Annotated in this window: 70 protein-coding genes and 1 other annotated feature (1 of these 71 running past the window's edge); all 70 genes read left to right on the top strand. The window is 46.8% G+C overall.

Annotated elements, in window-relative coordinates; genetic code table 11:
- Positions 1-1141: 1141 nt before the first annotated feature.
- The gene (locus ABU165_RS22505) at positions 1142-1603 is read left to right on the top strand and encodes a CtsR family transcriptional regulator (protein WP_009791534.1); all 462 of its coding nucleotides are present in this window, start codon (positions 1142-1144) and stop codon (positions 1601-1603) included.
- A gap of 27 nt (positions 1604-1630) precedes the next feature.
- Positions 1631-2179, top strand: coding sequence for a protein-arginine kinase activator protein McsA (gene mcsA / locus ABU165_RS22510; protein WP_094769448.1), 549 nt, complete (start codon positions 1631-1633; stop codon positions 2177-2179).
- A gap of 4 nt (positions 2180-2183) precedes the next feature.
- Positions 2184-3251, top strand: coding sequence for a protein-arginine kinase McsB (mcsB, locus tag ABU165_RS22515; protein WP_009791536.1), 1068 nt, complete (start codon positions 2184-2186; stop codon positions 3249-3251).
- A 16-nt stretch (positions 3252-3267) separates the two neighbouring features.
- Positions 3268-5721, top strand: a complete 2454-nt coding sequence (gene clpC / locus ABU165_RS22520) for an ATP-dependent protease ATP-binding subunit ClpC (RefSeq protein ID WP_009791537.1) — start codon at positions 3268-3270, stop codon at positions 5719-5721.
- A gap of 225 nt (positions 5722-5946) precedes the next feature.
- Positions 5947-7329: a DNA repair protein RadA gene (radA, locus tag ABU165_RS22525; RefSeq protein ID WP_009791538.1), complete on the top strand. Its 1383-nt coding sequence runs from the start codon at positions 5947-5949 to the stop codon at positions 7327-7329.
- A gap of 3 nt (positions 7330-7332) precedes the next feature.
- A complete protein-coding gene (disA, locus tag ABU165_RS22530) occupies positions 7333-8406 on the top strand; it encodes a DNA integrity scanning diadenylate cyclase DisA (RefSeq protein ID WP_318061020.1) in 1074 nt (357 codons plus the stop codon).
- Between the two features lie 210 nt (positions 8407-8616).
- Positions 8617-9699: a PIN/TRAM domain-containing protein gene (locus tag ABU165_RS22535; protein ID WP_009791540.1), complete on the top strand. Its 1083-nt coding sequence runs from the start codon at positions 8617-8619 to the stop codon at positions 9697-9699.
- A gap of 21 nt (positions 9700-9720) precedes the next feature.
- Complete coding sequence (ispD, locus tag ABU165_RS22540; protein WP_318061021.1) at positions 9721-10413, top strand: 2-C-methyl-D-erythritol 4-phosphate cytidylyltransferase; 693 nt, start codon at positions 9721-9723, stop codon at positions 10411-10413.
- Positions 10414-10431: 18 nt separating this feature from the next.
- Positions 10432-10911, top strand: a complete 480-nt coding sequence (ispF, locus tag ABU165_RS22545; protein ID WP_009791542.1) for a 2-C-methyl-D-erythritol 2,4-cyclodiphosphate synthase — start codon at positions 10432-10434, stop codon at positions 10909-10911.
- A gap of 91 nt (positions 10912-11002) precedes the next feature.
- The gene (gltX, locus tag ABU165_RS22550; RefSeq protein ID WP_318061022.1) at positions 11003-12460 is read left to right on the top strand and encodes a glutamate--tRNA ligase; all 1458 of its coding nucleotides are present in this window, start codon (positions 11003-11005) and stop codon (positions 12458-12460) included.
- Between the two features lie 492 nt (positions 12461-12952).
- A complete protein-coding gene (gene cysE / locus ABU165_RS22555) occupies positions 12953-13603 on the top strand; it encodes a serine O-acetyltransferase (RefSeq protein ID WP_009791545.1) in 651 nt (216 codons plus the stop codon).
- Entirely contained in the window at positions 13603-15000 is a 1398-nt protein-coding gene (gene cysS / locus ABU165_RS22560) for a cysteine--tRNA ligase (RefSeq protein ID WP_009791546.1), read from the top strand. The genes cysE and cysS overlap by 1 nt, the downstream gene beginning before the upstream one ends.
- A gap of 4 nt (positions 15001-15004) precedes the next feature.
- Positions 15005-15430, top strand: coding sequence for a Mini-ribonuclease 3 (locus ABU165_RS22565; protein WP_129614066.1), 426 nt, complete (start codon positions 15005-15007; stop codon positions 15428-15430).
- The gene (gene rlmB / locus ABU165_RS22570; protein WP_009791548.1) at positions 15427-16170 is read left to right on the top strand and encodes a 23S rRNA (guanosine(2251)-2'-O)-methyltransferase RlmB; all 744 of its coding nucleotides are present in this window, start codon (positions 15427-15429) and stop codon (positions 16168-16170) included. Before ABU165_RS22565 ends, rlmB begins: the two co-directional genes overlap by 4 nt.
- Positions 16171-16173: 3 nt before the next feature.
- Complete coding sequence (locus ABU165_RS22575) at positions 16174-16683, top strand: NYN domain-containing protein (RefSeq protein WP_009791549.1); 510 nt, start codon at positions 16174-16176, stop codon at positions 16681-16683.
- Positions 16684-16755: 72 nt separating this feature from the next.
- Positions 16756-17415 carry an RNA polymerase sporulation sigma factor SigH gene (gene sigH / locus ABU165_RS22580; protein WP_022543215.1) on the top strand — a complete coding sequence of 220 codons (660 nt, stop codon included), beginning with the start codon at positions 16756-16758 and terminating at the stop codon, positions 17413-17415.
- 114 nt (positions 17416-17529) lie between these two features.
- Positions 17530-17673, top strand: coding sequence for a 50S ribosomal protein L33 (gene rpmG, locus ABU165_RS22585; protein WP_009791551.1), 144 nt, complete (start codon positions 17530-17532; stop codon positions 17671-17673).
- Positions 17674-17730: 57 nt separating this feature from the next.
- The gene (gene secE / locus ABU165_RS22590; RefSeq protein ID WP_009791552.1) at positions 17731-17901 is read left to right on the top strand and encodes a preprotein translocase subunit SecE; all 171 of its coding nucleotides are present in this window, start codon (positions 17731-17733) and stop codon (positions 17899-17901) included.
- 246 nt (positions 17902-18147) lie between these two features.
- A complete protein-coding gene (gene nusG, locus ABU165_RS22595) occupies positions 18148-18681 on the top strand; it encodes a transcription termination/antitermination protein NusG (protein ID WP_009791553.1) in 534 nt (177 codons plus the stop codon).
- 173 nt (positions 18682-18854) lie between these two features.
- Complete coding sequence (gene rplK / locus ABU165_RS22600; RefSeq protein ID WP_141195060.1) at positions 18855-19280, top strand: 50S ribosomal protein L11; 426 nt, start codon at positions 18855-18857, stop codon at positions 19278-19280.
- 166 nt (positions 19281-19446) lie between these two features.
- Positions 19447-20145: a 50S ribosomal protein L1 gene (gene rplA / locus ABU165_RS22605; protein WP_009791555.1), complete on the top strand. Its 699-nt coding sequence runs from the start codon at positions 19447-19449 to the stop codon at positions 20143-20145.
- A 50-nt stretch (positions 20146-20195) separates the two neighbouring features.
- Positions 20196-20333, top strand: a sequence feature (ribosomal protein L10 leader region).
- Between the two features lie 32 nt (positions 20334-20365).
- Positions 20366-20866, top strand: coding sequence for a 50S ribosomal protein L10 (gene rplJ, locus ABU165_RS22610; protein WP_022543216.1), 501 nt, complete (start codon positions 20366-20368; stop codon positions 20864-20866).
- 51 nt (positions 20867-20917) lie between these two features.
- On the top strand, positions 20918-21283 hold the full coding sequence (gene rplL / locus ABU165_RS22615) for a 50S ribosomal protein L7/L12 (RefSeq protein ID WP_022543217.1): 366 nt from the start codon (positions 20918-20920) through the stop codon (positions 21281-21283).
- 121 nt (positions 21284-21404) lie between these two features.
- The gene (locus tag ABU165_RS22620; protein ID WP_318061023.1) at positions 21405-22007 is read left to right on the top strand and encodes a class I SAM-dependent methyltransferase; all 603 of its coding nucleotides are present in this window, start codon (positions 21405-21407) and stop codon (positions 22005-22007) included.
- A 301-nt stretch (positions 22008-22308) separates the two neighbouring features.
- A complete protein-coding gene (gene rpoB / locus ABU165_RS22625) occupies positions 22309-25869 on the top strand; it encodes a DNA-directed RNA polymerase subunit beta (RefSeq protein WP_035401163.1) in 3561 nt (1186 codons plus the stop codon).
- A gap of 111 nt (positions 25870-25980) precedes the next feature.
- The gene (gene rpoC, locus ABU165_RS22630) at positions 25981-29580 is read left to right on the top strand and encodes a DNA-directed RNA polymerase subunit beta' (RefSeq protein WP_009791336.1); all 3600 of its coding nucleotides are present in this window, start codon (positions 25981-25983) and stop codon (positions 29578-29580) included.
- Positions 29581-29780: 200 nt separating this feature from the next.
- Entirely contained in the window at positions 29781-30029 is a 249-nt protein-coding gene (locus ABU165_RS22635) for a 50S ribosomal protein L7ae-like protein (RefSeq protein WP_022543219.1), read from the top strand.
- 102 nt (positions 30030-30131) lie between these two features.
- The gene (gene rpsL, locus ABU165_RS22640) at positions 30132-30554 is read left to right on the top strand and encodes a 30S ribosomal protein S12 (protein ID WP_009791334.1); all 423 of its coding nucleotides are present in this window, start codon (positions 30132-30134) and stop codon (positions 30552-30554) included.
- Between the two features lie 47 nt (positions 30555-30601).
- Positions 30602-31072: a 30S ribosomal protein S7 gene (rpsG, locus tag ABU165_RS22645; RefSeq protein ID WP_009791333.1), complete on the top strand. Its 471-nt coding sequence runs from the start codon at positions 30602-30604 to the stop codon at positions 31070-31072.
- Positions 31073-31123: 51 nt separating this feature from the next.
- On the top strand, positions 31124-33202 hold the full coding sequence (gene fusA, locus ABU165_RS22650; RefSeq protein WP_248139099.1) for an elongation factor G: 2079 nt from the start codon (positions 31124-31126) through the stop codon (positions 33200-33202).
- A gap of 118 nt (positions 33203-33320) precedes the next feature.
- Entirely contained in the window at positions 33321-34508 is a 1188-nt protein-coding gene (gene tuf, locus ABU165_RS22655; protein ID WP_009791331.1) for an elongation factor Tu, read from the top strand.
- Between the two features lie 636 nt (positions 34509-35144).
- The gene (rpsJ, locus tag ABU165_RS22660) at positions 35145-35453 is read left to right on the top strand and encodes a 30S ribosomal protein S10 (RefSeq protein ID WP_009791329.1); all 309 of its coding nucleotides are present in this window, start codon (positions 35145-35147) and stop codon (positions 35451-35453) included.
- A 36-nt stretch (positions 35454-35489) separates the two neighbouring features.
- Positions 35490-36116, top strand: coding sequence for a 50S ribosomal protein L3 (gene rplC / locus ABU165_RS22665; protein WP_009791328.1), 627 nt, complete (start codon positions 35490-35492; stop codon positions 36114-36116).
- A gap of 28 nt (positions 36117-36144) precedes the next feature.
- The gene (gene rplD, locus ABU165_RS22670; protein WP_009791327.1) at positions 36145-36768 is read left to right on the top strand and encodes a 50S ribosomal protein L4; all 624 of its coding nucleotides are present in this window, start codon (positions 36145-36147) and stop codon (positions 36766-36768) included.
- Positions 36768-37052, top strand: a complete 285-nt coding sequence (gene rplW, locus ABU165_RS22675; RefSeq protein ID WP_009791326.1) for a 50S ribosomal protein L23 — start codon at positions 36768-36770, stop codon at positions 37050-37052. The genes rplD and rplW overlap by 1 nt, the downstream gene beginning before the upstream one ends.
- Before the next feature lie 30 nt (positions 37053-37082).
- The gene (gene rplB, locus ABU165_RS22680; RefSeq protein WP_009791325.1) at positions 37083-37913 is read left to right on the top strand and encodes a 50S ribosomal protein L2; all 831 of its coding nucleotides are present in this window, start codon (positions 37083-37085) and stop codon (positions 37911-37913) included.
- Between the two features lie 60 nt (positions 37914-37973).
- Positions 37974-38252: a 30S ribosomal protein S19 gene (gene rpsS / locus ABU165_RS22685; RefSeq protein ID WP_009791324.1), complete on the top strand. Its 279-nt coding sequence runs from the start codon at positions 37974-37976 to the stop codon at positions 38250-38252.
- Between the two features lie 18 nt (positions 38253-38270).
- Positions 38271-38612 (top strand): 50S ribosomal protein L22, encoded by a 342-nt coding sequence (rplV, locus tag ABU165_RS22690; protein ID WP_009791323.1) that lies wholly within the window; start codon positions 38271-38273, stop codon positions 38610-38612.
- 3 nt (positions 38613-38615) lie between these two features.
- Entirely contained in the window at positions 38616-39272 is a 657-nt protein-coding gene (gene rpsC / locus ABU165_RS22695) for a 30S ribosomal protein S3 (protein ID WP_009791322.1), read from the top strand.
- 1 nt (position 39273) lies between these two features.
- Entirely contained in the window at positions 39274-39708 is a 435-nt protein-coding gene (gene rplP, locus ABU165_RS22700; RefSeq protein ID WP_009791321.1) for a 50S ribosomal protein L16, read from the top strand.
- Positions 39698-39901: a 50S ribosomal protein L29 gene (rpmC, locus tag ABU165_RS22705; RefSeq protein ID WP_003351417.1), complete on the top strand. Its 204-nt coding sequence runs from the start codon at positions 39698-39700 to the stop codon at positions 39899-39901. The genes rplP and rpmC overlap by 11 nt, the downstream gene beginning before the upstream one ends.
- Positions 39902-39920: 19 nt before the next feature.
- Positions 39921-40184: a 30S ribosomal protein S17 gene (rpsQ, locus tag ABU165_RS22710; RefSeq protein WP_009791320.1), complete on the top strand. Its 264-nt coding sequence runs from the start codon at positions 39921-39923 to the stop codon at positions 40182-40184.
- 40 nt (positions 40185-40224) lie between these two features.
- Positions 40225-40593: a 50S ribosomal protein L14 gene (gene rplN / locus ABU165_RS22715; RefSeq protein ID WP_009791319.1), complete on the top strand. Its 369-nt coding sequence runs from the start codon at positions 40225-40227 to the stop codon at positions 40591-40593.
- A gap of 33 nt (positions 40594-40626) precedes the next feature.
- Positions 40627-40938, top strand: coding sequence for a 50S ribosomal protein L24 (rplX, locus tag ABU165_RS22720; protein ID WP_009791318.1), 312 nt, complete (start codon positions 40627-40629; stop codon positions 40936-40938).
- A 25-nt stretch (positions 40939-40963) separates the two neighbouring features.
- On the top strand, positions 40964-41503 hold the full coding sequence (gene rplE, locus ABU165_RS22725; protein WP_009791317.1) for a 50S ribosomal protein L5: 540 nt from the start codon (positions 40964-40966) through the stop codon (positions 41501-41503).
- Between the two features lie 25 nt (positions 41504-41528).
- Complete coding sequence (locus ABU165_RS22730; protein WP_009791316.1) at positions 41529-41714, top strand: type Z 30S ribosomal protein S14; 186 nt, start codon at positions 41529-41531, stop codon at positions 41712-41714.
- Between the two features lie 30 nt (positions 41715-41744).
- Entirely contained in the window at positions 41745-42143 is a 399-nt protein-coding gene (gene rpsH, locus ABU165_RS22735; protein WP_009791315.1) for a 30S ribosomal protein S8, read from the top strand.
- A gap of 30 nt (positions 42144-42173) precedes the next feature.
- Positions 42174-42710 carry a 50S ribosomal protein L6 gene (rplF, locus tag ABU165_RS22740; RefSeq protein ID WP_009791314.1) on the top strand — a complete coding sequence of 179 codons (537 nt, stop codon included), beginning with the start codon at positions 42174-42176 and terminating at the stop codon, positions 42708-42710.
- Between the two features lie 32 nt (positions 42711-42742).
- Entirely contained in the window at positions 42743-43105 is a 363-nt protein-coding gene (gene rplR / locus ABU165_RS22745; RefSeq protein ID WP_009791313.1) for a 50S ribosomal protein L18, read from the top strand.
- Between the two features lie 21 nt (positions 43106-43126).
- A complete protein-coding gene (gene rpsE, locus ABU165_RS22750) occupies positions 43127-43627 on the top strand; it encodes a 30S ribosomal protein S5 (RefSeq protein ID WP_009791312.1) in 501 nt (166 codons plus the stop codon).
- A 13-nt stretch (positions 43628-43640) separates the two neighbouring features.
- Positions 43641-43823, top strand: coding sequence for a 50S ribosomal protein L30 (rpmD, locus tag ABU165_RS22755; protein WP_009791311.1), 183 nt, complete (start codon positions 43641-43643; stop codon positions 43821-43823).
- 30 nt (positions 43824-43853) lie between these two features.
- On the top strand, positions 43854-44294 hold the full coding sequence (gene rplO, locus ABU165_RS22760) for a 50S ribosomal protein L15 (RefSeq protein ID WP_022543220.1): 441 nt from the start codon (positions 43854-43856) through the stop codon (positions 44292-44294).
- Positions 44294-45589 carry a preprotein translocase subunit SecY gene (secY, locus tag ABU165_RS22765; RefSeq protein WP_009791309.1) on the top strand — a complete coding sequence of 432 codons (1296 nt, stop codon included), beginning with the start codon at positions 44294-44296 and terminating at the stop codon, positions 45587-45589. The genes rplO and secY overlap by 1 nt, the downstream gene beginning before the upstream one ends.
- A 59-nt stretch (positions 45590-45648) precedes the next feature.
- Positions 45649-46299: an adenylate kinase gene (locus ABU165_RS22770; protein ID WP_094769453.1), complete on the top strand. Its 651-nt coding sequence runs from the start codon at positions 45649-45651 to the stop codon at positions 46297-46299.
- The gene (map, locus tag ABU165_RS22775) at positions 46299-47045 is read left to right on the top strand and encodes a type I methionyl aminopeptidase (protein ID WP_009791307.1); all 747 of its coding nucleotides are present in this window, start codon (positions 46299-46301) and stop codon (positions 47043-47045) included. The genes ABU165_RS22770 and map overlap by 1 nt, the downstream gene beginning before the upstream one ends.
- A gap of 11 nt (positions 47046-47056) precedes the next feature.
- Entirely contained in the window at positions 47057-47344 is a 288-nt protein-coding gene (locus tag ABU165_RS22780) for a KOW domain-containing RNA-binding protein (protein WP_224952345.1), read from the top strand.
- Between the two features lie 50 nt (positions 47345-47394).
- The gene (infA, locus tag ABU165_RS22785; RefSeq protein WP_009791305.1) at positions 47395-47613 is read left to right on the top strand and encodes a translation initiation factor IF-1; all 219 of its coding nucleotides are present in this window, start codon (positions 47395-47397) and stop codon (positions 47611-47613) included.
- Between the two features lie 37 nt (positions 47614-47650).
- On the top strand, positions 47651-47764 hold the full coding sequence (gene rpmJ / locus ABU165_RS22790) for a 50S ribosomal protein L36 (RefSeq protein WP_000868344.1): 114 nt from the start codon (positions 47651-47653) through the stop codon (positions 47762-47764).
- Positions 47765-47785: 21 nt separating this feature from the next.
- Positions 47786-48151 (top strand): 30S ribosomal protein S13, encoded by a 366-nt coding sequence (gene rpsM / locus ABU165_RS22795; RefSeq protein WP_009791304.1) that lies wholly within the window; start codon positions 47786-47788, stop codon positions 48149-48151.
- Positions 48152-48173: 22 nt separating this feature from the next.
- Positions 48174-48563, top strand: coding sequence for a 30S ribosomal protein S11 (gene rpsK / locus ABU165_RS22800; RefSeq protein ID WP_009791303.1), 390 nt, complete (start codon positions 48174-48176; stop codon positions 48561-48563).
- Positions 48564-48734: 171 nt separating this feature from the next.
- Complete coding sequence (locus ABU165_RS22805; protein WP_009791301.1) at positions 48735-49679, top strand: DNA-directed RNA polymerase subunit alpha; 945 nt, start codon at positions 48735-48737, stop codon at positions 49677-49679.
- Positions 49680-49744: 65 nt separating this feature from the next.
- On the top strand, positions 49745-50107 hold the full coding sequence (gene rplQ / locus ABU165_RS22810) for a 50S ribosomal protein L17 (protein WP_009791300.1): 363 nt from the start codon (positions 49745-49747) through the stop codon (positions 50105-50107).
- 586 nt (positions 50108-50693) lie between these two features.
- Complete coding sequence (locus ABU165_RS22815) at positions 50694-51533, top strand: energy-coupling factor ABC transporter ATP-binding protein (RefSeq protein ID WP_009791297.1); 840 nt, start codon at positions 50694-50696, stop codon at positions 51531-51533.
- On the top strand, positions 51509-52378 hold the full coding sequence (locus ABU165_RS22820) for an energy-coupling factor ABC transporter ATP-binding protein (RefSeq protein ID WP_009791296.1): 870 nt from the start codon (positions 51509-51511) through the stop codon (positions 52376-52378). The genes ABU165_RS22815 and ABU165_RS22820 overlap by 25 nt, the downstream gene beginning before the upstream one ends.
- The gene (locus tag ABU165_RS22825; RefSeq protein ID WP_318061024.1) at positions 52375-53172 is read left to right on the top strand and encodes an energy-coupling factor transporter transmembrane component T family protein; all 798 of its coding nucleotides are present in this window, start codon (positions 52375-52377) and stop codon (positions 53170-53172) included. Before ABU165_RS22820 ends, ABU165_RS22825 begins: the two co-directional genes overlap by 4 nt.
- Before the next feature lie 12 nt (positions 53173-53184).
- Positions 53185-53922 (top strand): tRNA pseudouridine(38-40) synthase TruA, encoded by a 738-nt coding sequence (truA, locus tag ABU165_RS22830; RefSeq protein WP_009791294.1) that lies wholly within the window; start codon positions 53185-53187, stop codon positions 53920-53922.
- A 193-nt stretch (positions 53923-54115) separates the two neighbouring features.
- Positions 54116-54550: a 50S ribosomal protein L13 gene (gene rplM / locus ABU165_RS22835; protein WP_009791293.1), complete on the top strand. Its 435-nt coding sequence runs from the start codon at positions 54116-54118 to the stop codon at positions 54548-54550.
- Between the two features lie 22 nt (positions 54551-54572).
- On the top strand, positions 54573-54965 hold the full coding sequence (gene rpsI, locus ABU165_RS22840; RefSeq protein WP_009791292.1) for a 30S ribosomal protein S9: 393 nt from the start codon (positions 54573-54575) through the stop codon (positions 54963-54965).
- A 189-nt stretch (positions 54966-55154) separates the two neighbouring features.
- Entirely contained in the window at positions 55155-55598 is a 444-nt protein-coding gene (locus tag ABU165_RS22845; RefSeq protein ID WP_094769457.1) for a YbaK family protein, read from the top strand.
- A 77-nt stretch (positions 55599-55675) separates the two neighbouring features.
- A protein-coding gene (gene cwlD, locus ABU165_RS22850) for an N-acetylmuramoyl-L-alanine amidase CwlD (RefSeq protein WP_101552830.1) crosses the window boundary here: on the top strand, positions 55676-56042 show its 5' portion. 353 nt of this gene lie beyond the right edge of the window; the window shows 367 of its 720 coding nt (coding positions 1-367); the start codon lies at positions 55676-55678; its stop codon lies off the right edge, out of view.

Raw genomic sequence — 56042 nt, forward strand, 5'->3', positions numbered from 1 at the left:
TGAGACTGTTCTTTTTTTGTGCTTTTTAGTTTATGTTGGAGTGGGTTTTGATCAGAAAAGGGATTATTTGGTGAAAATGAATAGCCGGAGGGCCTTAAGAGCGTGGCTTGTGGTTTGAAAAAAGGGGAGAGCGGCCGTTTGAAATATGGATTTCATCAATTGGCTCGATAATCTACAGACTCGGCGATTAATTTTATCAATTGGACGATTAATTTACCGAATTTCTCAACTAATTTACCATTTGCCATAAAAACAGCCATAGCCCGCCCGCAAATTTCCCCATATGGCTGAAAAATAGATGCCGGGCTGTCAAACAAGCAGTGCTTTGAATCAAATATATGAGCTAGCAGGCGTTTAAACTGTGAATTTAATCAAACGACTGATTAATTTACCAACTCAACGATTTGTTCAATCAAACGACCGATTAATCTACCGAATTCCTCGCTTAACTTACCAATTGCCACAAATATAGCGGGATCCCATCCGCAAGCTCCATCAATAGATTGCCATCTTCGTTCAAGTCCAAACACAGTAGCACCGTCACCTAGCACTAACATGCTGCTGGAAAAAGAAAAGCCCTGATGGATGAATAAACCTGGTTTTTATCCGACATAAGAGAGCTGTTAGCAAAAACCGCGAACTTAATCACTCCTACCGATATCCTACCAACCTAACGTCATATCTAACCGTTCTGCCAAATAGTTTACCAACTCCTACGTCTAATCAAATCGTCTAGCCAACTTCTCACTCATCCACTTACCACACACCATTGCCAAGCAAAGAAACGTCCCAGCCAATCTCCCTCAACCCACCCCAACTTAGCACCCATTCAACTTCCCATCATCCCCACTCGCATTCACTCTCCCTCCTTCTCCCGTATATTCCGGCTGCCCTCCCCTGCCAGCTGCAAACGTACCCTGCATACACGTCCCCCCTTTCACCAAAACCAAATTTCCCACCCATGACAAGCACCCAAAAGCCCACCGGCTGAATACTCTATACAGCTGGAAGAATTTGCTCTTGTTACGTTTGAGATATTTATTAAATGGGAAAATTAATAAGGCATCCATCTTGCAACTTTTTACATAATTCATTTATAATTAAAGTCAAATATAGTCAAAGTCAGGGAGGAGGAGGCCTGGTGAGGAATATATCCGACATAATCGAGAAATATCTGAAGGAAGTCCTGGAGCTGAGTGAACGGGAAAGTGTCGAGATCAAAAGAAGCGAAGTGGCTGATAAATTCCAATGTGTCCCCTCGCAGATCAATTACGTCATTAATACCCGATTTACAATCGAAAAAGGATATATTGTTGAAAGCAAGCGGGGCGGCGGAGGATATATCCGGATCATGAAGGTACAGTCCTATGATCATGCGGACCTGATTGATCAGCTGCTGATGCTGATCCAAAGCAGGATATCGCAGGGAAGCGCTGAGAGCGTCATCTTGCGCCTGGTGGAAGAGGAAGTCATCACACGCCGCGAAGCTAAAATCATGCTCAGTGTAATCGACCGGTCGGTTTTATATATAGAGCTTCCGTTCCGCGATGAATTGCGATCAAGAATGCTGAGAGCAATGCTGACTTCGTTGAAGTATAAATAAAGATTAAGCAGCTGGAGAGGTGAGTGCATGATTTGCCAAGAATGTAATCAGAGGCCGGCAACGCTGCATTTTACAAAGAGCATAAATGGCGGGAAGACCGAATTCCATCTTTGCGAGGTCTGCGCCAAGGAAAAAGGCGAAATGTTCATGATCAATAATCAGGCTTCAGGCTTTTCCCTTAACAGCCTGCTGGCGGGGCTTTTGAATATTGAGCCTGGTCTGCAGCAGCCGAAAAAAGAGCAAAGGCCGCAGGAGCAAGTTCTGCAGTGCAGCAAATGCCAGATGACTTTTAAGCAGTTCATTAAAATCGGACGGTTTGGCTGTGCCCACTGCTATTCGGAATTCAAGGGGCAGCTTGACCCGATCCTGAAGCGCCTCCACAGCGGGAACTGGTCCCATAGAGGGAAGATACCGGCAAGAGCCGGCGGGAGCATTCAGCTCAGGAAAAAGATTGAGGATATGAAAAAAGAATTGAAGGAATTGATCCTGCAGGAAGAGTTTGAAAAAGCTGCCGTGCGCCGGGATGAGATACGGTCCCTTGAAAAGCAGCTGAGCAGCGGCAGGGAGGGGGACTGATATCATGTCACTGGAACGTTTCATCAGCCAGGCGGTCAGTTCCTGGATGAGTGCGGAAGGCCCTGATTCTGATATTGTGCTAAGCTCCCGCATCCGTCTGGCAAGGAATATGAATATATATAAGTTTCCTACTCTTTTTTCAAATGAAGAAGGACAGAGCATCATTGAAGATATCAGGAAGATTTCAACCGAGAAGCCTTTCAAAGGGCTTGGAGGATTGGAGCTTTTAGAGATGGGAAGTCTTCAGCCCCTCCAGAAAAGGGTGCTTGTTGAAAAGCATCTGATCAGCCCCAATCTGGCTGAGCAGTCTCCTTACGGGGCTTGTCTCCTGTCAGAAAATGAAGAGGTCAGCATCATGGTCAACGAGGAAGACCATATCCGGATTCAATGCCTGTTTCCTGCATTCAGGCTGACCGAGGCACTTGAGATGGCCAATAAGCTGGATGACTGGCTTGAGGAGAACCTTGAATTTGCCTTTGATGAAGACTACGGGTATCTTACCAGCTGCCCGACCAATGTCGGAACAGGGCTAAGGGCTTCTGTCATGATGCATCTCCCAGGTCTGATGCTCACCCATCAGATGAACCGGATCATCCCGGCCATCAATCAGCTGGGGCTTGTGGTGAGAGGGACATATGGCGAAGGAAGCGAGGCGCTGGGCAATATTTTTCAAGTGTCCAATCAGATCACGCTCGGAAAGTCTGAGGAAGATATCGTAGAAGATCTGAAGAGTGTCGTGGGCCAGCTCATCGCCCAGGAAAGATATGCCCGGGAAGCATTAGCAAAGACTTCAAACATACAATTAGAAGACAGAGTGTACCGTTCCTATGGGATTCTCTCCAACAGCCGGATCATTGAATCAAAAGAAGCGGCAAAATGCTTATCTGATGTCCGGCTGGGTATAGATATGGGATACATCAAAGATATTCCCAAAAATATTTTAAATGAATTGATGATTCTTACACAGCCCGGTTTCCTGCAGCAATATGCCGGCGGGCCGCTCCGGCCTGAAGAACGTGATATTAGAAGGGCTGCACTTATACGCGAAAGATTGAAAATGGAAAAACAATAGTCGGGAGGATGAAATTATGATGTTCGGACGATTTACTGAAAGAGCTCAAAAAGTATTGGCATTAGCACAGGAGGAAGCCATTCGCTTAGGACACAGCAATATCGGCACAGAGCATATCCTGCTCGGCCTCGTCCGTGAAGGAGAAGGGATTGCTGCAAAGGCGCTTTATGCACTCGGACTGGGCTCTGAAAAGATCCAAAAAGAGGTGGAAAACCTTATTGGCCGCGGCCAGGATTCCTCACAGACTCCCCACTATACACCAAGGGCTAAAAAGGTCATTGAGCTCTCAATGGATGAGGCCAGAAAACTGGGCCACTCTTATGTTGGCACAGAGCATATCCTGCTCGGCTTGATCCGTGAGGGTGAGGGTGTTGCCGCACGGGTGCTGAACAATCTGGGAGTCAGCTTGAATAAAGCAAGGCAGCAGGTGCTCCAGCTTCTGGGCAGCAATGATTCAGGAAGCCATCAGGGAGGATCAGCAGCAAGCGCCAATACGCCGACCCTTGATAGCCTTGCAAGAGACCTGACAGCCATTGCCAGGGAAGGCAGCCTTGATCCGGTCATCGGCCGAAGCAAGGAAATCCAGCGCGTCATTGAAGTGCTGAGCCGCCGGACAAAGAACAATCCGGTCCTGATCGGGGAGCCTGGCGTCGGTAAGACAGCCATCGCAGAAGGACTTGCACAGCAGATCATCAACAATGAAGTGCCGGAGATCCTCCGCGACAAAAGGGTTATGACACTGGATATGGGGACAGTTGTTGCCGGAACAAAATACCGTGGCGAATTCGAAGACCGCTTGAAAAAAGTAATGGATGAAATCCGCCAGGCTGGCAATATCATTCTCTTCATCGATGAGCTTCATACTTTGATTGGTGCAGGAGGAGCAGAGGGGGCAATCGATGCTTCCAATATCCTGAAGCCATCCCTTGCAAGGGGCGAACTGCAGTGCATCGGCGCCACTACCCTGGATGAATACAGAAAGTATATCGAAAAGGATGCTGCGCTTGAAAGGCGTTTCCAGCCGATCACGGTAGATGAACCGACAGCAGATGAGTCTGTTCAGATCCTTAAGGGGCTGCGCGACCGCTATGAGGCCCATCACAGAGTATCCATCACAGATGAAGCCATCGAGGCAGCTGTTAAGCTTTCTGATCGTTATATCTCAGACCGCTTCCTTCCGGATAAGGCGATCGATCTGATTGATGAAGCAGGTTCAAAAGTACGCCTGCGTTCTTACACTACTCCCCCTAACCTGAAAGAGCTTGAATTGAAGCTTGAAGAAGTCAGGAAGGAAAAAGATGCTGCCGTCCAAAGCCAGGAGTTCGAGAAAGCTGCATCCCTCAGAGACTCTGAACAGCGCCTGCGCGAGCAGCTGGAGGAAACAAAGAAGAGCTGGAAAGAGAAGCAGGGGAAGGAAAACAGCGAAGTCACAGTTGATGATATTGCACATGTAGTAGCAAGCTGGACTGGAATTCCTGTAGCGAAGCTGGCTCAGACAGAAACAGCCAAGCTCCTGAACATGGAAGAAATTCTTCATTCCCGAGTCATTGGCCAGGAAGAAGCGGTCAAGGCGATCTCCAAAGCGGTCCGCCGTGCGCGTGCCGGGCTGAAAGATCCTAAGCGCCCAATCGGCTCCTTCGTATTCCTCGGCCCTACTGGGGTCGGTAAGACTGAGCTTGCGCGTGCGCTTGCAGAGGCGATGTTCGGCGATGAAGATGCAATGATCCGCATCGATATGTCTGAATATATGGAGAAGCATTCAACTTCCCGTCTTGTTGGTTCACCTCCGGGATATGTAGGATATGAGGAAGGCGGCCAGCTGACAGAAAAAGTCCGCAGGAAGCCATACTCAGTTGTCCTTCTGGATGAGATTGAGAAAGCACATCCGGATGTATTCAATATCCTCCTTCAGGTTCTTGAGGATGGACGCCTGACAGATTCTAAAGGCCGGACAGTCGACTTCCGCAACACAGTCCTGATCATGACATCCAATGTCGGGGCAGAAGCGCTGAAACGCAATAAATATGTCGGCTTTAACATCCAGGATGGAGAGCAGGACTATAAGGATATGAAAGGCAAGGTAATGGAAGAGCTTAAGAAGGCTTTCCGCCCTGAATTCCTTAACCGGATCGATGAAATCATCGTGTTCCACGCCCTTGAGAAAAAACATCTCAAGGAAATCGTTACATTGCTTTCCGATCAATTGGTTAAACGCCTGCAGGAACAGGAAATTGTCCTTGGCCTGACCGATAAGGCAAAAGAGAAAATTTCCGAGGAAGGGTACGACCCTGAGTATGGTGCAAGGCCGCTCCGCCGCGCGATCCAAAAGCATATCGAGGACCGTTTGTCAGAGGAGCTGCTGAAGGGCCAGGTGCTGACAGGGCAGAATGTCATTATCGATGTAGAAGATGGGGAATTTGTCGTGAAAACAGAAGAATCTCCTGAAACTGCAACAAACTTATCTAAATAAACGTCATATTATATAATAAAAAAGGTACACGGTGCACACTGCGTGTACCTTTTTTCCATTGAAGACATTTCAATCTGCCCTTATATAAAAAATCAGCCATTTCCACTACTTTCCTTGGACAGGCATTTTTATATAAGCGGGGAAGTATAATATACTTTCCCTATAATGAAACTAATGGTGCACTTTTCACAATAGAAGAGTATGGAAATAGAAAGGGAGAAACGGATGGCAAAAAGAAAGACCAAATTCATCTGCCAGGAATGCGGCTATGAGTCCGCCAAGTGGATGGGCAAATGTCCTGCCTGCGGGCAGTGGAATACAATGGTGGAGGAAACGGAGAAGCCTGCAGCTGGAGGAAGAAGGGGTGCATTTGCCCATTCGGCAGGCGTAACCCTTGCTTCTAAAGCGACGCCGATCACCTCAATTGAGACAGTCAATGAACCGCGGATCTATACAGACCTGAAGGAGCTCAACCGCGTTCTGGGAGGCGGGGTGGTAAGGGGCTCGCTTGTTCTGATCGGGGGCGACCCCGGAATCGGGAAGTCGACGCTCCTCCTGCAGGTATCTTCCCAGCTGGCCCGGAAGGATCATTCTGTTCTTTATATTTCCGGAGAGGAATCCATGAGGCAGACAAAGCTCAGGGCTGACAGGCTTGGGGTTGTATCAGATAAGCTGCTCGTATATGCAGAAACGAATCTCGAGGAAATCAGCCGGACCATTGAAAATGAAAATCCCAGCTTTGTGATCATTGATTCAATCCAGACTGTTTTTCATCCGGATATCACCTCGGCCCCTGGAAGCGTCTCGCAGGTAAGGGAATGTACCGCGGAGCTGATGAGGATCGGAAAGACCAAAGGCATCGCGATCTTTATCGTGGGGCATGTCACGAAGGAAGGATCGATTGCCGGCCCGAGGCTGCTCGAGCATATGGTTGACACAGTCCTCTACTTCGAGGGTGAAAGGCATCATACGTACCGCATTCTCAGGGCTGTTAAGAACCGTTTCGGATCGACCAATGAAATGGGCATCTTTGAAATGAAGGAATTCGGCCTTGAAGAGGTGGAAAATCCATCGGAAATATTCCTTGAAGAGCGCTCCCAGGGGGCATCCGGATCGACAGTTGTTGCCTCCATGGAAGGGACGAGGCCGGTGCTGGTTGAAATTCAGGCGCTTATTTCTCCGACGAGCTTCGGGAATCCGCGGAGGATGGCAACCGGGATCGATCATAACCGCGTCCCGCTTTTAATGGCTGTGCTTGAAAAACGTGTCGGGATGCTTCTGCAAAATCAGGATGCTTATTTGAAGGTGGCAGGCGGCGTTAAGCTGGATGAACCTGCGATTGACCTGGCAATTGCCGTCAGCATTGCCTCAAGCTTCAGGGATAAGCCAACACAGGCCTCTGATTGCATCATTGGAGAAGTGGGTTTGACCGGCGAAGTCCGCCGTGTCTCCAGGATCGAACAACGTGTCCAGGAAGCTGCTAAGCTTGGGTTTGAACGGATCATCCTTCCTGCTAAGAACCTTGGAGGCTGGGACTCTCCGCCGGGCGTGCAGCTAATCGGGGTTAATACAGTCAGCGAGGCCTTAAAAGCGGCATTAGGAGGATAAGATATGGACAATAAAAAGCTGGGCGAAAAGACCCGGAGCGACATTTTGAAATTTCTGGCACCGGGAACACCGATACGCGAAGGGATCGATAATGTCCTGCGTGCAAACACAGGCGGACTGATTGTACTGGGCTGCAATGAAAAGGTGAAGGCGATTGTAGACGGGGGCTTTCAGATTAATTGCCCTTTCACGCCAAGTTATCTGTATGAGCTGGCCAAAATGGATGGCGCCATCGTCCTGAATGAGACAGGCAGCAAGATTCTTATAGCCAATGCCCAGCTTGCCCCGAACCCGGGCATCCCTTCTTCGGAAACCGGGATGCGGCACCGGACGGCAGAGCGGGTGGCAAAGGAGACAGGGGCGCTTGTCGTTGCCATTTCACAGCGGCGGACAGTCATCACACTCTACCAGGGCCATTTCAGATATGCATTGAAAGACATCGCCGTTATTCTCGCAAAAGCCAACCAGGCAGTCCAGACGCTTGAGAAATACAAAGTGGTGCTGGAGCAGAGCATCGCAAGCCTCGGGATCCTTGAGTTTGAAGAGCTTGTGACCTACAGCGATGTTCTTCAGGTGCTGCACCGCTATGAGATGGTGCTGAAGATCAAGCAGGAACTGATGTCCTACCTGAGTGAACTGGGTACAGAAGGCAGGCTGATCCGCCTGCAGATGAACGAGCTCTTGACTGACATGGAAAAGGAAACTTCTTTGATCATCAAAGACTATGCCTTTGATAAGGATGTCAGCACGAAGGAAGCAATCAGCAGAATGCAGGAGCTGGCAAGCGGCGAAACGATCGAGGACAGCATCCTCCTGAAGCTGATCGGCTATAGCGGCTATGTCCACCTGGATGAAGGAATTTGTCCAAGAGGGTACCGGATGCTTAATAAAATCCCCCGGCTCCCGCCAATCATTATTGAAAATCTCATCACCAGATTCCAGGAGCTTCCTGAAATCACAGCAGCTTCAGTAGAGGATCTTGATGAGGTGGAAGGCATCGGTGAAGTCAGGGCGAGAAAAATCCGTGAGGGCCTCAAGCTGGTCAAGGAGCAGCTGTTTGCGGACCGTCAGCTTTAATTGCCCATTGAATTGGTCTATACAGTATGCTAAAATGGTGGTTTTATATTATTTGACACTCTGTTTGCACGGTGCTACGCTTAAGGTGTATCAGTATATAAAACCTCCGATATTATTATATTTAAATAATGTTACAAAAAACCAAATTAACATATTCTGCAGGTTTCAATTCAGGGAATTTGTTTATAATGATTAAAAGGAGGTGAAGGAATGTTAAAACGCATTGTACAGGCATGCTTTCTTATTACCGGGGGGACCCTTGGGATCTTTTTGATTCCGGACTTGCTCGGGCTAGTTGCTTTGGACGACATTCCTCTTTTAAATAATCCGTATGTGTCCGCTATTTTAGGTGCCATTATTTTTTATCTTATATCTTTTTGGGCAGTTGATTATGTAACCAATTTCGTGAGATGGGTAGAGGAATCATTGGTGAAAGCGCCTATAACAGATATTATTTTTGGCAGTGTGGGCCTTGCTTTCGGCCTGATAGTGGCATTTTTGATCGGCTTTGCGCTCAATGCAATCGAATTTCCGATTGTCAATACGGTCGCCCCGATCCTGCTGACGCTGATTTTTGGCTATCTTGGCTTCCAGGTGGGCTTTAAAAAGCGGGATGAGCTTCTGGGATTATTTACGAGCCGGAAAAAGAAATCCGGTGAAGAGGAAGCAGAGCCAGTTGAGAAAAATGCATTAAAGATTCTGGATACAAGTGTGATCATTGACGGCAGGATCGCTGATATCTGCCAGACGGGCTTCCTTGAAGGAACCATCGTCATACCCCAGTTTGTCCTTGAGGAGCTTCAGCATATAGCTGATTCTTCAGATGTATTGAAAAGGAACAGGGGGAGGCGGGGGCTGGATATCCTGAACCGTATCCAGAAGGAGCTTTCCATCAAGGTCGAGATTTATGAAGGGGACTTTGAAGAGATCCAGGAAGTAGACAGCAAGCTTGTGAAATTGGCAAAGCTGACGAACGGTGTTGTGGTGACAAATGACTTTAATCTTAACAAGGTATGCGAGCTCCAGAAGGTATCTGTGCTCAATATCAATGACTTGGCCAATGCGGTCAAGCCGGTGGTGCTGCCTGGAGAAGAGATGAAGGTGCAGGTCATCAAGGACGGGAAAGAGCATAATCAGGGTGTTGCTTATCTGGATGACGGTACAATGATTGTCGTCGAAGATGGCCGCGATTATATCGGCAAGCACATCGATGTCCTTGTCACTAGCGTGCTGCAGACCTCTGCGGGCCGCATGATATTTGCAAAGCCTAAGCTGCTTGAAAAAGCTTTATAAAAGAGAGTTGGGAGACTGTTTATGCCTTATCAGGTAATTATTCCTGCTGCAGGCCAGGGGAAAAGGATGGGCGCCGGCAAAAATAAACTTTTGCTTGAGATCCGCGGTGTACCGGTTTTCATACACACGCTGAGGGTGTTTGAAAGCGATCCGGATTGTACTGGCATCCTGCTTGCGGTCAATCCGTCCGAGAAGGCGGAGATCCAAGAGCTTCTTGCCTTTTACGATATCAAGAAAGTCATTGGACTCGTTCCCGGTGGATCCGAACGCCAATACAGCGTCTATAATGCGGTGAAGGAGCTGCAGGGCGATGGCATTGCCATGGTGCATGATGCGGCCCGCCCCTTCATCGACCAGCACCTGATCAGGAAGCTGACGGAGGCTGCGGATCAGGATGGCAGCGCAGTATTGGCCGTGCCGGTGAAGGATACTGTGAAAAAGGCTGTCGGCAATCAAATCCTGGAAACAGTTGAACGATCAAGTCTGTGGGCGGTCCAAACCCCACAGGCTTTTCGTGTTTCCACCCTCCTGCACATTCATCAGAAAGCGGCTGAGGAGGATTACCTCGGCACAGATGATGCCAGCCTAGCAGAACGGCTCGGCATCCCTGTGAAAATCGTTGAAGGAAATTATGATAATATCAAGCTTACAACCCCGGAGGATCTTTATTTTGCAGAAGCGATTATCCGGAAACGTGAAGCTCGAAGTAACTGACATAAAGGGGAATATACTATGTTTCGTATTGGACAGGGCTTTGATGTACATCAATTAACCGAAGGAAGGCCGCTGATTATCGGCGGTATTGAAATTCCCTATGAAAAGGGGCTGCTGGGCCATTCTGATGCGGATGTGCTTCTTCATACCATTGCAGACGCGTGTCTCGGGGCAATTGGGGAAGGCGATATCGGCAGACACTTTCCGGATACAGATCCTGAATTCAAGGATGCTGATTCAGCCAAGCTGCTGGAGCATGTATGGAAGATTGTAGATGAGAAAGGATATAAGCTTGTGAATGCCGATTGCACCATCATTGCGCAAATGCCGAAAATGGCGCCTTATATCGGCCAGATGAGAGAGCGGATTGCAGAGCTGCTGCAGGCAGATGCGGACCGCATCAATGTCAAGGCAACGACAACAGAAAAGCTCGGTTTTCCGGGCAGGGGCGAAGGGATCGCTTCACAGGCTGCCGTCCTGCTGCAGAAAAAGGACTGAGCCCCCCGAAAAAATTAGCTTTATAAGGCAAAAACACGGTGTTAGAATATAGCAAAGAAGAAGGAAAATGACTACAATAGGAGGCTTATTCATGTCTAATGAAATCAGGGTCCGCTATGCGCCAAGCCCAACCGGACATTTACATATAGGCAATGCCCGCACAGCGCTGTTCAACTATTTGTTCGCACGCTCAAAAGGCGGGAAATTTATCATCAGGATCGAGGATACCGACCTTAAGAGGAATATTGAAGGCGGAGAGGAAAGCCAGCTGAAGTATCTGCAGTGGCTTGGAATCGACTGGGATGAAAGCATTGATAAAGATGGGGGATACGGCCCGTACCGCCAGTCAGAACGGAATGATCTCTACCAAGAGCTGTACCAGGAGCTCCTGGATAAAGATCTTGCTTATAAATGCTATTGCACAGAGGAAGAGCTTGAAGCAGAGCGCGAAGAGCAGATGGCAAGGGGAGACAACCCCCAATATTCCGGCAAATGCCGCCATTTGACCCAGGAGGAAAGGGAAAAGCTGGAGGCTGAAGGCCGCAGGCCAAGCATCCGATTCATCGTGCCCAAAGGGAAGGTTTATGCATTCAATGATATGGTCAAGGACGAAGTTTCCTTTGAGTCTGACGGATTCGGCGATTTTGTCATCGTAAAGAAAGATGGAATTCCAACTTATAATTTTGCGGTGGCTGCCGATGACCATATGATGAAAATTTCCCACGTACTGCGCGGGGACGACCATATTTCCAACACACCAAAGCAGCTGATGATCTATGAGGCCTTCGGCTGGGAGCCTCCTGTCTTTGGCCATATGACGCTCATCGTCAATGAAAGCCGCAAGAAGCTCAGCAAGCGGGATGAATCCATCATCCAGTTCATCGAGCAGTACGAAGACCTTGGCTATCTTCCGGAAGCATTATTCAACTTCATCGCCCTGCTTGGATGGTCGCCTGCCGGAGAAGAAGAGATCTTCACGAAGGAAGAGCTGATCAATATCTTTGAAGCGGACCGGCTTTCAAAGTCGCCAGCTCTGTTTGATAAGCAGAAGCTGACATGGATGAATAACCAATACATCAAGCAGGAAGAACTCGATAAGCTGGTGGAAATTTCACTTCCTCATCTCATCAAGGCAGGAAAAGTAAGTGAAAACCTGACAGCCGCAGATGAAGAGTGGGTGCGCGGGCTCATTTCCCTTTACCAGGACCAAATGAGCTATGGCGCTGAAATCGTTGACCTTTCAGGTATCTTCTTCACAGAGGACGTCAGCTATGATGGAGAAGCGAAAGAAGTCCTGAGCGAAGAGCAGGTGCCGGAAGTGCTTTCTGCCTTCCTGATCGAGATTGATTCCCTGGAAGATTTTACGGCAGAAGAAATCAAAGCAGCCCTGAAGGCAGTCCAGAAAGGCACAGGCCATAAAGGCAAGAAGCTGTTCATGCCTGTACGTGCAGCCATTACAGGCCAGACACATGGACCGGATCTTCCTAAGGCCATCGCTCTTTTAGGAAAAGACAAGGTAAAAAATCGTTTGGCAAGCATTAATGATTAACATCTTGGCAAAAATGTAATATAGTAAGAGTAATTCAAATTTCATGATTCAAAAGTGTTGAAGAGGAAGAGTAGAAAAATGATGCTTCATAGCCTGGCCCATAACGGGATAAGGCTGAAAGAGAGAACCATCACCGGCTGAAAGTGGTTCAGGCCCCTCATTTTTTGAAGTGCCCCTCTGAGTCCCATTTCGAAAATGCAGAGTAGATTTGGGCGGATTTCCTACCGTTAACAGGGCAGAGTTGGGGCCTTTTTTACATGTGCCTAAACAGAGTGGAACCGCGCTTTCAGCGTCTCTGTCATTATGACAGGGGCGCTTTTTTGTTGTTAAGGATCAAAGCTTGCCGGGCTTGAATAAACAGCCCGAGGCCTGCTTGAGCACCCGGTCACTCGTATATGAGCCGCTCCGGAAGGGAATTCCCTGAAGGGATGCAGGCTGTCCGGAAGATAAATTTCAACCGTCAGATAGGCAATAACAGGGAGGGGAGAACAAATGTTCCGAAGGCTTAAAGAGGATATAGAGGTGGTTTTTGACCAGGACCCCGCAGCCAGGAGCTATATTGAAGTTATACTTACGTATTCCGGAGTCCATGCCATATGGGCACATCGGCTGGCACATGCCCTGTTCAAAAGGAAATTCTATTTTTGGGCCCGGGTTGTTTCCCAGATCAGCCGATTCTTCACCGGTATTGAGATCCACCCTGGTGCAAAAATCGGCCGGCGTTTCTTCATTGACCACGGCATGGGCGTAGTGATCGGCGAGACATGCGAAATCGGCGATAATGTGACGGTGTTCCAGGGCGTCACCCTCGGCGGGACCGGCAAGGAAAAAGGAAAACGCCACCCGACCATCAAAGATAATGCCCTGATAGCCACCGGTGCGAAGGTTTTAGGTTCCATCACCATCGGCGAGAACTCGAAAGTGGGAGCGGGGTCGGTCGTCCTTAGGGATGTTCCCCCCAATTCAACGGTAGTGGGGATTCCGGGCAAGGTGGTCATCAAAGATGGCGTAAAGCTTAAGAAGGATCTCAACCACAGCGATCTGCCCGATCCAGTGAGCGACAGGCTGGTCGAGATGGAGAAGAAGCTTCAGGAGATGCAGGTCGAACTGGAGGATTTGAGAAGAGAAAGGAGCCTTAAATAATGGCAATTGCTATTTATAATACAATGTCCAGGCAGAAGGAAGAGTTTATCCCCCTTGAAGAAGGGAAAGTCAAAATGTATGTATGCGGACCGACCGTATATAACTATATCCATATAGGAAATGCCCGTCCGCCGATCGTTTTTGATACGGTAAGAAGATATCTGGAGTTCAGGGGCTATGATGTGCAATATATCTCCAATTTTACGGATGTGGATGATAAGCTGATCAGAGCTGCCAAGGAGCTTGGGGAGGATGTTCCATCCATTGCCGAGCGTTTCATCGATGCATACTTTGAGGATGTGTCTGCGCTTGGGTGCAAACGGGCGGATGTGCACCCGCGCGTAACTGAGAGCATGGATCTTATCATCCAGTTCATCGAGGCCCTGATTGAGAAAGGATTTGCCTATGAATCAAATGGAGATGTGTATTTCCACACCAGAAGATTCGATGAATACGGCAAGCTGTCACAGCAATCCATTGACGAACTCCGTGTCGGAGCCAGGATTGCTGTAGGGGAGAAAAAGCAGGATGCCCTTGACTTTGCACTCTGGAAAACGGCGAAAGAAGGGGAGATATCCTGGGAAAGCCCATGGGGCAAAGGACGTCCGGGCTGGCATATCGAGTGCTCTGCCATGGCGAGGAAATATCTTGGCGACACGATTGATATCCATGCCGGCGGCCAGGATCTCTCGTTCCCGCACCACGAAAATGAAATCGCCCAGTCCGAAGCGCTGACAGGCAAGACATTTGCGCGCTATTGGATGCATAACGGGTATATTAATATCAATAATGAAAAGATGTCAAAGTCGCTTGGCAACTTTGTCCTTGTGCATGACATCATCAAAAAGCATGATCCGCAGGTATTGAGATTCTTCATGCTTTCTGTCCATTACCGCCACCCGATCAATTACAGCGATGAGCTGCTTGAAAATACACGCAGCGGGCTGGAAAGAATCACAACTTCTTATCAGAACCTTGCGCACCGGAAGGAAGCAAGCGCCGAGCTGACAGACAACAACAGCGAATGGCTGAAGAAGATTGAAGATCTCCACGGGGAATTTATCAAGGAAATGGATGATGACTTCAATACAGCAAACGGGATCTCCGTCCTGTTCGAGCTTTCAAGGCAGGCGAATTATTATCTGCTGGAAAAGAATACGAGCGTCGAAGTAATCGAAGCCTTCATGAAAGAATTTGAAATTCTGTTCGATGTCCTCGGTCTGTCGCTTGGCGGCGAAGAGCTGCTGGATGATGAGATCGATGCGCTGATTGAAAAGCGCAACCAGGCGAGGAAAGAACGGAACTTCCAGCTTTCCGACCAGATCCGTGATCAGCTGAAGGAAATGAACATCATTCTGGAAGATACGGCCCAGGGCACAAGATGGAAAAGAGGCTGACGTCATGCTCCGCTACGAAAATAAAGTCAATGAAAAGCAGCTGAACAGCCTCGCGCTTGCCTATATGGGCGATGCTGTATTTGAGCAGTATGTACGGAATCACTTGATCCAGAAGGGGACCGTGAGGCCGAACTTCCTTCATAAAGAGGCGACGGCTTATGTATCCGCCAAGGCGCAGTCCTATGTGATCCATAAATTCCTTGAAGCGGACTTTCTGGATGAAGAGGAAGCTGCCGTTGTCAGGAGGGGGCGGAATGCCAAGTCCGGAACCATCCCGAAAAATACTGATGTGCAGACATACCGGTACAGCACTGCATTTGAAGCGCTGATTGGCTATCTATATTTATCTGGAGCGGAGGAGCGGCTGGAGGAAATCATCTCTGCCGCCTTCCTTCACGCCGAAGAAAGGAAAGGGGGGCAAGGAAAGTGAGCCAGGATTTTATTATTGGGAAAAACCCCGTGCTGGAAGCCTTAAGGGCTGAGCGGGATATCAACAAGATTTTTATAGCGGAAGGATCCCAGGGCGGGCAAATGCAGCAGGTTATCGGCCTTGCCAAAACAAACGGGGTGCTTGTGCAGTTTGTGCCGAAGAAGAAGCTTGACCAGATGGCAGAAGGAATTCACCAGGGCGTCGTGGCAGCGGTCGCGGCCTATGAGTACGCAGAGGTGGATGATCTCTTCGCGGCAGCGGAGAAAAAGAATGAAGCTCCGTTCTTCCTGCTGCTGGATGAGATTGAAGACCCCCATAACCTGGGCTCCATCATGAGGACGGCAGATGCTGTCGGTGCCCATGGCATCATCATTCCGAAAAGAAGGGCAGTGGGGCTGACCGCCACAGTGGCGAAGGCATCGACCGGTGCAATCGAGCATATCCCCGTCGCAAGAGTGACCAATTTGGCCAGGACGATTGATGAGCTGAAGGAAAAAGGTGTCTGGATCGCCGGGACGGATGCAAAGGGAAGCGAGGATTACCGCCGTTTTGACGGAACTATGCCGCTGGGCCTTGTGATCGGCAGTGAAGGAAAGGGGATGGGCCGCCTGATCCGCGACAAGTGCGATTTTCTGATCCATTTGCCGATGGCCGGGCATGTAACATCTCTGAACGCTTCTGTTGCAGCAGCACTTTTAATGTATGAGGTATACCGCAAACGCCATCCGCTAGAGGGATAAAAGATGGACATCCTTATAGTGGACGGCTATAACATCATTGGCGCCTGGCCTGATCTCAGGGAGCTGAAGAACAAGGATCTTGGTGCAGCAAGGGACAAGCTTGTAGAAAAGATGGCGGAATTCCAGGGATACTCAGGATACCGGGTCATCATCGTCTTTGATGCCCATTATGTCAAAGGAACAGAGAAAAAGTTCAAGAACTATAAAGTCGAGGTTGTTTTTACAAAAGAAAATGAGTCAGCAGATGAACGCATTGAAAAACTCGCCATCAGCCTGAACAACATTAAAACACAAATCCATGTCGCCACGTCCGATTATACCGAGCAATGGGCCATTTTCGGACAGGGCGCCCTGCGCATATCCGCGCGGGAGCTGTTGATCGAGATGGAGAGCACGGAAAAAAGGATCGAAAAAAAGGTGAAGAAAATCCAGGAAAAAAAGCCGGTTTCAAAGATCCCGCTCACTGATGAAGTGGCAGAAATTTTTGAAAAATGGCGCAGAGGACAGAAATGAGCGGTTGACGCTCAAAATTTTCCTGCTGTATAATATTTCTATCCAGTGGTTTGTGCGGTCAGGGGGATCTGTGTGAGTACCGATTTCAAGACGATGATCAACGAAGAGGAAAAGAATTATCTTCAGCTCGAAGATGAAGAGATAATTGAATTGGTCCACAGGGGCGAGAGCGAGGCTTTGGATTATCTGATCCAAAAGTACCGGAATTTCGTGCGTGCCAAGGCAAGGTCCTATTTCCTGATAGGCGCTGATAAAGAAGACATCGTCCAGGAGGGCATGATCGGCCTCTATAAGGCCATCAGGGACTTCAAAGAGGACAAGCTGTCTTCCTTCAAGGCGTTTGCCGAGCTGTGCATCACCCGGCAGATCATAACAGCGATCAAAACCGCCACCCGCCAAAAGCATATACCGCTCAATTCCTATGTTTCGCTTGATAAGCCGATTTATGATGAAGAATCGGACAGGACGCTGATGGATGTGATCTCCGGCGCCAAGGTGATGGACCCGGAAGAGCTGATCATCAACCAGGAGGAATTCGACAACATTGAAGTGAAAATGTCCGAGCTCCTGAGCGATCTGGAAAGAAAGGTCCTTGCCCTCTATCTTGACGGGCAGTCCTATCAGGAAATCTCCGAGGAGCTGAACAGGCATGTGAAGTCGATTGACAACGCCCTGCAGCGGGTCAAGAGGAAGCTGGAGAGATATCTTGAAGTCCGCGAATTTTCATTGTAAAGCCAATTATTACAAATAGATCCTTATTTCCTATGATTCTGACTCTTATTGACATGATAGGGGTGCCATGTTAAAGTTTGTAAGGAAACAGACAAGCAATAAGAAGGTGCCGATATGAGGAAAAAAGTTGTACTGGCTTGTGCAGAATGCGGGTCCCGCAACTATTCGACCATGAGCAATAAAGAATCAGAGCGTATGGAATTAAAAAAGTTCTGTGATACATGCAAGGCTCATACTGTCCACCGGGAAACAAAATAGCAATAGCACTCATCCATAGATCAGCAAGCAACCCTTGAAAGTTGGAGGTTACGAACCGTGAATTTTTTCCGTGATATTGGACGCGAAATGAGAAAGGTCAGCTGGCCAAAGCGCAAGGAGCTCACCAGCTATACGATAACAGTCCTTGTGACAGTAACGTTCTTCGCCCTTTTCTTCGCCGTTCTTGACTTAGGTATTTCTGAATTGATTCGTTTAATTCTTGAATAACTCCTGTAATCTCATGGTATAATGGAGAATAACACAGGAAACTTCTGCAAAGCCCGGAAACGGGTTTTTTCATTTGCTTAAAAAAAGACAGGCATCCGCGCCTGTTTTGGCCTGGGAAGAGCGGAACTCTTTAAGGGAGCCGGAGGAGTAAACAGGAACCGGCTGTGTTCACAGGTATATTGGAAACCTACAGAGGGAAGTTTGATTTTATTTAGACAGGGAGGGAAGGACGAACAGTCCTCTTGAATGGAAAAAAACTGGTATGTAGTCCATACTTATTCAGGTTATGAAAACAAAGTAAAAGCCAACCTGGAAAAACGGGTGGAAACAATGGCGATGCAAGATAAGATCTTCCGCGTGATTGTGCCTGAAGAAGAAGAAACAGATATTAAGAACGGCAAGAAAAAAGTGGTGAAGCGAAAGGTATTCCCAGGGTATGTGCTTGTCGAGATCGTCATGACGGACGATTCCTGGTATGTTGTCCGGAATACGCCGGGCGTTACAGGATTCGTCGGTTCGGCAGGGTCGGGCTCAAAGCCGACGCCGTTGCTCCCTGAGGAAGTAAATGTTATCCTTAAGCGCATGGGCGTTGATGAAAAGCGCGTGGACATCGACTTCGAAATCGGCGAGACCGTCAAGGTGAACGAAGGTCCTTTTGCGAACTTCACGGGCTCCATTGAAGAGATTGATAAAGACAAAGCGAAGATCAAAGTTCTGGTTAATATGTTCGGGCGGGAAACTCCTGTCGAGCTCGATTTTACACAAATTGAAAAATTATAGCCTGAAAAACTTGAAATCCGCTTTTAAAAATGTTACTATTTCATAGGTCAGTATGTCTCGGACAACGAGGCTGGACAAATTGCTATGTTCTTTATTTTTAATATAAAGACTACAAGTTGAGTGGGAGGGAAATTCCCTATTACCACATCACGGACTTTAAGGAGGTGTGTCTCGTGGCTAAAAAAGTTATCAAGGTAGTTAAATTGCAAATCCCTGCTGGTAAAGCAAATCCAGCACCGCCAGTTGGTCCTGCATTGGGTCAAGCCGGTGTTAACATCATGGGATTCTGTAAAGAGTTTAATGCTCGTACAGCTGAACAGGCTGGACTGATCATCCCTGTTGAAATCTCGGTTTTTGAAGACCGTTCATTTACATTTATTACGAAAACTCCTCCTGCTGCCGTTCTTCTTAAGAAAGCGGCTGGAATCGAGTCTGGTTCTGGTGAACCAAACCGTAATAAAGTAGCAACAGTTAAGCGTGATAAAGTACGCGAGATTGCTGAGACTAAAATGCCTGACTTAAATGCTGCTAGCGTTGAATCCGCTATGCGCATGGTAGAAGGTACTGCACGCAGCATGGGTATCGTCATCGAAGACTGATCCATGCTCGAAGATTAGGTTCTAACGGGGTTGCGGCTGAATTGGATTCACTCGCAACCTTTGTTCTGTAAAGCCCGGGCGCCCGGCCTTTTCGAGGGAGGGCGCCCCTGCTTTTGGGACGTGGGAGGTTATTCCGCTAAAACCACAATTCAAGGAGGAAATAATAATGGCTAAAAAAGGTAAGAAGTATTTAGAAGCTGCTAAGCTTGTAGATCGTTCTAAAGCTTACCCAGTCGCTGAAGCGATTGAGCTTGCTAAGAAAACAAACTATGCGAAATTCGATGCAACTGTTGAAGTGGCTTTCCGTCTTGGGGTTGACCCTAAGAAAGCTGACCAGCAAATCCGCGGAGCAGTCGTGCTTCCAAACGGAACTGGTAAAACTCAGCGTGTATTAGTATTCGCTAAAGGTGAAAAAGCGAAGGAAGCTGAAGCTGCCGGAGCTGACTACGTAGGCGATTCCGAGTACATCAACAAAATCAGCCAAGGCTGGTTCGAATTTGATGTAATCGTTGCTACTCCAGACATGATGGGTGAAGTTGGTAAGCTTGGACGTACATTAGGTCCTAAAGGCTTAATGCCAAACCCTAAAACTGGAACAGTTACTTTTGATGTAGAAAAAGCAGTAAACGAGATCAAAGCTGGTAAAGTTGAGTACCGTCTGGACAAAGCTGGAATCATCCACGTTCCAATCGGAAAAACTTCATTCGAAGATGCGAAGCTTGCTGAAAACTTCAACACGATCTACGATACTATGCTGAAGGTTAAGCCTGCTGCAGCAAAAGGAACTTACGTAAAATCTGTTACTGTAACAACAACTATGGGCCCTGGCGTCAAAGTTGATCCTTCTACAGCCGCAGTAAAATAATACCAATTGACAACAGCCGGTTTATTTCATATAATCTAAACTGTTGTGAAAATAAAATAACATTTGTACCGTAGACAGCAGGTGCGACAGCTTAATTTCCTGCCGAGGTCATACGATAGATTTTCTTTTGAACGGCTATTGTATACTTCCTCCATGTCTGCAAGATGTGGAGGTTTTTCTTTGGACGGTATAAATGAAAAAATCTACAGGAGGTGTAAGGATGAGCAGCGCTATTGAACAAAAGAAATTGATCGTTGACGAGATTGCCGATAAATTCAAAGCAAGCAAATCAACGGTTGTAGTTGACTACCGCGGACTGACTGTTGCTGAAGTAACTGAACTTCGTAAGCAGCTTCGTGATGCGGGAATCGAGTTCAAGGTTTACAAAAACAGCATGGCTCGCCGTGCTGCAGAAGCTTCTGAGCTTTCTGGCTTGAACGAAGCACTGACAGGTCCAAATGCGATTGCATTCAGTAATGAAGATGTAGTTGCACCTGCGAAAATCCTAAACGATTTCGCTAAAAAACATGAGGCTCTTGAAATCAAGGCTGGTGTAATCGAAGGCAACATCGCTTCTGTTGAGGATGTTAAAGCTCTTGCTGAACTTCCATCACGCGAAGGCTTGCTGTCTATGCTACTCAGCGTACTTCAAGCACCTATCCGCAATCTTGCTCTTGCTGCAAAAGCTGTTGCAGATCAAAAAGAAGAACAAGGCGCGTAAGCTAGTCTTTTTATAAAAAAATCAAACCAATCATAAGGAGGAAATTTTATCATGACTAAAGAACAAATCATTGAAGCAGTCAAAAGCATGACTGTTCTAGAACTTAACGACCTAGTAAAAGCAATCGAAGAAGAGTTTGGCGTAACTGCTGCAGCTCCTGTAGCTGTAATGGGTGGCGCTGCTGGCGGAGATGCTGCAGCTGAGAAAACTGAATTTGACGTTGTTCTTGCATCTGCAGGCGACCAAAAAATCAAAGTTATCAAAGTTGTTCGTGAAATCACAGGTCTTGGTCTTAAAGAAGCAAAAGAACTTGTTGACAACACTCCTAAGCCTGTTAAAGAAGGCGCTTCTAAAGAAGAAGCTGAAGAAATCAAAGCTAAGCTTGAAGAAGTTGGAGCTGGCGTTGAAGTTAAGTAATGCCAACTTTGAAAAGCCCGCTGCCTAGCGGGCTTTTTGCTTTTTTCTTTTGTATGATTTATAATTCGTCCGAACAGGATGCATGATCCTCAATGTGTTTCCTCAGGTTGGAGGTGATTCTATGACCGAACATTATTATTCCCGCACATCAAAAACGGAAAGTGACCCTGCCTATTGGGATTTTTCCCTAAGAGGGCATTCCTTCCGATTTAAAACCGATAATGGTGTATTTTCAAAAAAAGAAGTGGACTTCGGTTCAAGGCTTCTTGTTAAAGCGTTCAAACTGCCGGAGCTGGAAGGAAATATTCTGGATGTTGGCTGCGGCTACGGTCCGATCGGCTTGTCCATCGCCAAAAGCTTTCCGGAAAGGACGGTCCACATGGTTGATGTGAATCTCCGGGCAATCGAACTGGCAAAGGAAAATGCAGCTGGGAATTCAGTCAGCAATGCTGCCATCTATGAAAGTGACCGGTTAACCGGTGTTGGAGGGGGCAAGTTTGCGGCTATCCTGACAAATCCGCCAATCCGTGCCGGAAAACAGGTTGTCCATGACATTTTTGAACAAAGCTTTGAGCACTTGCTGACGGGCGGAGAGCTCTGGGTTGTCATCCAGAAAAAGCAGGGTGCCCCTTCAGCGATCGAGAAACTTGACTCGCTTTTTTCAGACGTGGAAACCGTAGAGAAGAAAAAAGGCTACTTTATTTTAAAAGCGAAAAAAAGTTGACTTGACTTTTTCTCTATGATAGTATTGTAAAATGCCAACATAATACTTTCCGATTTATTTGCTATTTTGCAGTCGTTCTGTATAAATTTGGCTATAATGGGAAAGCTAATAAAATAATAGTCGAAATGTGAAAATGTGGTTTTTGAGTTGAAAACCCTTTTTCTTTTTGTCTTATGAAAAGTAAAAGCTGTCTGCGCCCGAGGGGGATTGGCAATGCCGGTTTGTATCAATGCCGGTTTCTCTTTTGGACAGGGTGCTTGCGCTTTTCGATAAATAACGCTTGATTTGAGGGGTGAATCAGTTGACAGGTCAACTAGTTCAGTATGGACGACACCGCCAACGTAGAAGTTACGCACGAATCAGTGAAGTTTTGGATTTGCCTAATTTAATTGAAATCCAAACCTCTTCTTATCAATGGTTTCTTGATGAGGGTCTTCGTGAAATGTTCCAGGACATTTCGCCAATTGAAGACTTTACTGGTAACTTATCGCTTGAATTTATTGATTACAGCCTTGGCGATCCAAAGTATTCCGTTGAGGAATCGAAAGAACGAGATGTTACATATTCAGCACCTTTGCGTGTTAAAGTGCGTCTTGTAAACAAAGAAACAGGCGAAGTTAAAGACCAGGATGTCTTTATGGGTGACTTCCCGCTTATGACAGAAACAGGTACGTTTGTGATCAATGGAGCAGAACGCGTCATCGTTTCTCAGTTAGTACGTTCACCGAGTGTATACTATAGCGGAAAGCTGGATAAAAACGGGAAAAGAGGCTTCTCTGCTACTGTTATCCCGAACCGCGGCGCCTGGCTTGAATATGAAACAGATGCCAAGGATGTCGTATACGTTAGAATAGATCGTACTCGGAAACTGCCCGTTACGGTTCTTTTGCGTGCACTTGGGTTCGGCTCTGATCAAGAAATCATTGATTTGATCGGAGACAATGAATATATCCGCAATACGCTTGAAAAAGACAACACAGAAAGTACAGATAAAGCCCTTCTGGAAATCTATGAGCGTCTTCGTCCGGGCGAGCCGCCGACTGTAGAAAATGCAAAAAGCCTGCTCGTTTCCAGATTCTTTGATCCAAAACGCTATGATTTAGCGAATGTTGGACGCTACAAGATCAATAAGAAGCTTCATATTAAAAATAGACTGTTCAATCAGCGCCTTGCTGAGACTCTGGTTGATCCTGAAACAGGCGAAATCATCGCTGAGAAAGGGACTATGCTGGACCGCCGAAACCTGGACCGCATCATCCCTAATCTTGAGAACAATATCGGCTTCAGGACAGCAGCTCCTTCAGGAGGAGTGGTGGAGGACGAGGTCCTTCTTCAATCCATCAAGGTGTATGCCCCTAATGAAGACGGAGAAAAAGAGATCAATATCATCGGCAATGCCTATGTCGAGGAAGCGGTCAAGAATATCGCGCCTTCTGATATCATTGCGTCCATTGGCTATTTCTTCAACCTTCTTCATGGAGTCGGCGATACCGATGATATCGACCACCTGGGGAACAGACGTCTTCGTTCAGTAGGCGAACTGCTCCAGAACCAGTTCCGAATCGGACTTTCCAGGATGGAACGTGTTGTCCGCGAGAGGATGTCCATCCAGGATACAAATACAATTACACCGCAGCAGCTGATCAACATCAGGCCTGTGATCGCTTCTATCAAAGAGTTCTTTGGCAGCTCACAGCTTTCACAGTTCATGGACCAGACAAACCCGCTTGCCGAGCTGACGCATAAGCGCCGTCTATCTGCATTGGGGCCTGGCGGTCTGACTCGTGAGCGCGCCGGCTTTGAAGTCCGTGACGTTCACTATTCACACTACGGCCGCATGTGTCCGATTGAAACGCCGGAAGGACCGAATATTGGTCTGATCAACTCTCTGTCATCCTTTGCGAAGGTAAACCGCTTCGGATTCATCGAAACGCCATACCGCCGCATCAACCCTGAGACCGGCAGAGTGACAGACCAGATCGATTACCTGACAGCTGATGAAGAAGATAACTATGTTGTTGCACAGGCGAATGCGCGTCTTGGCGATGACGGTACTTTCCTTGACGATGAAGTCGTTGCGCGTTTCCGCGGGGAAAATACAGTTGTGCCGAAAGACCGCGTCGACTATATGGATGTTTCTCCTAAACAGGTAGTATCAGCTGCAACAGCTTGTATTCCTTTCCTTGAAAACGATGACTCCAACCGTGCCCTCATGGGAGCGAACATGCAGCGTCAGGCTGTGCCATTGCTGCAGCCTGAAGCACCTCGTGTAGGTACAGGAATGGAGTATGTTTCCGGAAAAGACTCCGGTGCGGCTGTCATCTGCAAGCACGAAGGAATCGTCGAGCATGTTGAAGCTCGTGAAGTATGGGTGCGCCGCATTTCCGAGGTCAATGGCCAGGAAGTCAAAGGCGACCTTGATAAATACAGGATGCTGAAATTCATCCGTTCCAACCAGGGAACATGCTATAACCAGCGTCCGATTGTTGCTGTCGGGAACCGTGTGACAAAAGGCGAGATCCTTGCCGACGGCCCTTCCATGGAGCTTGGCGAGCTTGCGCTTGGCCGCAATGTGCTTGTTGCCTTCATGACTTGGGACGGCTATAACTATGAAGATGCGATCATCATGAGCGAACGCCTTGTAAAAGACGACGTTTATACATCCATCCACATTGAAGAATATGAATCAGAATCAAGAGATACAAAGCTAGGGCCTGAAGAAATCACCCGCGACATCCCGAATGTCGGTGAAGATGCACTCCGCAATCTTGATGAGCGCGGAATCATCCGTACGGGTGCTGAAGTAAAGGATGGCGACCTGCTTGTCGGTAAGGTTACTCCTAAGGGTGTAACAGAGCTGACAGCAGAAGAACGCCTCCTGCATGCCATCTTTGGCGAGAAAGCCCGTGAAGTGCGTGATACTTCCCTTCGTGTTCCTCACGGAGGAGGCGGAATCGTGCTTGATGTCAAAGTCTTCAACCGTGAAGACGGAGATGAGCTGCCGCCAGGCGTGAACCAGCTTGTACGTGTTTATATCGTTCAGAAGCGTAAAATCTCCGAGGGAGATAAAATGGCAGGACGCCACGGAAATAAAGGGGTTATCTCCCGGATCCTTCCGGAAGAAGATATGCCTTACCTTCCAGATGGCACACCAGTCGACATCATGTTGAATCCGCTAGGGGTTCCTTCCCGTATGAACATCGGGCAGGTGCTTGAGCTTCACCTCGGCATGGCTGCGAGAGCGCTGGGCATTCACGTTGCTTCACCGGTATTTGATGGAGCGCGCGAGGAAGATGTCTGGTCAACAATTGAAGAAGCCGGCATGGCCCGTGATGCGAAGACAGTCCTGTACGACGGCCGTTCGGGAGAACCGTTCGACAACCGTGTATCTGTCGGCGTCATGTACATGATCAAACTGGCCCACATGGTTGATGATAAGCTCCATGCCCGTTCAACCGGCCCTTACTCACTTGTTACGCAGCAGCCTCTTGGCGGTAAAGCCCAGTTCGGCGGACAGCGTTTCGGGGAGATGGAGGTTTGGGCGCTTGAAGCTTACGGTGCCGCCTATACATTGCAGGAAATCCTGACAGTTAAATCAGATGACGTAGTCGGACGTGTGAAAACGTACGAAGCGATTGTCAAAGGCGAGAATGTACCTGAGCCGGGAGTGCCGGAGTCCTTCCGCGTATTGATGAAAGAGCTTCAGAGCTTGGGTATGGATGTTAAGATCCTGTCAGGCGATGAGAAAGAAATTGAAATGCGCGACCTTGAGGACGATGATGATGTACAGCAGGCTGAATCGCTGACCATCGCGCCGGATACAGAGGAAGCAAACACTGAAAAAGTAGCTAGCAAAGAATAAATAGAATAACTATATAAATTTGACTGCCGCTCCGCCTAAGGCGGAGGGCGGCATATTATTGCCGGATTAGCAATAAGGGTATAACCCGAGATTGAAAGGGAGGTAGGCCCCTTGCTGGATGTAAACAATTTTGAGTATATGAAGATCGGTCTTGCTTCACCTGATAAGATCCGTTCCTGGTCTTTTGGTGAAGTCAAAAAACCTGAAACAATAAACTATCGTACATTAAAGCCTGAAAAAGACGGCTTATTCTGCGAGCGTATTTTCGGACCTCAGAAAGACTGGGAATGCCATTGCGGAAAATACAAAAGGGTGCGCTATAAAGGCGTAGTCTGCGACCGATGCGGAGTGGAAGTCACCCGCGCGAAGGTTCGCCGCGAAAGAATGGGCCATATCGAGCTTGCTGCTCCTGTATCGCATATCTGGTATTTCAAAGGCATCCCGAGCCGCATGGGCCTTGTTCTGGATATGTCACCGCGTGCGCTTGAAGAAGTCATTTACTTTGCTTCATATGTAGTAACTGATTCCGGCGATACAGCACTAGAGAAAAAACAGCTTCTGTCTGAGAAGGAATACCGTGCTTACCGTGAGAAGTACGGCAATAAGTTCCAGGCATCCATGGGTGCAGAATCCATCAAGAAGCTGCTTTCTGATATCGATCTGAACAAAGAAGTAGACGCGCTTAAAGAAGAACTGACAACTGCCCAGGGCCAGCGCCGCACACGCGCCATCAAGCGCCTTGAGGTACTTGAAGCTTTCCGTGGATCTGGAAATGAACCATCATGGATGATCCTGGACGTGCTTCCTGTCATCCCTCCTGAGCTTCGTCCAATGGTTCAGCTTGACGGAGGAAGATTCGCGACGTCTGACCTGAACGACCTGTACCGCCGTGTCATCAACCGGAACAACCGTCTGAAGCGCTTGCTGGACCTCGGTGCTCCAAGCATCATCGTCCAGAACGAAAAGCGCATGCTCCAGGAAGCTGTAGACGCCCTGATTGACAATGGCCGCCGCGGACGTCCTGTCACAGGCCCGGGGAACAGGCCGCTTAAATCTCTTTCACACATGCTGAAAGGGAAGCAGGGCCGTTTCCGTCAGAACCTGCTTGGTAAGCGTGTTGACTACTCCGGACGTTCTGTTATCGTAGTAGGTCCTAACCTGAAAATGTACCAGTGCGGTCTGCCGAAGGAAATGGCGCTTGAGCTGTTCAAGCCTTTCGTCATGAAGGAATTGGTGGAAAAAGGACTGGCTCACAATATCAAATCAGCAAAGCGCAAAATTGAAAGAGTCCAGCCTGAGGTATGGGATGTGCTTGAAGAGGTAATCAAAGAGCACCCAGTTCTGCTGAACCGTGCACCTACTCTTCACAGGCTCGGAATCCAGGCCTTTGAACCAACATTGGTTGAAGGGCGCGCAATCCGTCTCCATCCGCTTGTATGTACAGCATACAATGCCGACTTTGACGGTGACCAAATGGCAGTCCACGTACCGCTGTCATCTGAAGCACAGGCAGAAGCACGCCTTCTAATGCTTGCGGCTCAGAACATCCTGAACCCTAAGGATGGAAAACCTGTTGTTACACCTTCCCAGGATATGGTGCTTGGTAACTATTACCTGACTATGGAAAGAGAAGGGGCAGTAGGAGAAGGAATGGTCTTCAACGATACAAGCGAAGCACTGCTTGCTTATCAGAACGGCTATGTCCACCTTCATACCCGTGTAGCAGTGAATGCAGGTACACTGAACAATGAAACATTCACAGAGGAACAAAGGAAAAAGCTTCTGATCACGACTGTCGGAAAGCTCGTATTCAACGAAATCCTGCCGACTTCATTCCCGTATATCAATGAGCCGACTAAGACGAATCTTGAAGAAGAAACGCCTGCCCGCTACTTTGTAGAACGGGGAACGGATGTAAAAGAAGCTATTAAAAATATGCCGCTTGTTGATCCTTTCAAGAAGAAAATCCTTGGAAACATCATTGCGGAAGTGTTCAAACGCTTTAAGATCACTGAAACATCCAAAATGCTTGACCGCATGAAGGATCTCGGTTTCAGACATTCCACTAAAGCCGGCATCACAGTCGGTGTGGCAGATATCGTCGTTCTTAAAGAAAAGCAGGAAATCATTCAGGAAGCCCAAGGCAAGGTTGATAATGTCCTTAAACAATTCAGGCGCGGTCTCATCACTGAGGACGAACGCTATGATCGTGTCATTTCCATCTGGAGTGCTGCGAAGGACACTATCCAGGCCAAGCTGATGAAGTCCCTGGATAAATCCAACCCGATCTTTATGATGAGTGACTCCGGTGCCCGTGGTAACGCATCTAACTTTACACAGTTAGCCGGTATGCGCGGACTCATGGCCAACCCGGCCGGCCGGATCATCGAACTTCCGATCAAGTCCAGCTTCCGTGAAGGACTGACAGTACTTGAGTACTTCATCTCCACACACGGAGCGCGTAAAGGATTGGCGGATACAGCCCTTAAGACGGCTGACTCCGGCTATCTGACCCGACGCCTTGTTGACGTTGCGCAGGATGTCATTGTACGTGATGATGATTGCGGAACAGACAGAGGACTGCAGATCAGCGCGCTGAAGGATGGCACAGAAGTTATCGAAGCACTGGATGAGCGCCTCATTGGCCGCTATGCACGCAGAGATATCAAGCATCCTGAAACAAACGCAGTAATCGTAAAAGAAAATGATCTTATTACAGAAGATCTGGCTGTTGAAATCGTGGAAGCAGGCATTGAGACTGTATGGATCCGTTCCGCCTTTACCTGCAACACGCGCCATGGCGTATGTAAGAAATGCTACGGGCGCAACCTGGCAACAGGCCAGGAGGTTGAAGTGGGCGAAGCTGTCGGAATCATCGCAGCCCAATCCATCGGTGAGCCTGGAACACAGCTTACAATGCGTACTTTCCATACAGGAGGCGTAGCAGGAGACGATATTACACAAGGTCTTCCGCGTATCCAGGAAATTTTCGAAGCACGTAACCCTAAAGGGCAGGCTGTCATTTCAGAGCTTGAAGGTGTTGTCGTGGGCATCAATGAAGGCCGTGACCGCCAGCATGAAATTGTGGTGCAGGGCGAGGTTGAATCCCGCACATATACTGCTCCATATACAGCACGCCTGAAAGTGGCTGTTGATGACAGGGTAGACCGCGGACAGGAATTGACCGAAGGTTCTATTGACCCTAAAGAATTGATTAAAGTAAGAGATGTAAATGCTGTACAGGAGTATCTGCTTCGCGAGGTGCAGAAGGTATACCGTATGCAGGGTGTTGAAATCGGCGATAAGCATATCGAGGTAATGGTCCGCCAGATGCTTCGCAAGGTGCGTGTCATCGATGCAGGGGAAACAGAAGTGCTGCCTGGCTCGCTTCTTGATATCCACCAGTTCACAGATGCCAATGAAAAGGCTCTGTTAAACGGCAAAATGCCTGCGACCGGCCGTCCTGTACTGCTCGGTATCACCAAGGCTTCACTTGAGACGGATTCCTTCCTGTCAGCTGCTTCCTTCCAGGAAACAACAAGGGTACTTACAGATGCTGCCATCAAAGGCAAGCGAGATGAATTGCTCGGGCTTAAAGAGAATGTCATCATCGGTAAACTGGTCCCTGCCGGAACTGGAATGCAGCGCTACCGCAGGGCAGAACCTTTCACTGCGGAAGAAGCATCCGAAGAAACAGTTACAGTGGAATAATGGAAATGCGGTGCCTGCCGAAAAGGAGGCACCGCATTTTATAGTAATAGCAAAACAGGAGGACGCACAGGTTCATAGATAGACTAAATGGAAATATGCATGAATCTAAAAAAATATTTGCCGTGATGTTGACAATATTCTTGTGCGATGGTACTATAGCAAAGGTGCTCCTATTTACCGGATACTTTGGAGGATATATCATGTCTTATGATAAAGTATTGCAGGCAAGAAATATTATAGTAGGAACAAAGCAAACAGTAAAAGCTCTGAAATCAGGAACAATCAGCGAAGTGCTGATCGCAGAAGATGCAGACCATAGAGCTGTTGAAAAAGTGATCAATGCGGCGCTTGAATATAAAGTTCCGGTCACCCGGGCCGGCTCGATGAAATCATTGGGAAAGGCCTGCGGAATCGACGTAGGTGCGGCAGCTGTTGCAATATCTATTTAAAAACTGTTTTTGTAGATGAAGATCTGCAAGGACTTTGTTTTTGCAACAAAATGAACCACCTGGATGTGTGGGCTTACACAAAAGACGAAGGGAGGAAAAATCATGCCTACAATTAACCAATTAGTGCGCAAGCCTCGTAAGACAAAAGAGGAAAAGTCAAAATCACCTGCGCTTAACAAAGGTTACAACAGCTTCAAAAAAGCACAAACTAACGTATCATCTCCACAGAAACGCGGTGTATGTACTCGTGTTGGTACAATGACTCCGAAGAAACCAAACTCAGCGTTGCGTAAATATGCTCGTGTACGCTTGACTAACGGAATCGAGGTTACTGCCTACATTCCTGGTATCGGACACAACCTTCAAGAGCACAGCGTAGTATTAATCCGCGGCGGACGAGTAAAGGACTTACCAGGGGTACGTTACCACATCGTGCGCGGCGCGCTTGACACTGCCGGTGTTAACAACCGTATGCAAGGCCGTTCTAAATACGGTACTAAGCGTCCTAAAGCAGCTAAAAAATAATGATTGACCACAAATAATATTCAGTTTTTTCGAAAGGAGGAAATTACATGCCACGTAAAGGTCCTGTAGCAAAAAGAGACGTATTACCAGATCCGATTTACAATTCAAAGCTAGTTAGCCGTCTTATCAACAAAATGATGGTTGATGGCAAGAGAGGTAAATCTCAAGCTATTCTTTATTCAGCATTTGATATCATCAGCGAGCGCAGCGGAAAAGAGCCAATGGAAGTGTTCGATCAAGCACTTAAGAACATCATGCCGGTTCTTGAAGTAAGAGCGCGCCGTGTAGGTGGTGCAAACTATCAAGTACCAGTTGAGGTGCGCCCAGACCGCCGTACGACTCTTGGTCTTCGCTGGTTGGTTAACTATTCTCGTCTTCGCGGTGAGAAAACAATGGAAGAGCGTTTGGCTAACGAAATCCTTGACGCTGCCAACAACACAGGTTCATCTGTGAAGAAGCGTGAAGATACTCATAAAATGGCTGAAGCTAACAAAGCATTCGCTCACTACCGCTGGTAGGATTGAACCCACAAACAAACTATTACATTTACTAGGAAGGAGAAAGACCCAATGGCAAGAGAGTTCTCCTTGGATAATACTCGTAATATCGGCATCATGGCCCACATCGATGCCGGTAAAACAACTACGACTGAGCGCGTACTTTACTACACTGGCCGTATCCACAAAATCGGTGAAACACATGAAGGTGCTTCACAGATGGACTGGATGGAACAGGAGCAGGAACGCGGTATCACAATCACTTCTGCAGCAACAACTGCACAGTGGAAGGGCCACCGTGTAAACATCATCGATACACCAGGACACGTAGACTTCACAGTTGAAGTTGAGCGTTCACTTCGTGTACTTGATGGTGCAGTAGCAGTCCTTGATGCACAATCAGGGGTTGAGCCTCAGACTGAAACAGTTTGGCGCCAGGCTACTACTTACGGTGTACCACGTGTGGTATTCGTAAACAAAATGGATAAGCTGGGTGCAGATTTCCTTTACTCACTCGGTACACTCCACGATCGTCTGCAAGCCAATGCAGCAGCTATCCAGCTGCCAATCGGTGCTGAAGACCAGTTCGAAGGAATCATCGACCTGATCGAGATGAAAGCGACTTTCTACGGCAACGACCTTGGAACAGACATCGAAGACCGTGAAATCCCTGAGGAATACAAGGCGCAAGCTGAAGAATACCGTGAAAAGCTGATTGAAGCGGTAGCAGAGCTTGATGAAGAATTAATGGAGAAATACCTTGGCGGTGAAGAAATCACTAACGACGAGCTGAAAGCAGCTATTCGTAAAGGTACTGTAAACGTTGAATTCTATCCTGTAATCTGTGGGTCAGCGTTCAAAAACAAAGGTGTTCAGAAAATGCTTGATGCAGTAATCGACTATCTTCCGTCTCCACTGGACGTACCTGCAATCAAAGGTACTCTTCCGGATTCTGAAGAAGAAGTTACTCGTCCTTCAAGTGACGAAGAGCCATTCTCAGCTCTTGCATTTAAAGTTATGACTGACCCTTATGTCGGTAAGCTTACATTCTTCCGTGTATACTCTGGTACATTGAGCTCAGGTTCATACGTACAGAACTCTACTAAAGGCAAGCGTGAGCGTGTAGGACGTATCCTGCAGATGCACGCCAACTCCCGTGAAGAGATCTCTCAAGTATACGCAGGGGACATTGCTGCTGCCGTAGGTCTTAAGGATACTACTACAGGTGACACTCTCTGTGATGAGAAGAACCTTGTAATCCTTGAGTCCATGGAATTCCCTGAGCCGGTTATCCAATTGTCCATCGAGCCTAAGTCAAAGGCTGACCAGGACAAAATGACAACTGCTCTTCAAAAGCTTCAGGAAGAAGATCCTACATTCCGTGCGCATACTGACCAGGAAACTGGACAGGTTATCATCGCGGGTATGGGTGAACTTCACCTTGATATCCTTGTTGACCGTATGAAACGTGAATTTAAAGTGGAAGCAAACGTTGGTGCGCCTCAGGTTGCATACCGTGAAACTTTCCGTGCTTCAGCTAAGGTTGAAGGTAAATTCGCACGCCAATCTGGTGGACGCGGACAATTCGGACACGTTTGGATTGAATTCTCTCCAAACGAAGAAGGTAAAGGCTTTGAATTTGAAAACGGCATCGTCGGCGGTGTTGTTCCACGTGAATACATCCCGGCTGTTCAAGCTGGACTGGAAGATTCCCTTGACAGAGGTGTTCTTGCTGGATATCCGCTAGTTGATATTAAAGCAAGACTGTTCGATGGATCTTACCATGATGTCGATTCATCAGAAATGGCGTTTAAAATTGCCGCTTCAATGGCACTGAAAAACGCTGCTTCTAAATGTAGCCCTGTTATCCTTGAGCCAGTCATGAGGATAGAAGTTATCATTCCAGAAGAATATCTGGGAGATATCATGGGTAACGTCACTTCCCGTCGTGGACGTGTAGAAGGTATGGATGCCCGCGGCAATGCTCAAGTTGTCCGTGCTATGGTTCCGCTGTCTGAAATGTTCGGATATGCAACTTCCCTGCGTTCAAGCACACAAGGCCGTGGAGTATTCTCCATGCACTTTGACCACTATGAAGAAGTACCGAAGTCGATTTCTGAAGAAATCATCAAAAAAAATAAAGGTGAATAATTGATTTTACCTTTATAATCAAGTATAACTACTATTGTAGAACCAAGCTGCTGATCGGCTTGCCTGTCAGCAGCTCTAAAAATACTTAACTTTTTAAAATTAAAGGAGGATTTTCCTAATGGGTAAAGCTAAATTCGACCGTTCAAAACCCCACGTTAATATTGGTACAATTGGTCACGTTGACCACGGAAAAACAACTCTAACAGCTGCTATCACTACAGTTCTTGCTAAGTCTGGCGGAGCTGAAGCACGCGCTTACGATCAAATCGACGGTGCTCCAGAAGAAAGAGAGCGTGGAATCACAATCTCTACTGCACACGTTGAGTACGAAACTCCTAACCGTCACTATGCGCACGTTGACTGCCCAGGACACGCTGACTATGTTAAAAACATGATCACTGGTGCTGCTCAAATGGACGGCGGTATCCTAGTAGTATCTGCTTCTGACGGCCCAATGCCACAAACTCGTGAGCACATCCTTCTTTCTCGTCAAGTAGGTGTACCTTACCTTGTTGTATTCATGAACAAGTGTGACATGGTTGACGACGAAGAGCTTCTTGAACTAGTAGAAATGGAAATCCGTGACCTTCTTTCTGAGTATGAGTTCCCTGGTGATGACATTCCTGTAATCAAAGGTTCTGCTCTTAAAGCTCTTGAAGGTGACGCTGCTTGGGAAGAGAAAATCAACGAGCTTATGGCTGCAGTTGACGAGTACATCCCAACTCCAACACGTGACACTGACAAGCCATTCATGATGCCTGTTGAGGATGTATTCTCAATCACTGGCCGTGGTACTGTTGCTACAGGACGTGTTGAGCGTGGACAAGTTAAAGTCGGTGACGTAATCGAAATCATCGGTCTTACTGAAGAGCCAAAATCAACAACTGTAACAGGTGTTGAAATGTTCCGTAAGCTTCTTGATTTTGCAGAAGCTGGAGACAACATCGGTGCCCTTCTTCGTGGTGTAGCACGTGAAGACATCCAGCGTGGTCAAGTTTTGGCTAAGCCAGGCTCAATCACTCCACACGTAAAATTCAAAGCTGAAGTTTACGTTCTATCTAAAGAAGAAGGTGGACGTCACACTCCATTCTTCACTAACTACCGCCCTCAGTTCTACTTCCGTACAACTGATGTAACTGGTATCTGCAACCTTCCTGAAGGTGTAGAAATGGTTATGCCTGGCGACAACATCGAAATGACTGTTGAGCTTATCGCTCCAATCGCTATCGAAGAAGGTACTAAGTTCTCTATCCGTGAGGGTGGACGTACTGTAGGCGCTGGCGTTGTTGCTACAATCACTGAGTAATCTCTGATTGATATATAAAGAAGCAGATGGATCAATTCCATCTGCTTCTTTTTTGCTTTTATCTCCGAACTAACCTTAGGTCTTTCATACATGAGGGTTGCTTTCAACCTGCCGTGAGTGGAAGCTGGCTCCAGAAGAAAATAGATAAAATCTTGCGTTTCAAGCTTGAATTTTTGTTCCGTAACAATTCCAGGGGGTAATCGTTTACTTATCGGAATGCTGGATGGTGATGCCCTTGGTGTCTGCCCATGCAAAACTGCTCTATAGTATAGAAGAAACAGGTTGCGCTGCTTAAGAAGAGAGAGGAAACAGTAACGGGTCCAGCATGAGTGACAGCAGGCTTTTTTAGTTTCAATATATAAATATACATCAGGCACAGTGAATTGTTAGACTTCTTCCAATCCCCTTGAAAACCTGCGATATACCCGCTATAATAGTAAAAGTGTGCGAAACATAAAAGAATATAACATTTCATGTTGCAATTCTTAAATGGTTTCTGTATAATAGACAATGTTGGTCTTTGACTGCGATGAAGTGAAAGGTTGCTGACACACCCGGCCGCTTTGCCATGGCGAGTGTGTGGGAAATTTTCACGGAGAATGTCTATATCAATATAGGCGAAAAGGAGGGAAAATAATGGCAAAACAAAAAATTCGTATCCGTTTAAAAGCGTATGATCACAGGATCCTTGATCAGTCTGCTGAAAAGATTGTTGAAACTGCAAAGCGTTCTGGTGCGGCTGTGTCCGGCCCGATCCCATTGCCGACTGAAAAGTCAATTTACACAATCCTGCGTGCGGTCCATAAGTACAAAGATTCACGTGAGCAGTTCGAAATGCGTACGCATAAGCGTCTGATCGACATCATCAACCCAACTCCACAAACAGTTGATTCACTGATGCGCTTAGACCTGCCATCAGGTGTAGATATCGAAATCAAATTATAATGAAATAAATTATTAAATTCTCAGGAGGTGTGACTAATGACCAAAGGAATCTTAGGAAGAAAGATCGGTATGACTCAAGTATTTGCTGAAAATGGCGACCTTATCCCGGTAACTGTTGTAGAAGCTACAGGAAACGTTGTTCTTCAAGTGAAATCTGTCGACACTGACGGATATGAAGCGATCCAGCTTGGCTTTGAAGATAAGCGCGAAAAGCTTTCCAACAAACCTGAACAAGGACATGTCGCGAAAGCTGATACTGCTCCTAAGCGCTTCGTTCGCGAATTCCGCGGAGTTGACTTAGCAGCATATGAAGTTGGTCAAGAAGTCAAAGTAGATATTTTCGCAGAAGGCGATACTGTTGATGTAACAGGAATCTCTAAAGGTAAAGGTTTCCAAGGCTCTATCAAGCGCCACGGACAATCACGCGGACCTATGTCACACGGTTCACGCTACCACCGTCGCCCTGGTTCAATGGGACCTGTAGCTCCTAACCGTGTATTCAAAGGTAAAGCATTGCCAGGACGCATGGGCGGAGACCAGATCACTGTTCAAAACCTGGAAATCGTTAAAATTGATGCAGAACGCAACCTGCTTCTGATCAAAGGAAACGTACCTGGAGCGAAGAAAGCTCTTCTAAAAATCAAAACTGCGGTTAAAGCATAATTAATCCAGTCAGAAAGGAGGAAATAGAATGCCTAAAGTAGCATTGTTAAACCAAGCTGGTTCACAAGTTGGAGAAATCGAACTAAATGAAACCATCTTCGGTATTGAGCCTAACAACCACGTACTATTCGAAGCTGTTGTAATGCAAAGAGCTTCTTTACGTCAAGGAACTCATAAAACTAAAATTCGTTCTGAAGTAGCCGGCGGCGGACGCAAGCCATGGCGCCAAAAAGGAACTGGACGCGCTCGTCAAGGTTCCATCCGTTCACCACAATGGCGCGGAGGCGGTACAGTATTCGGTCCTACTCCACGCAGCTACAGCTATAAGCTGCCTAAAAAGGTACGCCGTTTAGCAATCAAATCTGCACTATCTTCTAAAGTGGCAGAAGAAAACATTCTAGTATTAGAAAACCTTGCTTTAGAAACTCCTAAAACAAAAGACTTCAAGGGTGTCCTTACTGGACTGTCTGTTGATAAGAAAGCTCTTATCGTAACAGCTGATCTTGATGAGAACGTAGCATTGTCTGCGCGCAATATCCCTGGAGTGACTGTTGTAACTGCAACAGGCGTCAATGTTTTGGATGTTCTAAGCCATGATAAGCTTATCATGACTAAAGCAGCGGTTGAAAAAGTAGAGGAGGTGCTTGCATAATGGATGCACGCGATATCATTAAGCGCCCCGTTATCACTGAACGTTCTACTGACCTGATGGCTGACAAAAAGTATACTTTTGAAGTTGATGTTAGAGCTAACAAAACTCAAGTTAAAGATTCTATCGAAGAAATCTTTGGCGTAAAAGTTGAGAAAGTAAACATCATGAACTACAAAGGTAAGTTCAAGCGCATGGGTAAATTCGGCGGCTATACAAACAAACGCCGTAAAGCTATCGTAAAACTAACTGCAGACAGCAAAGAAATCGAATTCTTTGAAGTCTAATAACCATAACTAGAAGAGGAGGGAAACGAAATGGCGATTAAAAAGTATAAACCTACCTCCAACGGTCGTCGCGGCATGACTACTTCTGACTTTGCTGAGATCACTACAGACAAACCGGAAAAGTCACTATTAGCTCCTTTAAAGCGTAAAGGCGGCCGTAACAACCAAGGTAAGTTAACAGTTCGTCACCAAGGCGGCGGACACAAACGTCAATATCGTATCATTGATTTCAAACGTGATAAAGATGGCATTCCAGGACGCGTTGCTACGATCGAATATGATCCAAACCGTTCAGCCAACATCGCACTAATCAACTACGTGGATGGAGAAAAGCGTTACATCCTTGCTCCTAAGAACCTTTCAGTGGGCACTGAAGTAATGTCTGGACCTGAAGCTGACATCAAAGTGGGTAACGCACTTCCACTTGCAAATATTCCAGTGGGTACTGTTATCCACAACATCGAACTGAAACCTGGCAAAGGCGGACAGCTTGTACGTTCAGCAGGTACTTCTGCTCAAGTATTGGGTAAAGAAGGCAAATATGTTCTTGTTCGTTTAAACTCTGGTGAAGTTCGCATGATCCTTGCTACTTGCCGCGCTACAGTAGGTCAAGTGGGCAACGAGCAGCACGAACTGATCAACATCGGTAAAGCCGGTCGTTCACGCTGGTTAGGCAAGCGCCCAACTGTCCGTGGTTCTGTAATGAACCCGAATGATCACCCGCACGGTGGTGGTGAAGGTCGCGCTCCTATCGGACGTAAATCACCAATGTCTCCTTGGGGCAAACCAACTCTTGGTGCCAAAACACGCAAGAAGAAGAGCAAATCCGACAAGTTTATCGTACGTCGTCGTAAAAAATAACGGGATTGAGCTACGGTTCCACAAGAGAACCGTAGAACGATCACGAAGGGAGGTTCAATCATGGGTCGCAGCTTAAAAAAAGGACCTTTTGTTGATGAGCATTTAATGACAAAGATCGAAAAGTTAAATGAAAACGAAGGCAAGCAAGTGGTAAAGACTTGGTCACGCCGTTCTACGATCTTCCCGCAATTCATTGGTCACACTATCGCAGTTTATGATGGTCGTAAACATGTACCTGTATATGTGACAGAAGACATGGTAGGGCACAAGCTTGGAGAATTCGCTCCATCTCGTACTTACAAAGGCCATGGCAATGATGATAAGAAAACAAGACGTTAATGAGAGGAGGGCATCCTGATGCAAGCTAAAGCTGTTGCAAGAACAGTTCGTATTGCTCCTCGTAAAGCTCGTTTAGTCGTAGATTTAATTCGAGGTAAGCAAGTAGGTGAAGCGGTGGCTATCTTAAACCATACGCCAAAAGCAGCTTCTCCTGTCGTTGAAAAATTATTGAAATCCGCATTGGCAAATGCTGAGCATAACTACGAAATGGACGTAAACAATTTAGTAGTATCTCAAGTATTCGTTGACGAGGGACCAACTTTGAAGCGTTTCCGTCCGCGTGCTATGGGCCGTGCAAGTGCAATCAACAAACGTACTAGTCATATTACTATCGTTTTATCAGAAAAGAAGGAGGGATAATCAGTGGGTCAAAAAGTAAATCCAGTCGGTTTGCGAATCGGTGTCATCCGTGATTGGGAGTCAAAATGGTTCGCAGGTAAAGACTATGCTGAACTTTTACACGAAGACCTTAAAGTGCGTGAGTACATTACGAAGCGTTTAAGCGATGCATCACTTTCTAAAGTTGAGATCGAGCGTGCAGCTAACCGTTTAAACATCACTATCCACACTGCTAAGCCTGGTATGGTTATCGGTAAAGGCGGTTCTGAAGTTGAAGCTCTTCGTAAAGCTCTTAACTCACTTACTGGCAAACGTGTTCACATCAACATTCTTGAAATCAAAAAAGCAGACATCGACGCGAAATTAGTTGCGGAAAACATTGCTCGTCAATTGGAAAACCGCGTATCTTTCCGTCGTGCTCAAAAGCAAGTTATCCAACGTGCAATGCGCGCTGGCGCTAAAGGTATCAAAACAATGGTATCTGGCCGTCTTGGCGGTGCTGATATCGCTCGTTCTGAATCTTACAGCGAAGGTACTGTTCCACTTCATACACTTCGTGCTGATATCGACTATGCTACTGCAGAAGCAGACACAACATACGGTAAATTAGGCGTTAAAGTATGGATCTATCGTGGAGAGGTGCTTCCTACAAAGAAGAAAACTGAGGAAGGAGGCAAATAATATGTTATTGCCAAAACGCGTTAAGTATCGCCGTGTACACCGCGGAAAAATGCGTGGACAATCAAAAGGCGGTACTGAAGTGAACTTCGGTGAATTTGGCCTTCAAGCTCTTGAGGCTTCTTGGATCACTAACCGTCAGATTGAATCTGCCCGTATCGCGATGACTCGTTACATGAAACGTGGCGGTAAAGTATGGATCAACATCTTCCCTCACAAGCCTTACACTGCAAAGCCTCTAGAAGTCCGAATGGGTTCTGGTAAAGGTGCTCCTGAAGGATGGGTAGCAGTAGTTAAGCCAGGGAAAATCATGTTTGAAATTGCCGGCGTATCTGAAGAGGTAGCTCGTGAAGCATTACGTCTTGCATCACACAAACTTCCTGTAAAGTGCAAGTTTGTAAAACGAGAAGAAATTGGTGGTGAATCAAATGAAAGCTAATGAAATTCGTGACCTTACCACTGCTGAAATAGAACAAAAAGTAAAATCTTTAAAAGAAGAGCTATTCAACCTGCGCTTTCAATTGGCGACTGGACAACTTGAAAATACAGCTCGCATTCGTGAAGTACGCAAAGCGATTGCTCGCATGAAAACTGTTATTCGTGAGAGAGAGATCGGCGTTAACAATCGATAATTGATAGGAGGTTCGCACAATGAGTGAACGTAACCAACGCAAGGTTTACACTGGACGCGTTGTTTCCGACAAGATGGACAAAACAGTCACTGTTCTTGTAGAAACATACAAAAAGCACACGCTCTATGGTAAGCGCGTTAAGTACTCTAAAAAGTTTAAAGCTCATGACGAGCAAAACGAAGCAAAAATTGGCGATGTGGTTCGTATTATGGAAACTCGTCCACTTTCTGCGACTAAACGCTTCCGTCTTGTAGAAGTAGTAGAAAAAGCAGTTATAATCTAATGGTTCGGAATAAGCTTCATCCCGAAGGGAGGTTACACGCATGATTCAACAAGAATCACGTTTGAAAGTTGCTGACAACTCAGGTGCTCGTGAAGTACTGACAATTAAAGTCCTTGGTGGCTCTGGCCGCAAAACAGCTAATATCGGTGATGTTATCGTTTGTACTGTAAAACAAGCAACACCAGGTGGCGTTGTTAAAAAAGGTGACGTCGTTAAAGCAGTTATCGTTAGAACTAAGCGCGGTGTCCGCCGTGATGACGGTACTTACATCCGTTTTGATGAAAACGCATGTGTAATTATCCGTGACGATAAGGGTCCACGCGGAACTCGTATCTTTGGCCCAGTTGCACGTGAATTGCGCGACAGCAACTTTATGAAAATCGTATCACTAGCTCCAGAAGTACTATAATTCAAACAAATTGCCTTTAAGGAGGTGCGACAGATGCATGTAAAAAAAGGTGACAAAGTCATGGTCATTTCTGGTAAGGATAAAGGCAAATCAGGTGTGATCCTTGCTGCTTTCCCAAAACAAAGCCGTGTGCTTGTTGAAGGTGTGAACGTAGTAAAGAAGCACTCTAAGCCATCCCAAGTGAATCCGCAAGGCGGAATCATCAGCCAAGAAGCACCTATTCATGTATCAAACGTGATGCCAATCGATCCTAAGTCAGGTAACCCGACACGTGTTGGTTACAAAGAGGTTGATGGCAAGAAAGTTCGCGTTGCGAAAAAATCCGGTGAAGTTCTAGATAAATAAGTAATTGAAGAAGGGAGGTACAAGAATGAACCGCCTAAAAGAGAAGTTTTCAAATGAAATTACACCTGCTCTTATGAGCAAGTTTAACTACGAATCAATCATGCAAGTACCAAAGCTTGAAAAAATCGTTATCAACATGGGTGTCGGCGATGCTGTTGCAAACGCAAAGTCGCTTGACAATGCTGTTGAAGAGCTTGCGGTTATCAGCGGCCAAAAGCCGGTTGTAACCCGTGCTAAAAAATCAATCGCTGGGTTCCGTCTTCGTGAAGGCATGCCTATCGGTGCTAAAGTTACTCTGCGCGGAGAGCGCATGTACGAGTTTTTTGATAAATTAGTATCTGTATCTCTTCCACGTGTACGTGACTTCCGCGGGATCTCAAAGAAATCCTTTGACGGCCGTGGCAACTACACTCTTGGTGTGAAAGAACAGTTAATCTTCCCTGAGATTGATTACGATAAAGTAAGCAAAGTTCGTGGTATGGATATCGTTATCGTTACTACAGCTAACACAGATGAAGAAGCTCGTGAACTTTTAACTCAATTTGGAATGCCATTCCAAAAGTAATCGCTAAATAGAGGGAGGCGACAACGTGGCTAAAAAGTCAATGATTGCGAAACAAAAACGCACGCCTAAATATCCGGTACAAGAATACACTCGCTGCGAACGCTGCGGGCGTCCACATTCCGTATACCGTAAATTTAAGCTTTGCCGTATCTGTTTCCGTGAATTAGCATACAAAGGACAAATTCCTGGTGTGAAAAAAGCTAGCTGGTAAAACCCAAAGTCTGGGAAGGAGGTAAAAACAATGGTCATGACAGATCCAATTGCAGATTTGCTTACACGCATCCGTAATGCGAATATGGTACGTCACGAAAAATTAGAGGTTCCTGCTTCTAATATCAAGAAAGAAATCGCTGAAATCCTTAAGCGTGAAGGTTTCGTTCGTGATGTAGAGTTTATCGAAGACAATAAACAAGGCATCATCCGCATTTTCCTTAAATACGGTGCAAACAACGAGCGCGTTATCACTGGTCTTAAGCGCATCAGTAAGCCTGGTCTTCGTGTATATGCAAAATCAAACGAAGTTCCTCGCGTGTTAAACGGGTTAGGAATCGCATTAGTATCTACTTCTCAAGGAGTTCTTACAGATAAAGAAGCCCGCGCTAAGCAAACTGGCGGAGAAGTATTAGCATACGTTTGGTAATAGAGTTTCTCAAGAATGGAGGTGCAATAAATGTCTCGCGTAGGTAAAAAACCAATTGAAATTCCAAGTGGAGTTACAATCACTGTAGATAATAACAATGTGACAGTTAAAGGCCCTAAAGGCGAATTGACTCGTTCATTCAGCCCTGATATGGCAATCAGCGTGGAAGAGAACATCATTAATGTTTCCCGTCCATCAGAAGCGAAAGAGCACCGCGCACTGCACGGAACTACTCGCGCCCTGATCGCAAACATGGTTGAAGGTGTTTCTAAAGGATTTGAAAGAGGCCTTGAGCTTATCGGTGTCGGTTACCGTGCTCAAAAGCAGGGGAAAAACCTGATCCTGAACGTTGGCTACTCTCACCCTGTTGAAATCGTTCCTGAAGAAGGAATCGAAATCGAAGTGCCTTCTAACACGAAGGTTATCGTAAAAGGCACAAGCAAAGAACGTGTTGGTGCACTTGCTGCTAACATTCGTGACGTTCGTCCTCCAGAGCCTTACAAAGGTAAAGGTATCCGCTACGAAGGCGAATATGTGCGTCGTAAAGAAGGTAAAACAGGTAAGTAATGCCGCATAGGCAAACGAAAGGAGTGACCTAAATGATTACGAAGGCTGATAAAAATCAAGTCCGCAAAAAAAGACATGCCCGCGTGCGTGCTAAACTTAGCGGTACTGAAGCTCGTCCTCGTTTAAACGTGTTCCGCTCTAACAAGCATATCTATGCTCAGCTGATCGATGATGTGAACAAAGTGACTGTTGCAAGTGCTTCAACACTTGATAAAGAAGTTGAACTTACTGCTACAGGAAACACAGATGCTGCTGTTAAGGTTGGAGAACTAGTTGCTAAGCGCGCTGTTGAAAAAGGTGTTAAAGCTGTTGTTTTTGACCGCGGAGGCTACCTGTATCACGGACGTGTTAAAGCATTAGCAGATGCTGCTCGTGAAAACGGCTTAGAATTTTAATAGAAGGAGGGACACATAAAGATGCTTCGTATTGACCCAAACAAACTTGAACTTGAAGAACGCGTAGTTACAATCAATCGTGTAGCGAAAGTTGTTAAAGGTGGACGTCGCTTCCGTTTTACTGCTCTTGTAGTAGTAGGCGATAAGAACGGACATGTAGGCTTTGGAACTGGTAAAGCCCAGGAAGTTCCGGATGCGATCCGCAAAGCAATTGAAGATGCTAAGAAAAACCTTATCGAAGTACCTATGGTTGGAACAACTATTCCACACCAAATCATCGGTCATTTCGGTGCTGGCGAAATCCTTTTGAAGCCTGCTTCTGAAGGTACTGGAGTTATCGCTGGTGGTCCGGTTCGTGCGGTTCTTGAATTGGCTGGTGTAGCTGATATCCTGTCTAAGTCATTAGGCACAAACACACCAATCAACATGGTTCGCGCAACTCTTGAAGGACTAAATAACTTAAAACGTGCTGAAGACGTAGCTAAGTTACGCGGTAAATCAGTAGAAGAACTGTTAGGATAAGGAGGGAAATCAAATGGCGAATAAACTAGAAGTTACCCTCACTCGCAGCGTGATTGGTCGTCCTCAAGACCAGCGCGAAACAGTTAAAGCTCTAGGATTACGTAAGATGAACCAAACAGTTGAGCACCAGGATAATGCTGCTATCCGCGGCATGATCAACAAGGTTGCTCACCTTGTAAAGGTCTCTGAGAAATAAGTTCGATTTTTTCAATAAGGAGGTGCCAAAATGAAACTTCATGAATTAAAACCTGCAGAGGGTTCTCGTCAAGAACGCAAGCGCAAAGGTCGCGGTATCGGTTCAGGCAATGGTAAAACTGCTGGTAAAGGTCATAAAGGTCAAAACGCACGTTCAGGCGGCGGTGTACGTCTTGGTTTCGAAGGTGGTCAAACACCTTTATTCCGACGCTTGCCTAAGCGCGGTTTCACAAACATCAACCGCAAAGAATATGCAGTTGTTAACCTTGATGCACTTAACCGTTTTGAAGACGGAACAGAAGTTACACCAGAACTTCTTATCGAAACAGGAGTCGTAAGCAACGAAAAAGCAGGAGTGAAAGTTCTTGCTAAAGGCAAAGTAGAGAAAAAGCTTACTGTTAAAGCTCATAAATTCTCCTCTGCTGCAAAGGAAGCTATTGAAGCTGCCGGCGGTCAAACAGAGGTGATCTAATGTTTCAGACAATCTCCAATTTTATGCGCGTGGGTGATATAAGACGAAAGATCCTATTCACCCTTTTAATGCTGATCATATTCCGCATCGGTACATTCATTCCTGTACCGCATGTGAATGCTGATCTGTTAAAAGCACAGGATGACTTGAGTGTATTTGGAATCCTGAATACATTCGGCGGAGGAGCGCTTCTCAACTTCTCTATCCTTGCAATGGGAATCATGCCGTATATTACGGCTTCGATCATCATTCAGCTATTGCAGATGGACGTAGTCCCGAAGTTTACTGAATGGTCAAAGCAAGGGGAAGTGGGACGCCGTAAGCTGGCTCAATTCACCCGTTACTTTACAATCGTGCTTGGTTTCATCCAGGCGCTGGGTATGTCCTACGGCTTTAATAACATGGCTGGCGGCATGCTGATTGAAAATCCGGGCATCGGAACTTACCTTCTGATTGCCACTGTACTGACAGCAGGAACAGCCTTCTTAATGTGGCTTGGAGAGCAGATCACATCTAAAGGTGTCGGAAACGGCATTTCCATCATCATATTTGCTGGTATCGTAGCGGCCATACCTTCCACGGTCAACCAGATTTACGCCCAGAAAATTGAAGATGCAGGTGAGCAGCTTTTCCTTAGCATTGTTACAGTTGTCCTGATCCTGGTTGCAGTCATTGCGATCATTGTTGGAACGATCTTCATCCAGCAGGCATTAAGGAAAATTCCGATCCAATACGCTAAGCGTATGGCCACAGGAGGCAATCCTGCGGGCGGACAATCAACTCATTTGCCTTTAAAGGTGAATGCTGCCGGAGTTATTCCAGTCATCTTTGCAGTCTCGTTCATCGTAACGCCAAGAACGATTGCTTCTTTCTTCGAGCAGAATGATGTGACGATGTGGATTCAAAGAGTGTTCGACTATACCCACCCAATTGGTATGATCGTGTATAGTGCATTGATCATTGCCTTTACGTATTTCTATGCTTTTATCCAGGTTAATCCGGAGCAGGTTGCCGACAACTTGAAAAAGCAAGGCGGCTATATCCCGGGTATACGCCCAGGTAAAAACACTCAGGAATATCTGACTCGTGTCTTATATCGTTTGACATTTGTCGGTGCGCTTTTCTTGACTGCCATTGCGATCCTTCCGGTTTTCTTCATCAATTTCGCCGGACTGCCGCAATCAGCCCAGATTGGCGGAACAAGCCTTCTGATTGTTGTGGGTGTTGCGCTCGAAACAATGAAGCAGCTTGAAGCCCAAATGGTTAAGCGTCACTATAAAGGTTTCATAAAATAATTCGGTTTTGGGAACTTTTAGTTCCCATTAACCTTATTAGAGACTGAGGGGGAAATCTTGTGAATTTAGTATTGATGGGGCTCCCAGGTGCCGGCAAAGGTACGCAAGCCGAGAAAATTGTCGAGAAGTACGGCATCCCTCATATCTCAACAGGAGATATGTTTCGTGCAGCTATAAAAGAAGGCACGGAACTAGGTTTAGAAGCTAAATCTTTCATGGATAAAGGCGAGCTTGTCCCTGACCAGGTGACAATCGGCATAGTCCGCGAAAGGTTAAGCAAGGAAGATTGCAATAAAGGCTTTTTGCTTGATGGCTTCCCAAGAACGGTTGCCCAGGCTGATGCCCTTGAAGACATTCTTTCAGAACTGGATAAAAAGATTGATTATGTCATCAACATTGATGTTGACCAAAGCATTTTAATGGAGCGCCTGACTGGCAGACGCATCTGCAAGAACTGCGGGGCAACTTACCACTTGGTATTCAATCCCCCGGCAAAGGCAGACGAATGCGACCGGTGCGGCGGCGAACTTTATCAGCGTGCTGATGATAACGCCGAAACTGTTAAAAACAGACTTGATGTCAACATTAAGCAGACTAAGCCTCTTCTTGATTTCTATGAAACAAAAGGGTATCTGCGCAATATTGATGGGCAGCAGGAAATTTCCAAGGTGTTCACTGATCTTGATGCGCTCCTCGGAGGCCTGCGTTAATGATCATCTGCAAAACACCGCGTGAAATTGAAATCATGCGTGAAGCCGGGCGTATTGTTGCCCTTACTCACCAGGAGCTGCAGAAGCATGTTGCACCGGGCATTACAACCGGAGAGCTGGATACAATTGCCGAGGCGTTTATACGTAAACATGATGCAATTCCATCTTTTAAAGGTTATAATGGTTTCCGTGGCAGCATCTGTGCATCTGTGAACAATGAACTTGTGCACGGGATTCCCGGGGATCGGGTGCTTAACGAAGGCGACATTATCAGCATCGATATAGGTGCTGAATATAATGGCTACCATGGCGATTCCGCCTGGACCTACCCTGTAGGCACTGTTGACAGACAAGTCCGGCAGCTGCTGGATGTCACAGAGCAGTCATTGTATGAAGGGCTTAAAGAGTCAAAGCCGGATGTACGTTTATCGAACATCTCTCATGCGATTCAGACGTATGCGGAAGCAAACGGTTTTTCCATTGTGCGTGAGTATGTTGGCCACGGAATCGGGCAAGACTTACATGAGGAACCGCAAATCCCTCACTACGGTCCGCCTAATAAAGGGCCGGTGCTTAAGCCGGGGATGGTACTGTGCATCGAGCCGATGGTCAATGCCGGAAGCAGGTATGTAAGAACCTTGGCTGATGACTGGACAGTCGTTACAGTGGACGGCAGCATGTGTGCGCATTTTGAACATACCATTGCCATTACTGAAACAGGCTATGAAATCCTCACTAAAGCTTGATGTGCAGGTGATTGCATAGGCTCATTCTGAAAATGGTCTGCGGCCCTGACAAGATCAATTTGATCTCTGGTCAAATTGTTTTGATTAAAAATGGGCGGGATGACGGCGAATATGATATAATTATAAGGTTGATAGATGGAAGGTTTGTCTCTATAGCCGAAGGGGCCAGACGAAAGTCAGGCAATCCGCTGCTGAAGAGCGTCCGGCATCTGGAGCTGACTGATTATGTTTCTCCGGAAATCGAGTGCAGCATAAATGAAACCGGCCGTGCAATGAAGGGAAAATTACGTTTTGCGTAAGCAGCGTATGAATAGGTGAGATTCTGAAAAGAAGAAGGGAGACATGTTCGATGGCGAAAGACGATGTAATCGAAATAGAAGGCACAGTTATTGAAACTTTGCCAAATGCTATGTTTAAGGTAGAATTGGAAAACGGTCATACTGTTTTGGCTCATGTTTCCGGCAAGATCCGCATGCACTTCATCCGCATCCTGCCAGGAGATAAAGTAACAGTTGAGCTTTCACCATATGACTTGACTCGCGGAAGAATCACTTACCGCTTCAAATAGACTGATTGCACTCCGTAATATCAAGGAGGTTAGGATAATGAAAGTAAGACCATCAGTTAAGCCGATCTGCGAAAAGTGCAAAGTTATCCGCAGACGTGGTAAAGTTATGGTTATCTGTGAAAACCCTAAGCATAAACAAAAACAAGGCTAATAACAAGGAGGTGCGCATAGAATGGCACGTATTGCTGGTGTAGATATTCCACGTGAAAAACGTGTAGTAATCTCATTGACTTACATTTATGGTATCGGTAAAAATACTGCTCAAAAGGTTTTGGCTGAAGCTGGTGTTTCTGAAGACACTCGCGTTCGCGACCTTACAGAAGATGAGCTTAACAAAATCCGTGAAGTAATCGACAGACTCAAAGTTGAAGGTGACCTTCGCCGTGAAGTTTCACTCAACATCAAGCGTCTTATGGAAATCGGTTCTTACCGCGGTCTTCGTCACCGTCGTGGCCTTCCTGTACGCGGACAGAACACTAAGAACAATGCCCGTACACGTAAAGGTCCTCGTAAGACTGTAGCTAACAAGAAGAAATAATCGGTAAAGGAGGTAATATACAATGGCTCGTAAAACTAATACACGCAAACGCCGTGTTAAAAAGAATATTGAAAGTGGTATCGCCCACATCCGTTCAACATTCAATAACACTATCGTAACAATCACAGACGTTCATGGTAACGCTCTTTCTTGGTCAAGTGCTGGAGCTCTTGGATTCAGAGGTTCTCGTAAATCTACTCCATTTGCTGCTCAAATGGCTGCTGAAACTGCAGCGAAGACATCTATGGAACATGGTATGAAAACTCTTGAAGTTACTGTTAAAGGACCTGGTGCAGGACGTGAAGCTGCCATTCGTGCCCTTCAGGCTGCTGGTCTAGAAGTAACGGCTATCAGAGATGTTACTCCGGTTCCTCATAACGGATGCCGCCCGCCAAAACGTCGCCGCGTATAATTTTTTCTGTATAGAATTTGTATCCTTGTCTATAATGGGTTATGATACAATTTTCCGTTATACAGAAACTTTATTCCAGTTGTTGTGCACAAACGGGAACGTATACATGGGGGAATTTCGGCAGGCAGAAGCTAGCCGGGGTTTCGACGTTTTGAAGGAGGGTATATTTTGATGATCGAAATAGAAAAACCAAAAATCGAAACGGTTGAGATCAGCGATGATGCCAAGTATGGAAAGTTCGTCGTAGAGCCGCTTGAGCGTGGGTATGGTACTACTTTGGGTAACTCCTTACGTCGTATCCTTTTATCCTCACTCCCTGGTGCCGCTGTCACATCTATTCAAATTGATGGGGTACTTCATGAGTTCTCAACAATTGAAGGCGTCGTAGAAGATGTAACATCTGTAATCTTAAATATTAAAAAACTGGCTCTTAAAATCTATTCTGATGATGAAAAGACGCTGGAAATTGATATTCAAGGTGAAGGTGCGGTTACTGCAGCTGACGTAACGCATGACAGTGATGTCGAGATCCTCAATCCGGATCTTCATATTGCTACCCTTGGGTCCAATGGGCACTTGCGCATGCGCTTGACTGCCAAAAGAGGACGCGGTTATACACCAGCTGATCAAAACAAGCGAGAAGATCAACCAATCGGTGTCATTCCTATCGATTCCATCTACACTCCAGTATCGCGTATTTCCTACCAGGTAGAAAATACACGCGTCGGGCAAATGACTAACTATGATAAGTTAACATTCGATGTTTGGACTGATGGAAGCACTGGTCCACAAGATGCGGTTGCTCTTGGAGCGAAGATTTTAACTGAGCATTTGAATATCTTTGTCGGCCTTACTGACGAAGCGCAAAATGCTGAAATCATGGTTGAGAAAGAAGAGGACCAAAAGGAAAAAGTTCTTGAAATGACCATTGAAGAACTCGATCTTTCAGTCCGTTCATATAACTGCTTAAAGCGCGCAGGCATCAATACTGTTCAGGAATTGGCCAACAAGACCGAAGAGGATATGATGAAAGTCCGCAACCTTGGCAGAAAATCTCTTGAAGAGGTAAAACATAAATTAGAAGAGCTGGGATTAGGCTTACGCAAGGATGACTGATCTTAGGATCTATCACTCTTAGGTCTATCACCGACTGATCACTTCAACAAAGGAGGGAAACTTTCATGGGATACAGAAAGTTAGGACGCACTAGTGCTCAACGTAAAGCTATGCTACGTGACTTAGCTACAGACTTAATCATCAGTGAGCGCATCGAAACAACTGAAGCTCGTGCGAAAGAGCTGCGTTCAGTTGTTGAGAAAATGATCACTTTAGGCAAGCGCGGAGACCTGCATGCTCGCCGTCAAGCAGCTGCATTCATTCGCAATGAGGTAGCTAATGCTGAGACAAACCAAGATGCAGTACAAAAGTTATTCAGCGACATCGCAACTCGTTATGAAGAGCGCCAAGGTGGATACACTCGAATCATGAAGCTTGGGCCTCGTCGTGGAGACGGAGCACCAATGGTTATCATCGAGTTAGTATAATTGCTGCAGCAGACAACAAGGGCGCTGGACAGTTTATCATGAACTTGTTCTTTGCCCTTTTTCTGTAAAAGGCTTATCTTCCATTTTCTTCATAAGCCTTATATTCAAGCCAAACAAGAGCGTTACGATGAGCAAGATTCCGCTGCGCCTGAATCTCGGGCCTCTCAGTGCAAGTTCCATACTGACGGATGCAGTATAGGCATCCCGGACTTGTCTCGTCTAGCTCATGCACCTCTTCCGGAACTGTTTTATGCGCACAGAATGTAAATATTCTGCAGCCGGAATGAGGTGCAGGCTTTTTTATAAGTTTCAGGTTTTTTGGCAGAGAGCACAGATTAGAGAGGCAGCTAAAGCGATTATTGAGCTTTGATGCAATTAACGACACAAGCGCATATGTGCCGGCAGCCATCTGACTTCAGCTAATAATTCAATGTCTTCTGCAAATCAGGCTCGCCAAAAGGCGAGTTATTTTTATTTCCGGGAGATAATGATGTAATGCCTCATCCCACTTTAAAATGACAGGCGCTGAAGCAGTGAAGTCAAGGCTGTTTATGCAGCTGCAAGAAGAGCAGAGAGGAGGATCCCTATGTCAAATCCACTTGTTCAATTAGAAAACATTTCTTTTCAATATGATGCCGGCAGCCAGTATGCCTTAAGAAACGTTTCCTTTAACATACAGGAAGGGGAATGGCTTGCCATTGTCGGCCACAACGGATCAGGCAAGTCTACATTGGCCAAGCTCTTAAATGGGCTGCAGTATGCCCAGGAAGGCAGGATCCTGGTGAAGGGGACTGAACTGACAGAAGAGACCGTCTGGGACGTCAGAAGGGCTGTAGGGATGGTGTTCCAGAATCCCGATAACCAGTTTGTCGGAACAACGGTGCAGGATGATGTGGCTTTTGGTTTAGAAAACAATGGAGTCCCGCAGGAAGAGATGAAAGAAAGAGTGAGTTCCTCATTAGAGATGGTCAATATGGGCCAATTTCTAGATCAAGAGCCGCACCATCTTTCAGGCGGCCAGAAACAAAGAGTCGCCATTGCAGGGGTTATCGCCCTGCGGCCGTCGCTGATCATACTGGATGAAGCTACAAGCATGCTGGACCCCCGCGGAAGAGAAGAGGTCCTGCAGACGGTAAGAGAGTTAAAGAGCGAGCACAGGATGACGGTTATCTCCATCACCCATGATCTTGAAGAAGCGGCCAAGGCAGATCGGATCATCGTCATGAACCAGGGGCAATTATACAGGGAAGGCACACCGGAGGAAATTTTCCAGATGGATGAGGAGCTTGTAAAGCTCGGCCTGGACATTCCATTCCCGGTAAAAATGAGCAAGGCACTGCGTGAAAAAGGGCTGGCCATCCCAAAATTTTATTTAACAGAAGAAGAGTTGGTGGAAAAGCTATGGACATCTTACTCCAAAATGTAGAGCATAGATACCAGATAAACACACCATTTGAGCGGCTGGCCATCCAGGATGTATCAATTGATATCCCATCAGGCACATATCTCGCCCTAATCGGCCATACCGGTTCAGGCAAGTCTACTGTCCTTCAGCATTTGAATGCCCTGTTAAAGCCGACAAAAGGCAGTGTCAAAATAGGGGACAGGGAAATTACTGCAGGGAAAAAGGAGAAAAACCTAAAGGCGGTCCGCCAAAAGGTCGGGATTGTCTTTCAGTTCCCAGAGCACCAGCTTTTCGAAGAAACAGTCGAAAAGGATATCTGCTTCGGCCCGATGAATTTTGGCGTCAGTGAGGCCGAGGCTAAGGAAAGGGCAAGAAAGGCAATCATTCAGGTCGGCTTGACCGAGTCGGTTCTTGAGAAGTCTCCTTTTGATCTATCCGGTGGCCAAATGCGGAGAGTGGCCATTGCCGGTGTGCTTGCCATGAACCCTGATGTAATCGTTTTGGATGAACCGACAGCTGGCCTGGACCCGCGCGGGCGGAAAGAGATCATGGAGATGTTCTATTCGCTCCATAAGGAAAGAGGCCTTTCCACTATCCTGGTGACCCACAGCATGGAGGACGCTGCCGCCTACGCCGATCAGATTGTGATCATGCATAAAGGCGAGGTATACAGAAAAGGCGTTCCGGTAGAAATCTTTGCGGATCCGGCAGGACTTCTTGAGCTCGGCCTGGATGTACCGGAGGTTGTAAAATTTCAGCAGAAGTTCGAGAAGGCATTCGGATTGAAGCTCGGAATGACCTGCCTGACGATGGAGCAGCTGACAGATGCGATAGCAGGCGCAGTGAAGCGGGGTGAGGCCAAATGATGGAGAAAATGATTTTTGGCCGCTATGTGCCTGCCGACTCCGTCCTTCACCGGATGGATCCCCGTGCGAAGCTTGCCATTATCTTTTTATTTGTTTGTGTCGTTTTTTTAGCCAATAATATCCTGACTTATGCCATTCTCACTGTCTACACGCTGATGATGGTCCGTTCATCCAGGGTCCCTGCGAGGTTCATTTATATGGGGCTGCGGCCGGTGCTGTGGCTTGTGCTTTTCACCCTGCTGCTGCATGTATTCATGACAAAGGGCGGAGAGGTCATCCTCGACCTTGGATGGCTGAAAATTTATGAAGAAGGCCTGAAGCAGGGTCTGTTCATCTCTATGCGCTTTTTCCTGCTGATCATGATGACGTCGCTATTAACCCTGACAACGACCCCCATTGAAATTACCGATGGGCTGGAAAGCCTGCTGGGTCCTTTGAACAAGGTGAAGTTCCCTGTCCATGAGCTGGCTCTGATGATGTCGATTTCGCTTCGCTTCATCCCGACCCTCATGCAGGAAACAGATAAGATCATGAAGGCGCAGACTGCCAGGGGAGTCGATTTTTCAGGCGGACCGATCAAGGACCGTGTAAAGTCGATCATTCCGCTGCTGATCCCTTTATTCGTCAGCTCGTTCAAACGCGCTGAGGAGCTCGCCACCGCTATGGAGGCAAGAGGCTACCGCGGAGGGGAAGGCAGAACGAAATACCGGCAGCTGAACTGGAGCACAAGGGACACCATTATGCTGCTCCTGCTCCTGGCAGTTGCGGCACTGCTTGCTGTATTCCGCACATAATGGGGTGTAAAAATGCAAAGATTCAAATGCAAGATTGCCTATGACGGCTCACAGTTCTCCGGATACCAGGTGCAGCCGGGAAAGCGGACTGTGCAGCTTGAAGTGGAAAGGGCACTGGCCAAAATCCATAAAGGAAACCCGGTGAAGATTTTTGCCTCAGGCAGGACAGACGCCGGGGTGCATGCGAGAGGGCAGGTCATCCACTTTGACTCGCCGCTCGCCATTCCTGAGGACAGATGGGTGACAGCCCTGAACTCCCTCTTGCCGAAGGACATCGCTGTGGAGAGCACTGAGAAGGCCGCTGAAGGCTTTCATGCCCGCTTTGATGCATGCGGGAAAGAATACCGCTACTTTATTTACAGAGGGAAAATTCGAAGCCCGTTTGAGCGGCACTATAGCTATCACTATCCTCACCCCCTTGATATCCGAGCGATGAGGGAAGCTGCGGAACATCTTCTCGGCACCCATGACTTCTCAAGCTTCTGCGCCTCCAGGACAGATGTGGAGGACAAAGTAAGGGAAATCCGGAAGGTTCATGTCGAGGAGGCAGGGGAGATGCTGGAGCTCCATTTTACGGGCAGCGGCTTCTTATATAATATGGTCCGCATCCTGACCGGCACGCTCCTCGAAGCAGGAGCAGGAACGAGAGATCCGGGGAGCTTCCCGGAAGTCATTTCAGGCAGGGACAGGAGCCTGGCTGGCAAGACAGCTCCTGCCGAGGGGTTGTATCTATGGAAGGTATTCTATTAAAGGGAAAAAGGAAAAAATTATTTTTTTCAAAACAACTAAACCTGGCGTAACATTCCCTTGACATTGTACTATATAGGATATATCATAATATGGTATGTATTTTAACCCCACAAATAAGCCCCGGAACTTATCTGTGTGATAATATACGAAATCAAAGAACATGAATATGATTGATTATTTAGGAGGGAAACCCATGCGTACGTTTATGGCTAACGCAAACAATATCGAGCGTAAATGGTATGTTGTTGACGCTGAAGGCAAGACTCTAGGTCGCCTTGCAAGTGAAGTAGCAGCAGTCCTGCGCGGCAAAAATAAACCAACTTTCACACCGCACGTTGACACTGGTGACAATGTGATCATCATCAACGCTGAGAAAATCGAACTGACTGGTAAGAAGCTTACTGACAAGATCTATTACCGTCACACAATGCACCCAGGCGGTCTTAAAACAAGAACTGCTCTTGAGATGCGTACAAACTACCCTGTGAAAATGCTTGAGCTTGCTATCAAAGGCATGCTTCCAAAGAATTCACTTGGCCGTCAAATGTTCAAAAAATTACACGTATATGCTGGCAGCGAACATCCGCACCAAGCACAACAACCTGAAGTTTACGAACTTCGTGGATAATTTTTAAAGGGAGGTTATTATCTTGGCACAAGTTCAATATATCGGTACTGGTCGTCGTAAAAGCTCCGTTGCCCGTGTTCGTTTAGTTCCTGGCGATGGCAAAATCATCATCAATGGTCGTGAGATCGAAAGCTACATCCCATTCGCAGCTTTGCGTGAAGTAGTTAAGCAGCCGCTTGTTGCTACTGAAACACTAAACAGCTACGATATCCTGGTAAACGTTAATGGCGGTGGATACACTGGCCAAGCTGGCGCAATCCGTCACGGCATCGCTCGTGCATTGCTTCAAGCTGATCCAGAATTCCGTCCAACATTAAAGCGCGCTGGACTATTGACTCGTGACGCACGTATGAAAGAGCGTAAGAAATACGGTCTTAAAGGTGCTCGTCGTGCTCCTCAGTTCTCAAAGCGTTAATCATTACTCTATCAAAGGCTCCCAGGCTTACGTCTGGGGGTCTTTTTTGCTGTCTTTGCAAAGAGTCACCAATAGCTTTTGAAAAATGGGTGGCCTTCATCCGCTTTATTCTCTGTCAAAATTGCCAGTGCTTTCTTGAATGACACCCATTGGGCGGATGAAGACTATCTTTAAGGGGTGAAGAAAGCTGTGAGTGTGATTACAACCTTTACAGATAAACAGCGTGAAAAGCAGATCAAATATGAAAAAACGGTCCTAAAGGACATTTCGATAAAATCTCTGAAGGAAAGTGTGAAAGTGCATTTTGGAAGTATAAGGTTTACGTCGGGGCTCCTGATGAATACAGGAGTGGAGGAGGCCTGTTATGATGTCGCAATCGAAGCCTACCTCCTTGGGGCCCATTTCAGCCGGTTCGGCTATTATGGAGAAGGCGTTGAACAGGTCCTCGAAAGATGCAGGAGCGAGGAAAAGCATTTTGTTGATACGCTCTATAATTTCCTTCTTTACTGGGGGAGCGGTGAAGAAGCGGCTGCGAACGAGTCACTGGCTGGCACCTGTGAGCATTATGTGCGCCATTGGTGGATGGAGGGCTTTCAAAAGGGCCAGCGGCGCCATAAGCTGAGACTTCATTGATCTCTTTAAAAATGTTCTAACCCCTTCCCTTGTCCCATATATATGAATGAGGACAAGCGGAGGGATGGGTTAGGACGATGAAGCGAAAATTGCAGATGGCTGCTTTTGCGGCCGGACTTATAATCTTATTTTTAATCTTTCGATACGATTTTCTCGAAAATAACTCCTGGAAGTCATGGAATTTGCCGCTCACAGGCGAAATCATCCTTCTGGATCCAGGACATGGCGGACCAGATGGCGGAGCCGGAGATTCAGATGCTTTAGAAAAGGATATCGCATTGAACGTCTCATTAAAGATCAGGGACTACCTGCAAGAGCAGGGAGCGCTTGTCATTATGACCAGGGAGGATGACCGTGACCTGGCTCCGGAGGGTACAAAGGGATACAGCAGGAGGAAGGTGGAGGACCTTAAGCAGCGGCTTAAGATGATTAATGAATCCGAGG

It is taken from the genome of Cytobacillus sp. T106 (genome assembly GCF_040492155.1).
Taxonomy (GTDB): domain Bacteria; phylum Bacillota; class Bacilli; order Bacillales; family Cytobacillaceae; genus Bacillus_AB; species Bacillus_AB infantis.

Excerpts from the sequence above, each read along its gene's own strand:
- ispF (WP_009791542.1), top strand. The coding sequence starts at position 10,432 with ATGTTTCGTATTGGACAGGGCTTTGATGTACATCAATTAACCGAAGGA.
- truA (WP_009791294.1), top strand. The coding sequence starts at position 53,185 with ATGCAAAGATTCAAATGCAAGATTGCCTATGACGGCTCACAGTTCTCC.
- tuf (WP_009791331.1), top strand. The coding sequence starts at position 33,321 with ATGGGTAAAGCTAAATTCGACCGTTCAAAACCCCACGTTAATATTGGT.
- cysS (WP_009791546.1), top strand. The coding sequence starts at position 13,603 with ATGGCAATTGCTATTTATAATACAATGTCCAGGCAGAAGGAAGAGTTT.
- rpsS (WP_009791324.1), top strand. The coding sequence starts at position 37,974 with ATGGGTCGCAGCTTAAAAAAAGGACCTTTTGTTGATGAGCATTTAATG.
- rplB (WP_009791325.1), top strand. The coding sequence starts at position 37,083 with ATGGCGATTAAAAAGTATAAACCTACCTCCAACGGTCGTCGCGGCATG.
- disA (WP_318061020.1), top strand. The coding sequence starts at position 7,333 with ATGGACAATAAAAAGCTGGGCGAAAAGACCCGGAGCGACATTTTGAAA.
- mcsB (WP_009791536.1), top strand. The coding sequence starts at position 2,184 with ATGTCACTGGAACGTTTCATCAGCCAGGCGGTCAGTTCCTGGATGAGT.
- rplQ (WP_009791300.1), top strand. The coding sequence starts at position 49,745 with ATGGGATACAGAAAGTTAGGACGCACTAGTGCTCAACGTAAAGCTATG.
- fusA (WP_248139099.1), top strand. The coding sequence starts at position 31,124 with ATGGCAAGAGAGTTCTCCTTGGATAATACTCGTAATATCGGCATCATG.
- ABU165_RS22575 (WP_009791549.1), top strand. The coding sequence starts at position 16,174 with ATGGACATCCTTATAGTGGACGGCTATAACATCATTGGCGCCTGGCCT.
- ABU165_RS22565 (WP_129614066.1), top strand. The coding sequence starts at position 15,005 with ATGCTCCGCTACGAAAATAAAGTCAATGAAAAGCAGCTGAACAGCCTC.
- rpmC (WP_003351417.1), top strand. The coding sequence starts at position 39,698 with ATGAAAGCTAATGAAATTCGTGACCTTACCACTGCTGAAATAGAACAA.
- gltX (WP_318061022.1), top strand. The coding sequence starts at position 11,003 with ATGTCTAATGAAATCAGGGTCCGCTATGCGCCAAGCCCAACCGGACAT.
- secY (WP_009791309.1), top strand. The coding sequence starts at position 44,294 with ATGTTTCAGACAATCTCCAATTTTATGCGCGTGGGTGATATAAGACGA.
- rplV (WP_009791323.1), top strand. The coding sequence starts at position 38,271 with ATGCAAGCTAAAGCTGTTGCAAGAACAGTTCGTATTGCTCCTCGTAAA.
- rpmJ (WP_000868344.1), top strand. The coding sequence starts at position 47,651 with ATGAAAGTAAGACCATCAGTTAAGCCGATCTGCGAAAAGTGCAAAGTT.
- rpsL (WP_009791334.1), top strand. The coding sequence starts at position 30,132 with ATGCCTACAATTAACCAATTAGTGCGCAAGCCTCGTAAGACAAAAGAG.
- rpmG (WP_009791551.1), top strand. The coding sequence starts at position 17,530 with ATGAGGAAAAAAGTTGTACTGGCTTGTGCAGAATGCGGGTCCCGCAAC.
- ABU165_RS22825 (WP_318061024.1), top strand. The coding sequence starts at position 52,375 with ATGATGGAGAAAATGATTTTTGGCCGCTATGTGCCTGCCGACTCCGTC.
- rplC (WP_009791328.1), top strand. The coding sequence starts at position 35,490 with ATGACCAAAGGAATCTTAGGAAGAAAGATCGGTATGACTCAAGTATTT.
- ABU165_RS22805 (WP_009791301.1), top strand. The coding sequence starts at position 48,735 with ATGATCGAAATAGAAAAACCAAAAATCGAAACGGTTGAGATCAGCGAT.
- ABU165_RS22535 (WP_009791540.1), top strand. The coding sequence starts at position 8,617 with ATGTTAAAACGCATTGTACAGGCATGCTTTCTTATTACCGGGGGGACC.
- mcsA (WP_094769448.1), top strand. The coding sequence starts at position 1,631 with ATGATTTGCCAAGAATGTAATCAGAGGCCGGCAACGCTGCATTTTACA.
- rpsE (WP_009791312.1), top strand. The coding sequence starts at position 43,127 with ATGCTTCGTATTGACCCAAACAAACTTGAACTTGAAGAACGCGTAGTT.
- rplO (WP_022543220.1), top strand. The coding sequence starts at position 43,854 with ATGAAACTTCATGAATTAAAACCTGCAGAGGGTTCTCGTCAAGAACGC.
- rpsH (WP_009791315.1), top strand. The coding sequence starts at position 41,745 with ATGGTCATGACAGATCCAATTGCAGATTTGCTTACACGCATCCGTAAT.
- rplN (WP_009791319.1), top strand. The coding sequence starts at position 40,225 with ATGATTCAACAAGAATCACGTTTGAAAGTTGCTGACAACTCAGGTGCT.
- infA (WP_009791305.1), top strand. The coding sequence starts at position 47,395 with ATGGCGAAAGACGATGTAATCGAAATAGAAGGCACAGTTATTGAAACT.
- nusG (WP_009791553.1), top strand. The coding sequence starts at position 18,148 with ATGGAAAAAAACTGGTATGTAGTCCATACTTATTCAGGTTATGAAAAC.
- ABU165_RS22620 (WP_318061023.1), top strand. The coding sequence starts at position 21,405 with ATGACCGAACATTATTATTCCCGCACATCAAAAACGGAAAGTGACCCT.
- rpmD (WP_009791311.1), top strand. The coding sequence starts at position 43,641 with ATGGCGAATAAACTAGAAGTTACCCTCACTCGCAGCGTGATTGGTCGT.
- ABU165_RS22635 (WP_022543219.1), top strand. The coding sequence starts at position 29,781 with ATGTCTTATGATAAAGTATTGCAGGCAAGAAATATTATAGTAGGAACA.
- rplX (WP_009791318.1), top strand. The coding sequence starts at position 40,627 with ATGCATGTAAAAAAAGGTGACAAAGTCATGGTCATTTCTGGTAAGGAT.
- rpsJ (WP_009791329.1), top strand. The coding sequence starts at position 35,145 with ATGGCAAAACAAAAAATTCGTATCCGTTTAAAAGCGTATGATCACAGG.
- cysE (WP_009791545.1), top strand. The coding sequence starts at position 12,953 with ATGTTCCGAAGGCTTAAAGAGGATATAGAGGTGGTTTTTGACCAGGAC.
- rplL (WP_022543217.1), top strand. The coding sequence starts at position 20,918 with ATGACTAAAGAACAAATCATTGAAGCAGTCAAAAGCATGACTGTTCTA.
- rpsG (WP_009791333.1), top strand. The coding sequence starts at position 30,602 with ATGCCACGTAAAGGTCCTGTAGCAAAAAGAGACGTATTACCAGATCCG.
- rplE (WP_009791317.1), top strand. The coding sequence starts at position 40,964 with ATGAACCGCCTAAAAGAGAAGTTTTCAAATGAAATTACACCTGCTCTT.
- map (WP_009791307.1), top strand. The coding sequence starts at position 46,299 with ATGATCATCTGCAAAACACCGCGTGAAATTGAAATCATGCGTGAAGCC.
- rplR (WP_009791313.1), top strand. The coding sequence starts at position 42,743 with ATGATTACGAAGGCTGATAAAAATCAAGTCCGCAAAAAAAGACATGCC.
- rplF (WP_009791314.1), top strand. The coding sequence starts at position 42,174 with ATGTCTCGCGTAGGTAAAAAACCAATTGAAATTCCAAGTGGAGTTACA.
- rplA (WP_009791555.1), top strand. The coding sequence starts at position 19,447 with ATGGCTAAAAAAGGTAAGAAGTATTTAGAAGCTGCTAAGCTTGTAGAT.
- rplD (WP_009791327.1), top strand. The coding sequence starts at position 36,145 with ATGCCTAAAGTAGCATTGTTAAACCAAGCTGGTTCACAAGTTGGAGAA.
- rplM (WP_009791293.1), top strand. The coding sequence starts at position 54,116 with ATGCGTACGTTTATGGCTAACGCAAACAATATCGAGCGTAAATGGTAT.
- ABU165_RS22815 (WP_009791297.1), top strand. The coding sequence starts at position 50,694 with ATGTCAAATCCACTTGTTCAATTAGAAAACATTTCTTTTCAATATGAT.
- rplW (WP_009791326.1), top strand. The coding sequence starts at position 36,768 with ATGGATGCACGCGATATCATTAAGCGCCCCGTTATCACTGAACGTTCT.
- rpsM (WP_009791304.1), top strand. The coding sequence starts at position 47,786 with ATGGCACGTATTGCTGGTGTAGATATTCCACGTGAAAAACGTGTAGTA.
- rpsQ (WP_009791320.1), top strand. The coding sequence starts at position 39,921 with ATGAGTGAACGTAACCAACGCAAGGTTTACACTGGACGCGTTGTTTCC.
- rplJ (WP_022543216.1), top strand. The coding sequence starts at position 20,366 with ATGAGCAGCGCTATTGAACAAAAGAAATTGATCGTTGACGAGATTGCC.
- rpsK (WP_009791303.1), top strand. The coding sequence starts at position 48,174 with ATGGCTCGTAAAACTAATACACGCAAACGCCGTGTTAAAAAGAATATT.
- clpC (WP_009791537.1), top strand. The coding sequence starts at position 3,268 with ATGATGTTCGGACGATTTACTGAAAGAGCTCAAAAAGTATTGGCATTA.
- ABU165_RS22820 (WP_009791296.1), top strand. The coding sequence starts at position 51,509 with ATGGACATCTTACTCCAAAATGTAGAGCATAGATACCAGATAAACACA.
- rplP (WP_009791321.1), top strand. The coding sequence starts at position 39,274 with ATGTTATTGCCAAAACGCGTTAAGTATCGCCGTGTACACCGCGGAAAA.
- radA (WP_009791538.1), top strand. The coding sequence starts at position 5,947 with ATGGCAAAAAGAAAGACCAAATTCATCTGCCAGGAATGCGGCTATGAG.
- ispD (WP_318061021.1), top strand. The coding sequence starts at position 9,721 with ATGCCTTATCAGGTAATTATTCCTGCTGCAGGCCAGGGGAAAAGGATG.